This window comes from Nostoc cycadae WK-1 (assembly GCF_002897135.1).
Classification (GTDB): Bacteria; Cyanobacteriota; Cyanobacteriia; order Cyanobacteriales; family Nostocaceae; genus Nostoc_B.
Genome location: NZ_DF978430.1, coordinates 37875 through 78793 on the forward strand (window position 1 = coordinate 37875; position 40919 = coordinate 78793).

Consider the following 40919-nt stretch of genomic DNA (forward strand, 5'->3'; position numbering starts at 1 on the left):
ATACCATTTCACTAAAAAAATGATAAAGGTAATTAGGGAAGAAATATGAGCAGAAGTGTATGGCAGGAGTCACCAAAGTAAAAATAAAAGAGTCAGCCGAGGAATTACATGATCTGCTGAGAAAACAAAAAACAGCATTAGGGAAAGAACGAATAAGCGCGTTGTATTTACTGAAGATAGGGCATGTAAAGACAATACAAGATTTGGCAGTGGTGTTGGGAAGAGGGAGTGCGACGGTACAAAGGTGGTTAAAGGCTTATACAGAGTCGGGAATTACCAGTCTAGTATCAAGAAAGAAGGGATCAGGGCGACCACCAATTATTAACACGGAAGTAAGAGAGCAACTTTTAAAAGAACTGGATGACCCCCAGGGATTCAAAAGTTATGAAGAAATCCGAACATGGTTAAAAGCGGTGGAGGGGGTAGAAGCTTCATATAAAGTAGTACACGATACGGTGCGTTATCAAATGAAAGCGAAGCTAAAAGTGCCGCGTGCAGTAGGTATAAAACACCAGGAAGAAGCGGAAGAAGAATTTAAAAAAAACTTCCCCAATACTTAGAAGTAATTAAAAAACACGTCATACCAGAAAAAGACAAAAACAGAAGCATCAGATATTGGTGTGAGGACGAAAGCCGTGTGGGGTTGAAAACTGAAGCTGGCAGATTAATTACAATAAAAGGTACCAAGCCTGTTGGTATCATCCAATGGAAACGAGAGAATTTTTATTTATATGGATTGGTAGAACCATTAACTGGAGAATACTTTATCTGGGAATTTTCTCATTTAAATGCAGCTTGTTTTCAGGTTTTCTTAGAAAAGTTCTCTGCTACTTATGCCCAAGATATACATATCATTCAGTTAGATAATGGTGCTTTTCATTTTAGTCAGCATCTTCAGATACCAGAGAATATAATTTTATTGTTTCAACCTCCACATACACCACAAGTTAATCCCATCGAGCGATTATGGGAGGAAGTTAAAAGACATTTGGCGTGGGAAAGCTTTGGAACGTTAGATGAATTGAGGTATTTTATCTGGAAGCGTTTAGAGAAATTAAACACATCAATCGTTGCTTCTATTACAGGTTGGGATTTTATTCTTGATGCTTTATTTGCATCAGATTTTTCGTGAATTGGTATTAGCTGAGTATTTACATAAAAAGGACTATTGGCAAAATCAATTTGGGGATTTGGTGCTTGATAATGGAGGCTAGGCGGGATTTTTTGATGCTGGAGTGCCAAAACCGTCTTGATTAAACCTGCTATCCCAGCCGCCGCATCCAAATGTCCAGTATTAGTTTTTAAAGAACCAATAGCACAAAAGCCGCTTTTCTCAGTACTGGCGCGAAAAGCTTCAGTTAAAGCCGCAATTTCGATAGGATCTCCTAAAGATGTGCCTGTACCGTGGGCTTCAATATAGGTGATAGTTTCTGGTGGAACTTCAGCCACAACTTGAGCCGTTCTGATAACCTTGGCTTGAGACTCTATCCGAGGTGCAGTGTAGCTGACTTTTTGTGAACCATCGTTATTGGTAGCAGAACCTTTAATGACTGCATAGATGGTATCTTGATCTGCGATCGCATCTTCTAATCTCTTTAACACTACAATGCCCACACCTTCACCCCCAACAGTTCCCTGTGCATTGGCATCAAAAGCGCGGCAATGTCCATCCGGCGAACCGATACCCCCTTCTTTATAAAAATATCCCTGTTTTCGCAATGCACTAATAGAAACACCACCCGCTAAAGCCATGTCACATTCTCCGTTCAAGAGACTTTGACAAGCTAAGTGAACAGCAACTAGCGAAGTTGAACAAGCCGTTTGAACTGTATAACTAGGCCCTTGTAAATTAAATTTGTAAGAAACACGAGTACTTAAAAAATCCTTATCCCCACCAATTGCTATTTGGTGAGCATCAACAGAATTACGAATATTTTCATTTATATATATATTAAATAGGTAGCTACTTAAACTACTACCTGCATGAACACCAATAGATCCAGGATAATTTTCACAGTTATAACCAGCATTTTCTAAAGCTGACCAAGCACATTCTAAAAACAATCGATGTTGTGGATCTGTAATTTCTGCTTCTTTAGGAGTAAACCCAAAAAATGGTGCATCAAATAATTCTGCGTCTGCTAATACACCTCTAGCTTTCACATATTTCGGATTATCAACGATAGTTGGCTCCACGCCTGAACTTATTAGTTCCTCATCTGTAAAAAAAGTAATTGACTCTACACCCGCTTGTAAATTCTCCCAGAATTCTGCAATATTTTTCGCCCCAGGAAACCGCCCTGATAAACCAATAATTGCTATTTCTGACCCATTTTGCTGAAATGTTGCTGAATCATCCATTTTTCTATAATTCCTCTGCGTCTCTGTGGTTCGTTTTTCTTAAATACTTCTAGCTGACTTCATTTTTTGCAACCGTTTTTTCTGCTGTTCCTTTGCAGAAGTAATTTTTTCAACCTGATTATCTTCCTTCTGAACCAATACAGGTTGATTTTTTAACTTACTCAAATAATCGGCTAAATAACTGATAGTTGGATATCTAAATAAGTCCAGCATTGATAAATCAATTGGAAATATTTTTCGCAATTCACTATGCACCTTAATCATCAGCAGTGAATGACCACCAATTTCAAAAAAATTATCGTGAATACCGATATTTTCTAGATTCAAAGCTTTTTGCCAAATCTTAGCAATAGTTTGTTCTACCTCAGTTTGCGGTATTACATAATTCGCTGCTAATTCTGGACGCAATTTATCCGGTTTAGGTAATACAAGCCTGTCTATTTTGCCGTTGGGTGTAATTGGTAAACTTTTTAGAACAACAAAAGCAGAAGGAATCATGTATTCTGGCAGTTGTTCGTGTAAAAAGCTTCGTAGTTGATTAGCTGTTAGTTGTGGCTGTAACTGAGAAGCAACATATCCTACTAAACGTTTATCACCTTGTTCGTCCTCCCAAACTTTTACTACTGCTTCACTCACATCAGGATGTTGGTTTAATTGCGCTTCAATTTCGCCTAATTCAATCCGAAAACCGCGAATTTTAACTTGCTCATCAACTCGCCCTAAAATTTCAATTTCGCCATTAGCTAAATAACGAGCTAAATCACCTGTTTTATAAAGGCGTGTTCCTGGTGCATTACTAAAAGGATTGGGAATAAATTTTTCTGCTGTTAATTGAGGTTGGTTAAGATATCCTCTCGCTACACCCATCCCACCTATATAAATTTCCCCAGGTACCCCAATAGGAGCAGGTTGAAAACAAGCATCTAATATATAAACTTGGACATTATCTATTGCTTTACCAACTGGCACCTCTTTGAATGCCACATTGAATTTATCTAAATTCGATAAATTGCTAATAGTTGTCCCAATTGTTGCTTCTGTAGGGCCGTAAGAATTAATTAATTGTATTTTATTTTTTACCCGTTCTAGCCAAGTTACTAATCGCTGTGGCAATGCTTTTTCACCACCAATGATGACTAAACGTAACAATTCAGGCAGTGGTAAATTATCCTCAAGTTCAGCAATTATTTGATGCCAAAAAGCTGTAGGTAAAGCTAATACAGTTATTTTTAAGTGGCGACACTGCTCTAAAAATGCTGGAATTGAACTCAACATTACATCATTTCTCAGCACCAATGTAGCACCAACAACCAAACTAGTAAATATTTCTTCTGCTGCTACATCAAAACAAATTGAGGCAAATTGTAGGATAACATCACTTGAATTTAAAGCATACTTAACAATCGCCGTTTCTGTATAATTTACTAAAGAATGATGTTGTATCATCACGCCTTTGGGCTTACCTGTAGAACCTGAAGTGTAAATCACATAAGCTAAGTTAGTGGTTGTTACTTTTATCTCCAGATTTGCTTGGCTTTCTTGAGCAATTAATGGCCAATCTACATCTAAATAAATAGTTTGCTGTTGGTTGTGCGGTAGCCACTCTTGCAATCGTTGTTGAGTTAACACTAAAGATACTTTGGCATCTTCTAGCATAAAACTCAGACGTTCTTGGGGATATGCCGGGTCAAGTGGTAGATATGCAGCACCCGCTTTTAAAATGCCTAAAATCCCCACAATCATGTCTAAAGAGCGCTCGACACAAATCCCTACTAAAACCTCTGGTTTTACACCTTGTTTTTTAAGGTAATGTGCTAGTTGATTAGCTTTGTGATTAAGTTCTTGGTAAGTTAAATATTGATGATCAAATGAGACTGCGATCGCATCAGGTGTTTTCTTGGCTTGAGCTTCAAACAACTTATGAATACATTGATTTTGACGATAATTAGCTTGGGTGTTATTCCATTCTACTAGTAATTGTTGCCTGTCGATATTGGTGAGCAATAACAATTCTGTAATTCGTTGTTGAGGATGAGCAACAAGACTTTCTAATAAAGTAATATAATGCTTGCCCCAGCGCTGGATTGTTTGAGAACTAAATAAGTCTGTGTTATATTCCAGTTCTAGCAAAAGTTCTATATTGCTCTGAATAATATTCAAATCAATATCGAACTTAGCAGTAGTATTATAGTTCTTAACTACTTCTAATTCACAATCTAAAGCAGCAAAATCAAATTGTGATTTATCTAAATTAAACCCAACTGTAAATAAAGGATTTCGGCTTTCATCTCGCACCAAATTTAAACTCTTGACTAAATTGATAAAAGGATAAAATTGATGCTCATAAGCTGCTAATAATTGCTCTTTTACATAACCCAGATAATCTATAAAAGCTGGCGATTTATCCACTTGGCTGCGTATTGGTAATATATTTACACAGTGACCCACCAAGCAATTATTATTAACTAACGATTGCCCTGCTGAAGCAATACCCACAACAATATCATTTTGATTACTTAGCCGCTGTAATAAAACCATATATCCAGCGAGAAGTGTAGTGAACAAAGTACATTGATACTCATCACTCAGACTTTTGATTTTTTGATATAAATTAGTATTAATCGTAAAAGTTTCTATCGCCCCATTATGCGTATTTACTGCTGGTCTAATCTTGTCACTTGGTAAAGTTAACACTGGAACTGAACCAGAAAATTGCTGTAGCCAATAAGCCTTAGCTTTTGCCATTTCTGGAGTTGATTGCTGGAGTATTTGCCATTGAACATACTCGCTATATTGCATTGGCTGGGGAAGTTCACAAGTAATATTTTGAGATTCGGCTGCATAAATTACTGCTAACTCTCGTAGTACGATCGCCATTGACCAACCATCAGCCACAATATGATGAACCGTGAAAACTAAAAGATGATGGTTTGACTCTAACTTGATAATATGAAACCGCAATAAAGGAGCTTTTGCTAAATCAAAGTTTTCTTGAGCTTCTTGTTTTAAAAATTTTGCTAACTCTGCTTGGCAATGTTGTTTATCTAAAGTTGAAAAATCTATGTAAGGAATATCTATTGTTAGTTTAGGATGAATTAATTGATAATTGCCTTCAGAACTGAAAGTAGTGCGTAAGGCTTCATGACGATTGATAACTGTTTGAATTGCCTGATATACTGCTTCTAATTTAAATGAGCCACGCAAATGAATAGACATTGATTGGTTATAAGCACGGGAAGCATTATCTCCGATTTGTGCCATAAACCAAAGTTCTTTCTGTACTTCTGTTAGGGGAAGAGTAACTATTCCCTGGCTCGGCGGTAATTCATCACCTTGATTATTAATTACAGGCGGATCTACTGGTAAAAAATCACCTGCTTGCAATTCTAATATGCTATCTTGAATAGCTCTAATTAAAGTTTCAATATCTTCATCAGTATGAGCAGTAGATATATAAAAACTCCGCCCTTCCCATATATAAATACCTTTTTCTATCAGATGATAGAATAATAAATTCATCCAAACTAAATTGGGCGGATAAACAAACCGGAATAGTGAGCCACAATTAACAACCTTAATTGGTAACTGCTTTTGTTGAAAGTAACTATTGAGGGTCTCGGCAATTTTTGCGGTTTTACTGGCTAATTCTGCTTGTAGTTTTTCACCACTATTTTTGATATGGTTAAGTACAGCCCAAGCAACAGCCATGACCAAAGGATTTTTGAAAAAAGTTCCAGCAAAGATGGTTGTTTCTTGTTGTGGGGAAGAAGCATCACCGTAATTCCAAAAACCGCCATCAAGTGCATCCATAAAAGTAGCTTTACCTGCGATTACCCCAATTGGTAAACCAGAGCCAAGGGCTTTACCGTAAGTTGTAATATCTGCTTGAATATTCCACATTGCTTGAATGCCACCTGGGTGCATCCGAAAGCCTGTGATGACTTCATCAAAAATTAAGACGATGCCTGCTTCTTCGCTCAGTTGTCTCAATTTATATAAAAACTCTTTGGGTTGGAAATCTGGGCGACGACTTTGTATAGGCTCAACTAAAACGGCAGCTAATTCATGAGCATGGGCTTTGAGAGTTTCTAAAGATTCAAGGCTTCCATAGTTGAGTACGATAACGTTTTCGATAAAGTGTTGGGGAATTCCTGGTGCGGCTGGTAAAGAACGGAGGGTTGTTTCTGCTATGGGGACTCCTGCCACTAAAACTTCATCTAATGTGCCATGATAAGAACCGTTAAATACAGCAATTTTGGCGCGTCTTGTAGTTGCTCTGGCGATGCGAATAGCTCCCATAACGGCATCTGTACCAGAGTTACAAAAGGTGACTCGTTCTTGATTAGTCAGTTCACAAAATAATTTAGCAACTTTACTTGTCAAATGTGATTGTGGGCCATTTTGCATACCTTGCTGAATATGCTGTTGAATCGCTTCTACAACAAAATCGGGAGAATGACCAAATAACAGTGAGCCAAAGCCCATTGACACATCAATGTATTCATTACCATCAACATCCCAAATTTTCGCACCAGCAGCACGTTGAGCATGAATGGGATACAGCATCTCTTTGAGAGCTAGACGAAACCCGGTAATTGATCTGGGATTTGCGTGGAAAGAACGAGCTTCTTGGGTGAGGCGTTTCGATTCTGAAGTGCGTTGAACAAATCTGGTGATTAAGGCATTTAAATGTTGCTGCTGACGAGGGTTTAAAGTTGTTTTTTCTATCTGTTGGGAATTTATGGATATTTGCGGTTGAGGGATGTTGGCAGAAACTTGATTTACAGGGGAAATTTTCTTGAGTGCAGGGCTGTTACGCAGCAAGTCTAATTGTTGAGCCATGAGCTTTAGTTGCTCTGACATAAGCCGGGTAATTCCCTGATTTCCGCTATTATTTAATAACAGTTTAGCTGAACTTTTACTTGTAGGCAGTTCTGGTATTACTCGTGGTTTTTCCTGTTCAAAAGATGGCGGTAATTGTTGCGCTATATGTACAGCCAAGTCATGCAGTGTGGAAAATTCTTCTAGTAATTGGCGAAAAGGAATTTTTACACCTAATTTTTCTTGTAATAAGCGACTAAATTGAATTAATACCAGGGATTCAAATCCCAGTTCTAAAAGATTGGTATGAATATCTATTTTGGCACTAGTGATGCCAAAGTTTGCACCTAATATCTCTTTAATTTTTAATAAAACGATATCAATTTGTGAGCTATTTAATAAAGAGTTTACTTCTTGATTAGGCATAATATTTTAGGGCTGTTTACGAACCACGGAGGCACAGACAAGCCAGTGCGTTGGGCAGGCTACCCGACTTGTCGCAACTGGCGCGACTCAGAGTTACAAGGGTGTAGTCAAAATTGTGGCGATTAGAAATATTATTCTTTGAGTAATTGCAATAGTTCTAACTGTTGAGACATAATTTCTATTTGCTGAGATATTAGTTTTTCCAGTGATTTATCTAATAATTCTGGTTCTTGTGGAGATACTGGGATATTTGTAGGGTTATACTCTAATTTTTGACAAAGCGTTTCTTGGTTAAGTGATTTACTTGGTTCAATCCAATACCTTTGTCTTTCAAAAGGATAGGTCGGCAAGGGGATACGATGACATTGTTGATGAGCATAAAATTTTGACCAATTTATAGGCACTCCAGCTAACCAAAGTTGACCTAATGTATTAAGAAAGAAGGAGATATCCGAAGCTTGAATTTTAGGATGGCGCAAGGAAGAAACTACAAGCTGTTTAGTAATTTGATTTGAATGCTGTTGAGCTAAACTACTTAATGTCCGTCCAGGGCCAACCTCTAATAAAATTTGATTTGGATGTTGTAGTAATACAGTAATTCCTTCACTAAATCGTACTGTTCGCCGTAAATGCTGCACCCAGTATTTTGAATCTGTGGCTTCATTTTTAGTTAGCCAATTGCCAGTCAAGTTAGATAATATTGGAATTTTTGGGGAATTTAGATTAATTTGACCAATTTTTTCTTGAAATGGCTCCAAAATCGAGTCCATCATCTGAGAATGAAAAGCATGAGAAGTGTGTAGAGGGCGAGACTCTATACCTTGCTCAGTTAATTTACTTTGTAAGTCATGAATTGCCTGAGTTGTCCCCGAAACTACACAGTTATTTGGGCTATTAATAGCAGCTAGGCAAATATTTTCATTCAACCAAGGCTGAAGTTCTGCTGCTGATAGTGGCACTGCAAGCATAGCTCCGGCTGGCTGTTGTTGCATCAGTCGCCCTCTAATAGCAACTAGTATTAAGGCATCTTCTAAGGAAAATACACCCGCAATACAAGCAGCTACATATTCTCCAATACTATGACCAATCATTGCGGAAGGTCGCACTCCCCACGCTATCCACAATTGAGCTAAGGCGTACTCAACTATAAATAATGCTGGTTGAGTAAGAGAAGTTTGTTGTAATTGTTGATTTGCTATTTCTTGATATTCATCATTTGGATAAAGTAAATTACGTAAATCTAGACCTAAATGAGGTTGGAGAAACTCGGCACAATAATCAATTTGTTCTTTAAAAATTAACTCTGTTTTATAAAGTTCCCGCCCCATATTTACATACTGGGAACCTTGACCGGGAAACATAAAAATTACAGAGTGATTATTTAATTCTTGGCAGTGGTTAAAATCTAGTTGTTGTTCTTTAATGGTTAAAGCTTTGACTGCATCTTGAATATCTTGGGCAACTATAAATCGCCGATATGCAAACGCCTGACGACCAATACTTAAGGTATAAGCAACATCAGCCAAGTTAATTTTTAAGTTTTGTTGACAATAATTAGCTAAATTGCTCGTAGCAGTTTCTAAGGCTGTACTAGTTTTAGCAGACAGTACCAAAACTTGATATCGTCTTCTTTGCTCCTCTACTCCTTGGTCACGGAGCGTTTGCGTAGCGTCTTGCAGAGAAAGCGAAGTGCTGCTCCCCTGCTTCATAACGGGAGCTTCTTCTAAAATGATATGAGCATTTGTTCCTCCAATACCAAAGGAACTCACCCCAGCGCGTCGAGGAGTGCCATTAGTTTCCCATGCAGATAATTGAGTATTTACATAGAAAGGACTGTTGGCAAAATCAATTTGCGGATTAGGTTTTGCAAAATGCAAACTGGGTGGTATTTGTTTGTGTTTGAGCGCTAAAACTGTCTTGATTAAACCTGCAACACCAGCGGCGGCATCTAAATGTCCAATATTTGTTTTGAGTGAACCAATAGCACAGAAATTCTTTTTCTGAGTGCTGGCGCGGAAACATTTGGTTAATGCAGCAATTTCTATTGGGTCGCCAAGATTGGTGCCTGTGCCATGAGTTTCTATATAACTGATAGTTTCGGGGTGGACTCCTGATATAGAAAGAGCTTCAGCAATGACTTTTGCTTGCCCATTTACACTTGGTGCAGTGTAACCAACTTTGAAAGAACCATCGTTATTAATAGCTGAACTTTTAATAACAGCATGAATATAATCGCCATCTGCGATCGCATTCTTTAATAGCTTTAATACTACAATACCTACACCGTTACCAGTCAGCGTTCCTTGGGCGTTGGCATCAAAAGCACGGCAATGGCCATCGGGGGAAAGAATACTTCCTTCCTGATAGAGATAGCCAGCTTTGTGTGGCATGTTGATTAATACTCCACCAGCCAGAGCAATATCGCTTTCGCCATTAAGTAAGCTTTGACAAGCAAAATGAACTGCAACTAATGAAGTAGAACAGGCAGTTTGCACATTTACACTTGGGCCTTTCAAATTTAATTTGTAAGAAACAAGTGTTGGTAAAAAATCTCCTCTATTACCAATTAAAGTGCGGAATTTTCCTACTGATGCTTCTAAAAGTTCACGGTTGGGATAAAGATGAAATAAAAAGTACGTGTCCATTCCCACACCTGCGTAAACTCCTATTTGTCCTGGGTAGGTTTTAGAGTCGTAGCCAGCATTTTCTAAAGCAGTCCACGCATGTTCTAGGAAAAAGCGGTGTTGCGGATCTGTGATTTCTGCTTCCTTGGGAGTAAATTCAAAAAATTCAGCGTCAAATAAATCTACATCTTCTAATATTGCTTTGGCTTTAACATAATTAGGTTGATTAATATCATTCTTATCTACTCCAGAAGAGATTAATTCTTCTTCTGTAAAAAAAGAAACTGATTCAACACCATTTTGTAAATTTTGCCAAAATTCATCCAGGTTTTTGGCTCCAGGAAAGCACCCTGACATACCAATAATGGCGATTTCATCTAGTCCAGTAAATGTATTAGAGTTATTCATATCCATACTGCTACTGGATTGTTGCTCGATGTTGTTGTCTGAGTTGTCTTTGTTGCAGATTTGATTCTCTGCGGGTTTCAACGGAGTCGGAGTTAAGTTCTAAATTAGGTTGTTTTGGGTGCTGACTTAAATGGTTTGCCAAGGTGCTGATTGTGGGACATTCAAATAATTCAACCATTGAAATATCTCTGTTTAAAGCTGTACGCAGTTTGGTATGAATTTGTACCATTAGTAAGGAGTGACCGCCGAGGTCGAAGAAATTATGATGGATGCCTACTTTTTCAACTTTTAGTACTTCTTGCCAGATATTGGTAATCATTTGCTCTAGTTCAGACTGCGGAGCAACAAATGTTTCTTCAAGTTGAATTTGTACCTGTTGAGGTAATGCTTTATAGTCAACTTTGCCATTAGGTAATACGGGCAAAGACTTCAACATTAAAAAGGTAGAAGGCACCATATATTCCGGCAAATTTTTCATCAAAAAGCTGCGAAATTCGCTACTAGAAGGAAATGTTTTTTGATGAGGAATGATATAGGCAATGAGACGAAAATTTTCCTCGGTGGCGATAACTACAACTTCTCGCACTAAAGGATGTTGCTTTAAAGCTGCTTCAATTTCTCCGATTTCAATACGATAGCCGCGAATTTTTACTTGTCTATCAATTCGTCCTAAAAATTCAATGTTACTATCTGCACGGTATTGAGCTAAATCTCCAGTTTTATATAAGCGTGCATTTGGCTCTTGAATAAAGGGGTTATTAATGAATTTTTGGGTGGTTAATTCTGGCTGGTTGAGATAACCTAAGCTAATACCATCACCACCTAGATAAATTTCTCCAGGAACACCAATAGGGACAGGATGAAGGTTAGCATCTAAAATATAAATCTGAGTATTAGCAATAGGCTTACCGATGGGAATTTTTGTTAATTCCTGAGACTGACAAAGATAAACACTGCTCCATACAGTTGCTTCTGTGGGGCCGTATTCGTTATATAAAGAAGCTTGGGTAAGATATTTTTGGTGGAGTTTGACTAACTCATTGGGGCATATTTCACCAGCCACAATAATAGCTTGTAGTGAAGCTAATTGTTCTGGGATTGCTTGTTGTAAAATCAGTGCATAAAGGGAAGGAAGACTTAAAAGATGAGAAATCTGATTTTCGCAAATTAACTTAACTAGTTTTGGTATTTCTAGCTGTAAACCTTCTTTTGGTAATACTAAAGTTCCGCCACTGCAAAGTGTCCAAAAAATCCCGGCGACTGAACTATCAAAGGCGAAGGATGAAAGTAATAAAAAGCGGCTGACAGGTTTTTGATAATAATTAATTCGAGCAGTTGTAGAATGAACAAGATTGCGATGAGTAATTTGTACGCCTTTGGGTTGACCTGTAGAACCAGACGTATAAATTATATAAGCTAAGTTGTGAGGCGTAATTGGTAGTGTGAGATTTTCTTGATTTTGGCTTGTAATTATTTCCCAGTCAGTATCTAAACAGATAACCTGTGCTTGGTGTGTGGGTAGTTTTTCTAGTAATGCTTGTTGAGTTAATAAAACGGAGGTTTGGGAATTTTCTAAAATCCAGGCTAATCTTTCTTGGGGATAAGTTGGATCTAACGGTAGGTATGCACCGCCCGCTTTGAGAATTCCAAGAATCCCCACAATCATATCTAGATTACGTTGGAAACATATCCCAATTAAAGTTCCTGGGATTACGCCAATCTTTTGGAGGTAATTTGCTAGTTGATTAGCTTGATTATTTAGTTGGCTGTAGCTTAATTGTTGCTGGTCAAACTCTACAGCAATATTATTTGGTTGCTGCTGGGCTTGGTATTCAATTAACTGGTGAATACATTTATCTTTAGGATAATCAGTTTGATTTTGATTAAATTCAACTATTAGTTGGTGCTTGGCGCGATCGCTTAAAATTTCCAACTCACTAATTACCGCTTCTGGATGCTTTACTACACTTGATAATAATGTAGAAAATTGTTCTACTAAACGTTGTATATCTTCTACATCAAACAAATGAGAATCATAATGAAATTTCGTCAATAAATCATCATACTTATCTACGCAAGCAAGCTTGATTTTAAATCGTTCTATACAACTAGAAGAATTTTGAATTGTAAAAGATATGTTATTTTCGGTATGTTTTAGATATTTATCTGTAAAATCAAAACATACAGGGTAATAAGCTAATTTATTGGTGATTAATTCCCAAGAAAAACACTCTTGCCATTTATAAATATCTTGTTCTGTTTCGTTGATTTGCTGTAATATTTCTGTAAATTTGGCTTTTTCTGTCAAATGACAAGTAAGTGGTAAGGATTTAGCAAATAACCCCATAGCTTCTGCTAATTCCGGGAAATTTCTACCTTCAAAAACTTTACCAATTAGCAAATTTTGTTGTTGAGTTAAACGCCAGAGTAAAACTGACCAACAAGCCAGGAAAAATCTAGAAATAGAAGTATTATATTTTTGGGCGATCGCAGCAATATGAGCTTTTAAATTATGATTAATGTTTAAGGTCAAAAACTCAGGTTTAAACTCTTTTGATTCAGCAACATATTTCTCAAAGGGTAACTGGAAATTGAGAATATCTGATAAATCTTGCTTGCGCCAATATTCTCTGCCAATTTCTGCACCTGCTGATTTAATGAATTCATGCTGCCATTCGGAGAAATCTGCATATTGTAATGGTTCTGTCCAGATATGCTTACTATTCGCATATAAACGACTGAGTTCATCAACTAAATTTCTGAGAGTCTTTGCATCTCCATAAACAGCAGGTAAACCTAGAAACAATATATGTTTTGTTAGTGATAAGTTAGCTAAGGATACCTGTAAAGGTGAATTTTTTTCAAAGTCAAAGTTTTGTTGAGTAAATTCCTGAAAAATTTCGGCAATTTTAGCCGCTTGTACTTGAGAATTATCACCATCTAGATGATATTGCTTATTTAAGCTGACGTTAGCATTAGAAATAACTTGTACTGGAATCATCATTCCTGGTACATATTTAAATGTTGTCCGCAAAATTTCATGACGATTCACAATAGTTTGTAAAGTTGCAACTAATTTAGTGGTTTCAATGTTGCCCTCTATGAGAACACTACATTTCACAAAATAAGCTGAACTTGGAGTTACTTGCTGTAATAACCATAAATGCTCTTGTTGAGGCGAAAGTTGAAAACCCTCAATTACTTCTGTACTCATATTCATAAATTCCATTTTTATAATCTAAAGTTCTTTGATATTTAGTGCTTCTGCCATTCCTACTAACACTTGTCGTGTCCCTACAAAAGGTTCGCGTCCATGCACTGCTAACATATTGTCTAACATCAAAATGTCCCCTTTCTGCCAAGGGAAACTAACCATTGCTTGCTGATAAACTTCCCGCAGATATGTTAAAACTGAAGACTCAATTGGCGAACCATCACCGTAATATGTATTAGTTGGCAAGTCTTCTTCTTTAAAACCAGCTAGTAATGCCTCGCGGGTATTTTTTTCTAATGTGGAAACGTGAAAAAAAGTTGCATGATTGAACCAAACAAGTTCACCTGTGTGGGGATGTTTAACAATAGCTGGGCCAATTTGACGTGTTCTTAAGCGATCGCCATCTTTCCATTCAACTTTTATATCATGAATGTGACAATATTCTTCTACTTTTGCTTTTTCATTCGTCTGAAATACGGTTTGCCAAGGTAAGCCAAAACCATCGCCAAAATTCCGCACGTACATAACTTTTTTTTCGATGAAACGCTCTCGAATTTTGGGTTCTATCCGCGCAAAAATTTCTCGACAACTACCAACTGGTGTTTCACCTCCCTGCTGTGCTGGGGTCACACAAAAGAAGAATATCTTCAACGGAAAGGTAGGAGAATAAGCATGTTCATTATGGGGAAATATACTTTGATCTGCTGGATAATCAGTTGACGTATAGATTCGATCACTCACTTGAGTCCGCGGTGAAGCTCGATAGCGATATTCCATAGCTTCAAAGCAAATTGCTTTAATTACTTGCTCAAATTCTGCTATGGCATCAATGTTAAAACCCCGAAAAAGAATCGCTCCATGTTTCAACAACTGGGCGTTAATAAAATCCCGATTAGTCGATGCCCAAACTGCTAAATCTAACTTTCTTACAGAAGATTTTATCACTAAAGGAAAGTTTTTATCTTGATTGAAATATTCTGTCTCGATTAAATCTTGTGCAGATATTTTTAGCGATTTACGCTTAAATACTGGCAGTGCATTAACTGAAGTTTTTTGTAATTCTTCCATATTAAAATAGAAATGTTTGAATTTGTTAGTTCAAATATAAAGAAGTCAGGACTTAGAAAGCAGAGTGTAGGAAGTTATGAGTATCAATTAAAACTTTACGACTCTAAATTCAGAAAGGAAAAAATATTTAGCTTTTGCGACAAACAAAACAGCCAACATGACCTGATGATTCTATGCCAAAATCATTTTTGATATCGTAAAAAACAATATCTGTAAAACCTACCTTTGCTAAAGTAGATTTAACATCTGTTACAGAATAAAGCTTCCAGTTAAAAGTCATGTTGAAACGTTGCCATTGACCATCGATTAATTCAAATCTTGTAGTGCGATCGCAACCTATTTTTGTCTCTACATCGTAGTCAAACTGGTTAATCCAGGCATTGTTTTCTTTAGCTTCGCCTTGAATCTTAGTAGTCTGCCAATCTTCTATACACAGTTCTTCTACATACAAGTCGAATATGAATATACCATTTTCTCGCAATGCTTGATATACGTTTTGAAAAACACTTTGTAATTCTTCCAGAGTATTTATCAGGTTAAGGCCGACATCTGTAGAAATGACTGCATGAAAAATAGATGTAAATTGAAAAAATCTGGCATCTTCTAAGATAAATTCTGCATGAGGTGCATTTTTTCTGGCATAGCGTAGCATTTCTTCTGAGCTATCAATACCTGTAACTTGATAGCCTTTTTGTAGAAGTCTTTGGGCGATTTGTCCTGTACCACAACAAATATCTAGAATACGCGCTGGCTTTGGAAGATGTTGTAAAACTAATTGTTCTAATTGCTCTACTACAATATCATGCCTCTGTTTATTTTGGTCATCATACATAGAAGCTAAACTATCATATTCTGCATAGCGATTTTTAGTAGTCATGATTAACTTTCCTATTTGTTTCTCAAGAAAAACATTGTTGTTTTTGTACTTACTTAGACCTACGTTTAATGTTTATTAAATTTCGTTGCAGACTCTGTTGATACTCTTGCTCTTGCACAACACGCTGTTGTTTGTTTGCTTCGATAAGCATAGTCTTTAGCTCCAGCAATTTAACATCAGGCTGTGACACAATGCGACTCATAAGTATTTCCAGATTTTGTAATATTTGAGATGCTGTCGTTGCTTTAAATAAATCTGTGCTGTATTTTAAATCAGCAACTAATCCTTGCTCTGTATCTGTAAGGATTAAAAGTAAGTCAAACTCAGCAATTTCTTTATCAATATCTAATAGATTGAGCCTTAACCCTGGCAATTCTAAAACCGGCATAGGTGCATTTTGGAGAATACATTTCACTTGAAACAAAGGTGAACGGCTAAAATCGCGTTCTGGATTTAATACTTCTACTAATTTGTCGAAAGGTAAATCTTGATGTGTGTAAGCTGATAAAGTGCGATCGCGCACTCTATCCAACAATTCCCGAAAACTGGGATTTCCTGTCATATCAGTCCGCAATACTAATTGATTGACAAAAAATCCAATTAATCCTTCTATTTCCGTTTGGTTGCGGTTGGCAACATCAGTCCCAACGACAATATCATTCTGATTTGTGTAGCAATGTAGTAGAGATTGGAATCCAGCTAACACAGTCATAAACAGCGTTACTTCATTCTCGCTACTCAATTGTTTGATAGCTTGAGACAGGTGTTGATTGAATATCAGGGTTTGTTTTGCACCTCGAAAGGTGCGCTGCGATGGACGAGGAAAATCCGTAGGTAATTCTAAAATTGGTAGGTTTTGTAATTGCTGCTGCCAATAATCAAGTTGGGTTTGTAATACTTCACCCTGGAACCACTCTCTTTGCCAGATAGCGAAGTCTGCATACTGAATCTGTAATTCTGGTAATGAAGAGGTTTCCCCTGTACAAAAGGCGGTATAGAGAGTGGCTAACTCTTTGATCAATACACCCATTGACCACCCATCCGCAACAATATGATGGATGGTTAGTAAGGCAATATGTTCATTTTCATCTAGGTGTAAAAGAGTACACCGCAGCAAAGGCGATTGAGTTAAATCAAAGGTGCGGTGTGATTCAATAATTGCTAGTCTTTCCACCTCAGCAGCACGTTCTGCTACTGGTACATGACATAAGTCTATAACAGGTAACTGCACATTTAAAGTAGGTGCGATCGCCTGATATACTTGTCCATCTACTAGCGAAAAAGTAGTCCGCAATACTTCATGACGAGCAATAATTTCATTCAGGCTTTGTTCTAAGGCTGTGATGTTTAAATCACCAGACAGCTTTACCGCAGCAGAAATATTGTATGTGCTATTACCTGGATATAATTGTTCTAATAACCATAATCTAGTTTGGGCAAAAGACAAAGGTAAATTTGCTTCTCTCGTTATCCGTGGAATAACAACAGTATTCAGTCCTAATTTTGCTGTTGTTTGTTGAATCGTTGTGGCGAGTTCAGCCACCGTCGGCGATGCAAATAAAGCACGTAGAGGTAAATCTATTCTTAATATTTTCCGTAGGCGAGAAATGATTTGAGTCGCTAATAATGAATGTCCGCCTAACTCAAAGAAATTGTTGTTAATACCTACTTGTGCAACACCCAGAACTTGCTGCCAAATTTCGGCGATCGCGGCTTCAATTGTATTGCGTGGTGCCACAAAAACTGCTGCTAAATTAGTTCTAGTAGTTTCCGGAGCAGGTAAGGCTCTGCGGTCTATTTTACCATTAGGTGTGAGGGGTAATTTTGCCAAAGTTACAAAAGCAGCAGGCAGCATATAATTAGGTAATTTCTCTGCTAAGAATTGGCGAAGTTCTGTTATTATCAATGTCTCATCTGGCTGAGGAACTACATAAGCAATTAATCGCTGATTACCTGGTTCATCTTCTCGAACTACAACTACACTAGCTTGCACATCTGGATGTTGATTTAAAGCTGCTTCAATTTCGCCTAATTCAATGCGGAAGCCACGCAATTTAACTTGATTGTCAATTCGTCCTAAAAATTCAATTGTGCCGTTTGCTCGATAACGCACCAAGTCTCCAGTTTTGTATAACCTAGCAGCAGAATCTAGGTTAAACGGATTGGATATAAACTTTTGGGCTGTCAGTTCTGGCTGATGTAAATAACCACGAGCTAAACCTGCTCCACCAATATGTAATTCCCCAGTTACACCAATAGGTACTAATTGATTGTATGCGTCTAGGATATAAAATTGGGTGTTAGTGATTGGATGTGCGATCGCCACACTATCTTTTACTAGGGATGCAGCAGACCAAATCGTAGTTTCTGTAGGGCCATACAAATTCCAGACTTCTTTACCTCGTTGTTGTAATTGTTGGGCGAGGGTGTAATCAAGAGCTTCACCACCACACAAAATTTTCAATTGCTTGTTTCCACGCCATCCAGCAGCCAGCAACATCCGCCAAGTGGCTGGAGTGGCTTGCATCACTGTCGCACCAGTAGCCGTTAATTGTTCTGATAATTGAATTCCATCAGAGGCTATTTGACGACTAATAATAACTGTTTGAGCGCCAACAATTAAGGGCAGAAATATTTCTAAACCAGCAATATCAAAAGATAATGTGGTGACAGATAGTAAGATATCTTGTGGCGTTAATCCAGGCTTTTGCCGCATTGCAGTTAAGAAATTGACAACAGCACTATGAGCAATTTGCACACCTTTTGGTTTACCAGTCGAACCGGAAGTATAAATTATATATGCTAAGTTTTCAGGAGTAAGTTTGTGAGTTAGATTGCTAGTATTTTGTTGAGCAATTTTTTCCCATTCCTCATCTAAACAAACTACCTGAGCTTGGTGAGGTGGTAAATTTTCTAATAATGACTTTTGAGTAATTAACACTGACAGTTGGGCATTTGCCAACATATAGCCTAAGCGTTCTTGGGGATAGGCTGGGTCTAAAGGTATGTATGCGCCGCCAGCTTTGAGTATCCCCAACAACCCAACAATCATTTCTAAAGAACGTTCTACACAAATCCCTACTAATACTTCTGCATCTACTCCCAAGTTTCGTAAATAATGGGCTAATTGATTGGCTCTTTGATTAAGTTCCTGATATGTTAACTGCTCATTCTCAAATACCACTGCCACCGCATCAGGGGTTTGTTCTACCTGTGCTTCAAATAGTTGATGAATACAAACAGATGGATAATCAGTTTGAGTATTATTTTGTGCGGCTAACAATTGCTGAGTTTCTGATGGTGTGAGGATGGGCAAACTCACTAAATCCTGTTCAGGATTACTTACCACCCCATCTAATAATGTCTGAAAATTACCCAAAATTCTAATGATAGTTTCAGCGTCAAATAAATCACTATTATATTCAAATACTCCCATCAAACCCTGATGAGTTTCTGTTAAAAATAGAGTTAAATCAAATCGAGATGCTTCTGTATCTACTTCCTCTATGTTAATACTTAAACCAGGCAGTTTAAGTTCGGTCATTGGGGCATTCTGGAGGGCAAACATTACCTGAAACAGTGGTGTATAGCTTAAATTGCGGTTTGGTTGTAATTCTTCTACCAACTGTTCAAAGGGCAAATCTTGATGAGAATATGCGCCTAAAGTAACTTCTCTCACTCGTTTAAGTAAGTCCCGAAAACTCAGATTACCTGCCACATTAGCCCGCAATACTATGGTATTGACAAAACAGCCAATTAGCTCTTCTATTTCCTTGCGGTTGCGGTTAGCAATGGGTGAACCAACGAGAATATCTTCTTGTCCAGTGTATCGATAAAGTAATGTCTGAAATGCTGCTAAAAGAGTCATAAATAATGTGACTCCTTCCTGCTGGCTCAAAGTTTTCAGTGCAGCAGTTAAGGTAGGAGAAATCGTGAAAAATTGTTTTCTTCCAGCAAAAGTTTGAATAGCAGACCTTGGTCTGTCGGTTGGCAGTTCTAATACTGGTAGACTACCACTTAATTGCTGTTTCCAGTAGTTCATTTGTTGCTGAAAAATTTCGCCCTGCAACCATTGACGCTGCCAAATAGCAAAATCTCCATACTGAATAGGTAATTCTGAAAGTTGAGAAGATTTGTTGTTATAAAATGATTCATAAAGTGCGGCAAGTTCGCGGACAATTACACCTGCTGACCAGCCATCAGCAATAATATGATGAATAGTAAATATTAATACATATTCTTGTGCAGCTAATTGTATAAGCAAGGTTTTCAATAGTGGGGCTGTAGTTAAATCAAAGCTGGTTTGTGCTTCTTGTTTAAGCAGTTTTTTAACTTCTATTTCTCGCGCCTCAGCAGATAAATCTTGAAGGTTGATTATGGGAATTTTTATACTGCAATCATAATTAATTACCTGGACTGGTTGTTCATCTACACAAGTAAAACTGGTTCGCAGTACTTCATGACGACTGATAATTTCGTTCAAACTTTGTTCTAAGGCTGTGATATTCAGCGCCCCTTGCAATTTTAAGGCGCGAGACAGGTTATAAGTACTACTTCCTGGGTCTAATTGTGCCAAAAACCACAACCTGATTTGGGCAAAAGCAAGTGGGAATACACCGTCTCGCACAACTGGTTGAATAGGTGGTAATTGTAGTTGTCCTCCGGCTTTTCGGGCTATCTCGATATGTTCTGCCAGTGTAGTGACTGTGGGATATTCAAACAAACTCCGCAAAGGTAAATCTATTTGAAAGGCTGTGCGTAATTGGGAAACAACTTGAGTAGCTAATAGAGAATGACCACCCAACTCAAAGAAGTTTTCATCAATATTTACTTGTCCAATACTCAAAATTTGCGCCCAAATTCCGGCTATCACTTCTTCTACGGGAGTAAGAGGCGTTTTTTGTGCGTTTGTTTGCAGTTGTATTTGTTCTAGTGTTGGTAATGCTTGACGGTTAATTTTCCCATTAGGTGTTAAGGGTAATGCTTCCAACATCACAAAGTGAGCAGGCAACATATAATCAGGTAATCTTTCTTTTAAAAAGCTGCGACAATTACTAAAGTTAGAATTCTGGAGATTCTGATCGTTAGATACTAAATAAGCAACTAATCTTTTTTCTCCAGCATCTTCCCTAGCAATAACTACCGCTTCTCGCACCGATGGATGTTGACACAGCACAGCTTCTATTTCTGCTAATTCGATACGGAAACCGCGAATTTTTACTTGGTGGTCGCTACGACCAATAAATTCAACTGTTCCATCTGGTAAGTAACGGCCTAAGTCTCCGGTTTTGTATAGCCTTGTTCCCGGTTCTGTGCTGAAGGGGTTGGGAATAAATCTGTCGGCTGTCAAATCTGGGCGATGCAGATAACCTTGACCAATACCTAAGCCAGCAATATATAATTCACCAGCGACACCCATTGGTAGAGGTTGTAGGTATTGATCCAAAATATAGATTTGGGTGTTGGCAATGGGGCGACCAAGAGGGACGATTTTTATTGGTTCGTTTTGTGCGATCGCCGAAGGCGGGGCTTCGCCTATCGCAATTGGATTGACTGCAACTATACCACAGGTCTCTGTCTGACCAAACATATTGATCAAACTGGCATTGTGTTGGAACCCAAACCGCCATTGAGTGCAAATATCAGATAATAAAGGTTCACTAGCAGAGACAATTAAGCGTAAGTTGTTGTTTAAAAGCTTTGTTCTGACTTCTGGTTGTAAACTACTCAAAAGATGATTGCAGTTCCGCCAATAAGAAGGAACGATATCAATAACTGTCACCTGCTGTTGCTGAACTTCTGCCAACAACACCAAGGGGTCTTTCCGCTGTTCAGCAGTTGCAATCACGACAGTTGCCCCCTTTGTTAGAGGTACCATCAACTGTCTGACAGAAGATGAGAAAGCAATTGATGCGGTGTGTAAGTATCTATCTTCTCCTACAATACCCAGTGCTGTTTGCATCGCTTGGACATAGTGACACAAATTAGCATGAGTGACTCTAACTCCCTTGGGTTTGCCTGTTGAGCCAGAGGTGTAAATTAGATATGCTAAGTTAGCTGCAACGGCTGTCTGATGTAGATTTTCTTTTGATTCCTGGGCGATTACATCTCCGTCTATATCTAAGCAAAATACTGTGGCTGAATGTGCTGGTAACTCTTTAATCAAACACTCTTTAGTCAATAAGACTTTTGGTTGGGAGTTCTGCAACATATATGCCAAGCGTTCTTGGGGATATGTGGGGTCTAATGGTATGTATGCACCACCAGCTTTGAGAATCCCCAAAATACCCAAGACAAAATCTAAAGAACGTTCGACGCACAATCCTACTAATACCTCTGCACCCACACCCAATCTTTGCAAGTGATGAGCAATTTGATTAGCACGATGATTTAATTGCTCGTAAGTAAGCTGTTGTTCAGCAAAAACTAGAGCAACTTTATCAGGAGTTCTGGCTACTTGTGCTTCAAATAAGTGATGGATGCACTGATTGACAGGGTAAACTAGTTTAGTATTGTTAAGCTCAGATAGTATTTGTATTTCACTGTTGCTGAGAATTTTTAACTGATTTATTGCTGCTTTAGGTTCCGAAATTGCATTTTGAATTAATGTTTGTAACTGTTCTGCTAAACGTTGAATATCTGCCGCTGCAAAATAGTTAATATTATATGCAATTTCTACATCAATAAAATTATCTTGCCGAACACAAGCTAGTTTAAGTTGGTAGTTATCAATGCAAGCTGCTAAATTTTCAATAGTAAATGATATATCTCCAAAGTTATAGTTTTCTGTAATTTCGTCATACTCAAAACTAATTGGCAATAAAACCTGATTATTTGCCGCTACATCTTTTAAGATATTGACGCTAAAATATTCTTGATAGTTATAATTTTCGCTAATAGTTTGGCTAAGTTCATTTAAAAGCAATGCTAAAGTTAAATCTTCTTTTAATTCGCACTTTACAGGCAGATATTTTGATAATAAACCTAAACTAGATTCTAGCTCTTGATATTTCCGCCCATTGGTACCTACTCCTATAACTATATTATCTTGTCCTGTAAGCCGCCACAGCAAGATATTCCAGCAAGCTAATAAGAAATTAGCTAATACAGATTGATACTGTGTTTCTATTTGCGCTACTAGATCAGCATCTAGTCTAAAAGTATGAGCTTGGGGCTGAAATCCTAATTCTGAAACATTCTCTTTTTCTATAGGTAATTGCAAGGCTTGTATAGCAGAAAAATCTTGCTTATTCCAGTATTCTCTACCTGCTTCTGTGTCTGCTGCTGACAATAATTCATTCTGCCACATTGCCAAGTCAGCATACTGCATTATTTCTGCTTGAGTATCATATTTATCAGCATAAATATAGCTAATTTCTCTAATTAAACTTTTCAGCGTTTCCCTATCTGCTGATAATGCAGGTAAACTGATAAATAGAACATATTGATTAACAGCTAAAGTTACTAAGGCTAAATGTAAATGATTTCCAACTTCTAAAATCAAGTCTTGTTGACTAAATTGCTGAAATAATAATTGTAATTTTTCTTGCTGTACTTCACTTGTATATTTAGTCAAATCATAGTTGTTCTGCCAATTTAGTTTAGGTTCAGTAATTACTTGTACAGGAATTGTCATCCCTGGCAGACATTTATAATTAGTACGTAGAATTTCATGCCGATTTACAACTGTTTCTAGCGCATTTCTGAGTAATTGAATATCAAGATTTCCAGTAATGGAGACAGCAGCTTTCACCTGATATATCTGGCTATCAGTTTGTTGTAGTTGCCATAAATGCTTTTGTTGGGGTGAAAGTTGAAAACCCTGAATTTCTTGAAACATGGTTAATCTAGTTAGATAATTTGAAAGAAATTCTTGATTAATAGTCCTCTTGCATAAATATTTTTTCATGCAAAGGAGGCAACGCGTTACGGTGAGCAGTCCGTTGGGCGGGCAATGCCCGACTTGTACCCCTACGGGGAAGCAAGCTACGCGCAGCGTCTCCGATTAGGAGAAGGAACTGCAAACCCGAAGGGGGTTCCCCCTGTTGTAGCGACTGCCATCGCGCCAAGACGCGGAGAGTAAAGAAAGCGAAACTTATGTGTTTAGTAGTTAATCATCTGTACTATATGCTTCTGCCATACCGACAACTACTTTTCTGTTACCGAAAAATGGTTGTCTTCCGTGGGCGGTGAGCATATTATCTAGCATCAAAATATCTCCAGTCAACCAAGGAAAAACTACTGTTTCTTGTTGGTAAGCAGTACGAATTTCATGTAATACTTCTGGTTCAATTGGTGAACCATCTCCGTAATAAGTATTATGTGGTATATCTTCTTCCTTAAATTCTGCTAATAACGACTCACGGATGTTCGTTTCTAAGCTAGAGATATGGAAAAATAAGGCATGATTAAACCAAACAGACTCACCTGTGATTGGATGTTTAGCGATCGCAGGACGAATAGAGTAAGTTCTTAGTTTATTTTTTGCTTTCCATTCAAATTTTATATGATTTTGGTAACAAAATTCCGCAACTTTTTCTGGTTGATTTGTTTGAAACACAGTTTGCCAAGGTAAGCCAAATCCATCGCCAAAATTGCGCAGGTACATTACTTGTTTTTTAGCGAACTTTTCGAGAACTGTCGGAGAGATTCTTTGATAGATTTTGCGAATATCAGCGATGGGTGTTTCTCCTCCTTGTTGGGCTGGGGTCACACAATAAAAGAATATTTTTAAAGGCCAGTTAGCCGCATAAGAATTTTCGCTATGCAGCAAAATTTTTTGGTTAGCTGGGTGGTCTGTAGATGTGTAAATTTTACCTTGAATTGCACTGCGAGGTGAGGAGCGATCGCGATATTCTAATAACTCTCCTGCAACTACTCGAATAAACTGCTGAAATTCCGCTACTTCTGTTACTTGAAAGTTACGAAATAAAATACCCCCATACTGGAGTAAAGATTTTTTAATCAATTCTTGATTGTTAGCTGCCCAAGCAACTAAACTAACTCCTTCCACAGTTGCTTGGATGAGCAACGGTAAAGAATTTTTCTTTATTAATGGTGTGATTCTCACTACATCTGTGATAGCTTGCCGTTTGGCAACGCCTAAACTTTTCAGACTAGGTTTTACAGAATTAGAAATCATCATAAATTTGCAGAAAGTTTTTTATTCTTGACTAATTGCAGTTCGTTTACTCAACTTCAGTTTTTGCAGACTGATAGTTTCTAATTGTTTTTGCTCAAACTTGGCAACACTAGCAGCTAAATCTTGCAAAGAGATATTTGGCTGATTAACTATGGTTTGCAACAATAGTTCAAAATGATTAGCCAGACGACTAATAGTTGCAGCATTAAATAAGTCTGTTTGGTACTCAATTGAACCTTGAAAGTTGGCTGCATTTTCCCAAATGCTCAGTTTCAAATCAAATTTTGATGTACCACTATCTACTTCTTGCGGTTTCCAAGTTAATTCTGGAAGTTCAATTGATGGTATGGCTGCATTTTGGAAAATAAACATTACCTGAAATAAAGGGTTATAGCTGAGGTTGCGTTTTGGTTGTAATTCTTCTACCAGCTTTTCAAAAGGTACGTCTTGATGGCTATAGCCTTCTATAGCGACTTTTTTGACTCGGCCTAATAGCTCTCGAAAAGTAGGATTTCCACTCAAATTAGTACGCAACACTAAAGTATTGATAAAGAAGCCAATTAATCCTTGTGTTTTGCTATGGTTACGCCCAGCCACAGGAGAACCCACAACAATATCTTCTTGATGGGATAAGGAATATAACAGTGTTTGGAAAGTTGATAAAAATGTCATAAAGACTGTTACGCCTTCTTGCTGACTGAAATCTTTGACGGCTGCACTTAGATGTTGAGGTAATGTCAGTGTGTGCTTTTTACCGATGAAGGTCTGAACGGAAGGTCGAGGTCTATCGGTTGGTAGTTGTAATAAAGCTGTGCTGTTATTAAGTTGTTGCAGCCAATAATTTAGTTGGGTTTTTAGCACCTCTTGTTGCAGCCATTGTCTTTGCCAGTAAGCAAAATCAGCGTATTGAATAGGTAGTTCAGCCAGAGGAAAAGCTTTGCCCTCTATAAAAGCTTGATAGACTGTTGCTAGTTCTTGGATGAGAATACCCACTGACCAACCATCAGAAATAATATGATGTGTGGTTAACAGGAGCAAATGTTGATTGGCTGATAGACACAAAAGTTTTGCCCTTAGCAGTGGTGCTTGGGATAAGTCAAAAGGTTTTTGGGCTTCCTCCTGGATGAGAATTTCTATAGATTTCCAGATAGTGCATTCTTCAACAGCTAATTGCACATCCACATAAGGATGAATGATTTGCACAGGTTGTTCAGCTACAGATGTAAAGCTGGTGCGTAAGCTTTCGTGACGCTGGACAATTGCATTGAGACTTTGCTGGAGAATTGTAATGTTGAGTGTGCCATTGAGTTGAATGGCGATCGCTACATTATAAAATGGATTTCCTGGTTCTAATTGCTCTAAAAACCACAAGCGTTCTTGCGCCAAACACAAAGGTAGTTGTCCTTCCCGCGAAATTGGCTTTAATTCCAACTGTTTTGGGATAATATCTTTCGCCTCAGCCACAATTTGCTGTGCTAGATACTCAATACTGGCATCTTGCAAAAGGTCATTGATAGATAGACTCACCCTAAAATCTACTTCAATCGCATTTTTGATGTCAAAAGCTATCAAGGAATCTATACCCAAAGTTGTTAGGGGTTGTTGCAGCGGTAATTTATGAACTGGGATTTTTAAGGCTTTGGCTATCAATTCTTGCAAGTATGCAGTTAGAGAATTATCATTTTTTATCAGGCTGGTTGTGTCTAAATCTTCACTACTATCCAAAATACTTTGATTGACTACTTGCAACTTATCTGCAAGCAACTCTGCTTGACAACTACGGCGTTGAATCTTACCACTAGAAGTCTTAGGGATAGTGCCAGCTTTAATTAAAACAACTGCATAAACTTGTATCTCATGTTCTTGGGCTACAGCCTGACGAATTGCCCTTGTAACTTCTTCTAAATTAGGTTTGGCGCGAAACTCTAACTCTTGCACCACTACTAACCGTTCTTCATTATCTACTTCAATTGCAAATGCCGCATTACTACCACTACGTAAAGATGGATGACTACGTTCTGCGGTCAGTTCTATATCTTGTGGATAAAGGTTACGGCCTCTAATGATAATTAAATCTTTAGCTCGACCAGTAATAAAAAGCTCACCATTATGTAAAAAGCCCAAGTCTCCAGTCCGCAAAAATGGCCCTTCTTTTGTATCTTGCAAATAGGCGTGGAAAGTTTGCTCTGTTTCTTCTGGACAGTTCCAGTAGCCATGACCAATACTCGGCCCAGACACCCAAATTTCTCCCACTTCATCGGGATCACAACTGGTTAATGTTTTTGGGTTAGCAATCACAATCTGCTGTTGTGGTACAACTCGACCACAGCTAACTAATGTTGTGGAGCTATCTGTATTGGTAACTGCATCTATGACATGATTGCTTTCTAAATCGCTTTTTTGCAGAGATAAACTCCGCACTAACGCAGATTTGACGCTGCCTGATACCATCAAAGTGGCTTCTGCCATACCATAACAAGGATAAAAAGCTTCTGGACAAAATCCACATTCAGCAAAGGTGGTGGCGAACTTTTCTAGAGTCTCGTGGCGAATGGGTTCAGCGCCATTAAATGCCACATTCCAACTACTTAAATCTAGGGTTGAACGTTGTTCTGGGGTAATTTTTTCAATGCACAGTTCATAGGCAAAGTTGGGAGCGCCGCTGGTAGTACCTCGATAATGAGAAATCGCCTGTAACCAACGGTAAGGTTTCTGGAGAAAAGCCGCTGGCGGCATCATAATACAAGGAAAACCACTATACAAAGGTTGCAATACGCCACCAATCAATCCCATATCGTGATAGACAGGCAACCAAGTAATAAACTTACTCCTAGAGGTATGTTCCATATACTGGCGTGTGACTTCTGCATTGTGGAGCAAGTTGCCATGACTGAGCATGACACCTTTGGGTGTACCAGTGGAACCGGAAGTATATTGCAGAAATGCCAGAGTATCTATATTAATTTTCGGCTCTTGCCAAGCTTGTTCTACATCTGGTGCGAGGTTGTCGGTAGTGAACCAGTGAATATTATCTATCGCAAATTTATCAGCCAGTAAAGACTGCAACTGCGCCAGAATTGCTGTTGTTGTGAGGATGACTTTTGGTTGAGCATCTTTGATAATTGCCAAAATTCTTGGGGTGTTGCGTTGGTTGCGTGGCGGATATGCGGGGACTGCTACTACCTTGGCATACAAACACCCAAAGAAGGCTGGTAAATAATCTATTCCCGGTGGGTAAAGTAATAAGGCACGCTCACCACTTAAACCTAATGTTTGCAGTTGCGAAGCGATCGCGCAACTTTGCCGATCTAATTCTTGGTAAGTCAGCGTTGCTATCTGCGTCTCGCCATCTTGCAGAAAGGTGAAAGCCTGTATATTTGCTTGTTGGCTACTTCTGTGCCGTAGCACATCAACTAATGTTGAACATTTGATAATTGAGACTTCTTGGCAATTCTCAGGCAGATCTGTTGTACTTTCTGGCATGGGGATGCAACCTTATTAAATGCGGAATCTGATATCGCAGATGCAGATAAATTGTGGGCAAAATCCTAGCTATATCATTGATTTATCCTAATCATAAGCACCCTTTATATGAATGCTGATTTACTTATTAGCTGAAGTTATTGAAAGTCTTTCTCAATTTCCTCAATTACTTTAATACCTTTTTTGTAAATTATCAATATCTACTTCACAAATAATTCTCAATAAAGTAAGATAAGGCTTATCGCGGCTTCTCAGTTGTCATACATGCTGAGAAATCAGCACTAGCTGTGATTCTCAGCGTTGACATCGGATCACCACTTTCAGTAGTGTGTGACCGCAAAAACTATTGTTTACTTCCGGGAAAACCTTGAAGCAAGAAGTTTTGTTGCTTATATTCGGTCATTCGGCGATCACCATTTTTAATCAAGTTTTTGTATTTAATCTTACAAAAAATGGGTATATTCCTACTTAAGTAGAGAAATTTTCGCAATAAAGTCAGAAAAATTTTATGAAGATAATTATCAATAAGCTGTAAAACTAAATTAATGATAATAATTTTCGTCTGACTCCTCTCCTATTTTCTAAACTACTGCTGTTAATTCTCAATTAGGTGTGAAGATAGAAATGAAGCTACGTCAAATTCTGCAAATTTCGTTATTGACCAGTTCTATTTGTGTATTGGGTGGGAATCCGACTCTGGGAGAACAAGTAAAAGACACACAACACACAAGTACTTCTTTATTAGCACAGTCTTCTACACCAGATTCTGCCAAACCAACAGAAATTATAGAAGTGACAACAGTCAAGGTGAATTCTACAGACAAAGGTGTAGAGATCATTTTAGAAACAACCAAAGGGGATCAACTGCAAGTATTGAATAGTCAGTCAGGCAATAGTTATATTGCTGACATTCCCAATGCTCAACTACGTTTACCCAACAACAATACATTCCGGCAAGAAAAGCCAGTTGCAGGTATCACAGAAGTCAGCGTTACTAATAAAGATGCCAATAGTATCCAAGTTAGAGTGACAGGAGAAGTTAGCTTACCAACTGTAGAGTTGTTTGATGGGGATGAAGGGTTAATTTTGAGTTTTGTACCAGTTGTAGCCTCTACACCACAACCAGAACAACCTATTACTGAAACACCGCCGCAACCAGAACAACCTACTAGTGAAACATCTCCACAAGAGCAACCTACTAGTGCAACACCATCGGAAGAACCAACATCTCAAACTGACGAACCTATTGAATTGGTAGTGACAGGAGAGCAAGATTCAGGATATAAGGTTCCTGATGCTAGTACGGCGACAAAAACCGATACACCTCTCATTGAGATTCCCCAAGCTATTCAAGTAATTCCTCGTCAAGTAATTGAAGATCAAAAAGTCCAAAGGGTTGCAGATGTGTTGCGTAACGTGAGTGGTGTCACAGTCAAAACAGATTACGCTGGGACGGATACTTATACCATTCGGGGATTTGATACCAATGCCAACCTAAGAAATGGTTTTAGACAAGATAGTTTCACCGGATTTACTGACACTGCGACTATAGACAGGGTAGAGGTTCTGAAAGGCCCAGCTTCAGTGTTATATGGTCAACTAGAGCCTGGGGGTATTGTTAATTACATTACTAAACAGCCACTTGAACAACCTTATTACTCAGCAACATTTTCTGTAGGTAGTTATGATTACTATCGACCAGAGATAGATATTTCTGGGCCACTAAATCAAGAGAACAATATTTTTTATCGATTGATTGCTGCCTATGAGAACTCTGGTGGATTTCGAGATTTTGCTTATAAAGAGCTTTATACTTTTGCGCCTAGCTTAAGGGTCAAGTTAAGCGATCGCACAAATGTCGATTTGCAATATGAATACGTTAACCTCAACCAATCCTACGACCGAGGTTTACCACCAGTGAGTAGATCCTTTGATTTGCCAATTAGTTTTAACTTTGGTGAACCAAGCGATCGCTATGAACTCTTTGCCAATCGGATAAATTTTGCTTTAGACCATCGCTTTACTGACAATTGGCGATTCCGCAGTGCGGTTTCTGTACAAATCGTTGACACAGCACGTTCCAATTTTCAGCCACTTGATTTTGAAAATCCCTTTGCTGAAGATGGTCGGACGGTTGCTCGTAGGTACAACCAAGTAGGTGATTACTCTAGAGAATATTCTTGGCAAAATGACTTAACCGGCAAATTTAAAACTGGCCCCATTGGACATGAAGTACTCTTGGGGTTTGAATTAGGTAGAAGTGTTTTTGGCTATCCATTTCGGATTTCTTATAACGTACCGACGCTAGACATTGAAAATCCAATATATGGTGCAGCCGTTCCCACTACCTTTGACGAAGGATTTGAAGATGAAAGTAATTCATATCGAGTAGGTGTTTACTTCCAAGATCAAGTGGCATTACTACCAAATCTTAAAGTGTTGCTAGGTGGAAGATTTGATTTTGTTAATTTCAGAGACGAATTTAACCCTGACATTATCAATGGCGCTGAGACTGAAATTACAAGACGTTATTACGAGAGATTTTCCCCACGAATTGGTTTAGTTTATCAACCAATCCCAAATCTATCTCTTTACGGTAGTTACTCTCGTGCATTTAGACCAAATGAATTTGCTGTAAGTGAGGGTGGAGTACCGCTACAACCTGAAAGCAGCACACAATATGAAGTGGGGGTTAAAGGTGAGTTTTTAGATGGTAAACTAACGGCGACATTCTCAGCTTATGAGATTACTAAAAATAACGTAGCGACCAGCGATTTGAATAATCTGGGATCGCCATTTTCTATTGCTGCTGGAGAAGTCAAGAGCCGAGGTCTAGAACTAGATATAACAGGAGAGATTTTACCTGGATGGAATGTGATTGCTTCTTATTCTCACAACGATGCCTATGTGACCCAGGATAATGACTTACCAGTTGGTGACAGATTAGTTAACGCACCGAGAAATAGTGCTAGTTTATGGACAACTTACGAGATTCAAACAGGTAATTTACGCGGGTTAGGCTTTGGTGGGGGAGTCTTTTTTGTCGGCGATAGAGAAGCTACTTTACCCAATACCATTACAATTCCTTCTTTTGTCAGAACAGATGCAGCAATTTTTTATAAGCGAGACAATTATCAAATAGGTCTGAACTTCAAGAATCTATTTGATATTCGTTATTACGATTCTGCTGGCTTTTTGCTATCTCCTGGCGCACCATTTACCGTTGTAGGTAGTGTTTCAGTCAAGCTCTAATGTTGAGATTCTCTATTATGCGATCGCGTAAATTTCGGGATACAGTCTTTATTCTCCATCGCTATATTGGTTTAGCTGTAGGGCTATTAATAGCTTTTGTCGGTTTGACAGGGAGTTTGTTAGTATTCAAGCCGGAGATGGGACAATTTCTCATAACCCAGCAAGTTGGTTCTATTGTTCCTCAGCTACAAATGGTTTCTATTGACGCTGTCTTAAAAACAGCTAAGTCTATCAGTGCTAATCGTCCAGATCTCAAATTAGACAGCATTAGATTACCTCCTACTTCTGATTTACCTTATGAAGTAGGGTTGTTTGATGCAGCTAATCAACTAACTCGCATATTCATTCATCCTTATACTGGTGCAGTTATGGCTTGGAATCAATCCGATTCCAGCTTTGAAAGAATTATCCTCAAACTTCACTACAGTCTTTTATTAGGTAGAAATGGTGAAATTATCATTGGGATGAGTGGGCTATTATTATTTCTTTTGTGCATCACAGGATTAATCTTATGGCCAGGTTGGCGCAAGTTGATTACTGGATTCAAAATTAAGTGGGATGGTCATCTCAAACGAGTAAATTTTGATATTCACAAAGTAGCGGGAGTTGTGACAGCTATTTTTCTGGCTTTTACTGCTGTTACAGGTTTTTTTTGGAACTTTTCTGATTTCTCTTATCCTCTAATTTACGCAGTTACTTTCACTTCCGAACCACCAGAAGTTACTTCTCAAGTCGTTACTAATCAAGCTCCTTTAAAACTATCTCAACTACTGCAAATTTCTAATACTGTTTTTCCTAAAGCCAAGACATTTTCTATTAGTATTCCCAGCCAACCAGAAGATGCAGTTTACATCCGCAAACGGCAAAATCATGAAATGTTTTACGGTGGAAGTGGAGTGTATTTAGATCAATACAGTGGTGCAGTATTGCGCGAAGTTAATAGTCTAAAATTACCACTGGCAGATAGTATATTTTCTGCATTTGAATATTTACACTATGGAACATTTTGGGGCTTAAGCAGTCGGGTTCTTTACCTTTTCGTTGGTTTGAGTCCTACCATTCTTTTAATTACTGGTTTTGTTATGTATCAATATCGTTATCGTAAAAGTAAACAAAAAGATGTTATGGCTAAACCACACTTAAACTAATTTTAAGTTAACAGGCAATGAGTGAGATTAGCCTATAACAATATGCAAAAATTTGTTATCCTCTGGCTTGGTCAGATGGTTTCTTTGATTGGTAGTAGTATGACTGCCTTTGCTTTAGCTATATGGGTGTGGGAAATTACACATCAAGCCACAGCTTTAGCTTTGTTTCAATTTTTCGCACAAATACCACAAATTTTGATTACACCAATCGCTGGTTTGGTAGTAGATAAGGTGAATCGCAAGTTATTAATGATAGTAGGAGATGCTGCTGGTGGGATAGTAACTGTTATAGTTTTATTGCTTTATTTAACCAATAACCTGCAATTGTGGCACTTATATTTAGCCTTTGCTGTTAAATGTACTTTTGAGCAATTTCAAGAACTGGCTTACTCTACATCAATATCGACAATGGTAGCCAAACATGAATATAGCAAGGCTAGTAGTTTGGGCTTTTTAGCAGGTCATGGCGCAATTATTGTTGCTCCGGCTCTAGCTGGTGTTCTGTATGGAATAATTGGACTTGTGGGAATTTTAATTATTGATATCACTTCTTTCTTTTTTGCGATCGCCACAGTCATATGCATACATATTCCCCAATCTACACCTACAAAATTAAGTATATGCGATCGCACTAATATCCTACATGATATTAATTTTGGCTTTAAATATATAATTTCTCGCCCTAGCCTGCTAATTTTATTAACATTGACTGCAACATTTTGGTTTATTCATGATATTGGTGAAGCTGTTTATAAACCAATGATTTTAGAACTTTCTGGGGATGATACAAAACTATTAGGTACTTTATTCTTAGTATCTGGAATTGGCGGCATTTTAGGAATTTTACTAATTAATATATGGGGGAACAAGCAGCCTCGTATTTATGGAGTACTGCTGGGGATGATAGGCGCTGGCTTCAGCAAAATTATTCTTGGTTTGGGTCGTATACCTTTGATTTGGATTCCAGCACAATTATGTTCATCCTTCAATTTTCCCTTGCTGGGAAGTTCCAATGATGCTATCTGGTTAACTAAGGTTGACCCTAAAATTCAGGGGCGTGTTTTTGCAAGTCAATCAATGATTCTGCTACTAGTTTCAGCGGGGGCTAACTTAATTGCAGGTACACTGGCAGATCATGTTTTTGAGCCTGCTATGATGCCGGGAGGTACCCTAGAACCCTTATTCCACAATCTGGTGGGTACAGGAAAAGGTTCTGGTATGGCACTCATGTATGTTCTATCTTCAATCGGCTTACTGTTAGTAGGTTTAATCGGTTATACAGTACGTAAACTAAGAGAAATAGAGGTGATTTTACCTGACTATGATCATATCAGTTAAATATCTTGAGATTATATAGCGCTTCTCAAGAGTTGTGAAAATTACTCGTTAAGGTAGGGAACAGGAAGGAAAAATTTACTAATGTACTTTATTTTTTCAAAAATAATTTAGGACTGCTATATACTACATAAATAAAATTATGTAAAACAGCATTTTTTATCCTATCATTTCAGAATTTTATATCACCATAAAATTCTGATCACTCTTGAGTTAGATGATTTAGAGAGTATTCGTTCAGATTTTGGTAGTTTGACAAGCTTCTAGTCGTGAGAATAGCTTAACGGATAATTGCCACCAATTGGCTGTAGCGATCGCACTATGCCATTCCCAAACGCCTAAGACTTTGACTCGCCAAACTGACTCAAAAAAGCCAAAAAACGGTAAATATCCCATCGGTGCATCTTCAGACCAAGTTAGGTTGTCATAACTGATCCAAGCATCTTTTAACCGCCAGCCGACACGGTTGGCAAAATCAATGCAAGTTTCTGCTGCTGCAACTTTATTACTCCCAAGCATCAAAGATAATACTGGGTCAGATGCTTGAGTAGCAATGCTTTGACAAATGCGATATTGGACACTAAAGCCGAAGCGTCCGTGACTGTATTTTACCCATAGGCGGTCAATGGTCAGTACATCAGCACAAGCTAAATTTTCTAAACTCGGCAAATCAAGATAGCGCTGCTGTTCTCTCCCAGCTATTTTTAACATCAGATGGGTAGTTTCTGCATCTGCCTCTAACCATCTTCCAGCTTGCAATAAATCTCGCAATTGAGAGTAATCTATCTCTAAAGATGAATTTAAATCGTCTATATCTTCAGTAGGTTGAGCAAAGTTTTCATTAACCAACGAATTTTGTTCTGGGAAAACTTCAATAATGCCTTGGGAACCTGATAACCAAAAGTATAAGCTAACTTCTGTAGATGCTAAATTCATTTGTAATTGTGTAATCAAACTAGCAGCAGTCAGACCAGAATATTCACTAGATTTACTGAATATTTCTAACAAAGTAGACGCAAATTTTTCACTGGTATCAGGTGGCGCAGTACAGGCAATTAAACATTGCCCTACATCTGTTCCTATTTGTAATTCTTCTACCCAATCACGGATATTACTTTCTGCACAAGGGCAATCTAAAATAATAATTTGTTGTGACTTACACAAACGTAATTGTTTTCTTAACCAAGAACGATTAATGACAGTATCATCAGCCAGCACTAATACTGACTCACCCTTAGCTGTTTCTTGAATTTGTCCGTGTAGATATAAAAATATAGTTGCCGTTTCTTTGATTTGATATTCTTTGGGTGATTCAGAAAAAGATTCGGAAAGTAAGCACTTTTGAATAGCTTTGCGGACATCTAAATTTGTACTATTGCCGCGCCCAGTCCAATAATTAATTTCAAAGTTGCCACAGTTACTGAGTGTTTTAATTAAAGCCGAAGCAATTTTAATTTGAGAAACTCCATCTACTATTAAACCTTGTCGTGGATGACGTGCTATTCCTTTATGGTTTGGTTTTAGTCCTAAAATTACCTCGCCCACACCTTCAACAATTCGTTTGGGTGTTTGCAAAGTATATTCTGAATGAATTTGATTATCTCCTCTACCTTTTTTCAGTTGATTAATTACACGCAATTGTTGATTAGCTTTATCTATATATGCTAATGTTTGATGATAAACATAACGGTATAATCCATCTGCTTCAATTATTCCTTGAGAATCTGCGGCTTCTCCTCGTAATCCGCGAATTAAATAATAGGTGAAAACTCCGTGACCTAATTGGGGAAATTCCCAAGATTGCTGACCGCGATCGCAAGACAATAAAGCATAAAATCCCTTTCTTTGTGCTGCCCTTTGTCGCAAAATTTCTACTAATTCTTGTGTCGAATTTAGTAAAGCATTTTTGTCTCCCTTTGAACCGACAAAAGTTAAGTCACCACTATGACAAGCATCTAACCAAACTAATTGCTGTTGTGCGGCACAATTTTCTAATATCTGCAATAATTCTTGTAATTGCAACCCAGTCTTAACTAAATTATCTTGTTGAGTATCTTGCAGACATAAAACCACCTTTTGGCTAGATGGTTCTAACATCCCGTGACCAGAAAAATAAACGAGAACTGTATCTATTGCTTTAGTTGCAGCAGCAATTTCTTGCAGACTTTTGCGGACATTTTCTACTAAAGGTAGATGCTCACTATAATCACAATAAATTCGTAATTCTTTCTGCGGAAATCCCTCAGTTGCTGCACTTAAAGCGGCACCTAAACCCTGACAATCTTGTGCAGAATAACTTAAGGAAGGTATACGCTCATCCTGATATTGATTGACTCCTACTAGTAGCAGCCAAAGCTTGGCTGCACCAGTTTCGAGGTTACGTGTAGAGTTACTAGTCCGAACACCAACTGGACACATCTATGAGATATTCCTCAACAAGAACGCTAAGTGTATTGTATCTAGAGCCAGAGAGTAAGCTGTTAATCAACTAATTCGACAATTGCTGTAATTAATTCTTCTGGTTCCACAGGTTTAGAAATATGTCGGTGAAATCCAGCGTTGATGGCTTGTTTTTCGTTGATTTCTCCAGCATAAGCAGAAAGAGCGATCGCTTTAATATTTCCTCCTTGCGCTGGGGGCAGATTTTTCACTTGCTGCATCAACATATAGCCATCTACCTGGGGCATTCCAATGTCACTTAACAAGATATCTGCTGGGAAGTGGCTCAACACTGTGAGTGCTTCTTTTGCTGAACTTGCCATAACTACGTTTGCACCTTCCTGTTCCAGCACAAAGGTGACAAATTCACAGTTATCAAAATCATCATCAACTACTAAAACCTTGATGCCATTTAAGTTTAAGACTGGCTTCACCTGCTGACTATGCTGATTAATTTGGCTTTGAACTGGCATTAGTGGTAGCCTCACTGTAAAAATCGCGCCTAGTCCTTCTCCTAGGCTTTGAGCTTGAACTGTACCACCATGTAACTCAATTAAATGACGCACAATTGCTAGTCCCAAACCTAAACCGCCAAACTTTCTGGTTGTCGCGCTATCAGCCTGACGGAAGTAATCAAATATGAATGGGAGAAACTCAGGAGAAATACCTTTGCCATTATCACTAACCGTAATTTGAGCAACTGAGTCAAAGCATTCTAGGCGGACTTCTACCAACCCTCCTAACTGTGTGAACTTCAAAGCATTTGACAGCAGATTCCAAACAACTTGTTGTAAGCGGGTAGAATCTCCAGCCACCTGCCCCACATTTGAGGTCAAAATCGTTTTGATGGTAATTGACTTAGCTTGTGCTGCCAGTCGGACTGTTTCGACAGCACCTTTAATTACCAATGTCAAATCCACAGGGCTAACATTGAGGCTCAAATTGCCTTGTAAAATTCGAGACACATCTAACAAATCTTCAATTAATTGGGCTTGGAGTTTGGCATTGCGCTCGATAGTTTTTAAGGCTTCTCTAGTCTTGGCTGGGTCTAATTTTTGGGATTGCAGTAACTGCGCCCAACCGAGGATGGGGTTGAGGGGTGTACGCAACTCATGGGACAGGACTGCTAAAAATTCATCTTTAATCCGGTTCGTTGTTTCAGCTTGTTCCCGCGCAGCTTGTTCTTGTTGTAGCAGTTGAATACGCTGTTGTTCTAGTTGTTTTTGGTCTTCAATATCTGTTGCGGTACCGAACCATTTGATTACTTGACCCCGTTCATTTTTTAACGGTACGGCTTGATGTAAATGCCATCGATACATACCATCGGCGCGGCGCATTCTGCCTTCGGCTTGATAGTAAGTTCCATCTTGTTGAGCCACTGCCCAATTTTCACCCAGCCTCGGCGCATCATCAGGATGCACAACTGCTTGCCAGCCTTCAGTTTGTGCTTGTGTTAGTGTTAGCCCAGTGAAACTACACCAACGTTGATTAACATCAATTAGTACTCCTTTTGTATCTGCTGTCCAGACTAATTGAGGAATAGATTCAGCCAAATATCGATAGCGTTTTTCACTTTCTAACAAAGCTGCTTCTGAGAGTTTGCGCTCAGTAATATCCAATGCAATCCCTGTCATCCGTATTGGCTGATTATTGTCATCGTAAAAAGTTTGTCCAATCGCCGTTAGCCATCGCTCGCCTTGGGTGGGGTGAAGAATGCGAAATTCGGCATTCAGGTCGGTGCGGTGTGCTAGTGCTTGGCGTGCTGCTTGATCTGTGCGATCGCGGTCTGGTTCAATAATGGACAAAAGCCAATTTTGATATGAAGCTTGAGTATTGGCTGGATCAAGACCATAAAGACGATAATATTCAATTGACCAGGTCACTTGATTAGTTGTAATATCCCAGTCCCACACGCCAGCATTAGCAGCTTGTTGAGCAATTCTCAGTCGTTCTTCGCTCTGTCGGAGGGTGTCTTCGGCTTGTTTGCAATAACTGAAGTCATCTACCAATGTCGCAAATCTGTCTGTTGAAGATGCAGGTTGTTCTTCCTGAGTTAAACTGCGGGCAAACTGTTCTATTATTTCCGAGCGAGAAGTTCCTTGCTTTTTGGCCTCTGCGTCTAATAATTGCCATGCAGTAGCAGTCAGCGTGACACTAAATCGCTGTTTGGTTTCACCATCGCAATTACTCACAAATTTACCTGCATTATCCCGCTTCATAAGGCTCAGTCCGTATATATATACGGGTATTTCTATTGAAGCCTAATTTTTTTGCATAACAATCTCTCTAGGGGAAGATGATTTTGGCATTGCTACTCATAAAGTTATTTCCCTGGATGTAAATGTTGCTTGAAGAATCCGATTAATTCCTGCCAAGCATCTTCGGCGGCGGTGCGGTTGTAGTCTGAGCGTTCGTCACAGAAAAAGCCATGCCCTGCATCGGGATAAACTTTGAGGTGATAGTCTTTGCCCAGTCCTTGAAATCGAGTGTTGATTTGCTGAATGCGATCGCTCGAAATAAAAATATCTTGACCACCAAAAAACAAATATACAGGTACAGTAATATCTTCAACTGCCTCAATCCACTCATCTAAAACCATGCCGTAAAAGGGAGCCGCGGCAGCGATTTGGTTGGATAACTTACAAGCGGTGAAAAAAGTCAATCCACCTCCCAAACAAAATCCCGTGACTCCAATCCGATCTGCATCAACATTTGGCAGAGACTTCAGATACATCAATGCGGCGCGAATGTCATCTTCCAAAGGTTGTCCGAAATCTAACCGCCACATCATAGCCATCGCCTGCTCTAGTTCGTCATAACCAAATTTGTTATTTGGCAATTCACGATAGTATAAATCTGGTATTAGTACCTCATACCCTTGATGAGCAATTCGGACAGCGACATTTTGTATGTGTGTGGTCACACCAAATGCTTCCATCAAAAGCAGGACAGCGGGTTTGCGTCCAGGCTGATCTGGTGTGATTAAGACAGCAGGCATTTGTCCAGATAAAGTAGAAATCAGCACCTCAGTTTGTGCAATTTTCATCTTCTGTTTTCGCTAGAGTCTACTGATTTTTAATGATAATTCTTTATGCCTAGCGCGAGGCTCTAGCACTAACAGCACGTTGGAGATTAGCTAAAGCGCGATTGTAATCTAAAATTGCCGTAACTCGATTACCTTCGGCTCTGGTCAAGTCATTTTCTGCCTCAATCACTTCTGTTTGTGTACCAACACCAGCTTGATATCTAATTCTGGCGATGTTCAATGCTTCCCTAGCTTGTTCTAAACCTACACTAGAAGTCTACACATTATCTAAATTAGAGCGTAGTATTGTTCTACATTAAAGCGAATTTGGTCACGCTGATTCGCAAATTGAGTTTCCGCGATCGCGACTCGTTGTTGTTGTCCTCCAGAAAGTTGACTAGGAAAGTTAAGAATGCGATCGACTAATCCGATATTTTCCAGGGCGGCGATTGCAGATTTCAGGCGTTACGAACGGGGACATCGGGATAAATCATCGGCTACCCAGAATCTATTAATTGCTATACCCGTCAAGGCATTGTTACCCAGAATTTGGGCAGACATATTGTTTATAGCCAGTATTTGTTGAATATTTGCAGGCATTGTGATGTTTGAATAGCACATTATGAGTTATAGTACATGTATAAACAGCGATAACGCTATACGTTGTGAGGCAACCAATATGGATGCCAATGAAGTTTTAAGACGATATGCCAACGGAGAAAGAAATTTTAGAGAGGCAGACTGGAGAGGAATCAGCCTAACTAACGCAAATTTGAGTGGAATAGATTTGAGTGGCGCACATTTGAGTAACGCAGATTTGAGCGACTCAGATTTAAGCAATGCTAATTTAAACTGGGCTGGACTCAAAGGAACCAATTTCAGTAGGGCAAATCTGCGGGGAGCAAAAATGCCTGATGGAAGAAAACACAATGATCTCTTGGAGTCTGCTAATTATTTCTCTAGTTAACACCTGACAATAAATCTGCTATTGGTGAGCGATGCCTTGAGATAAAGACATCGCTTATTTCCAGATATGGCAATACTTGCAGAAAGGTAAAACACTATCAATAAATGGCGTTGCTGATTGATGGGATGTTTTTTGTCTTACGCAAAGCCGCAAAGGCATAAAGAGCAAGAGTTTGAAAATTAGAATTTTATGATTTCATCCCGTATTTATGCAACGCCCAATAAATTAACCTAATTTCGTTCTGGAGATTTTGAAAAATGTCCTTTACTATCGAGTCTGCGCGCTCTATTTTTCCCGACACTCTAGTAGTCCACCAAGGAAATTTTGCT

The 40919-nt window shown here is 38.5% G+C and carries 17 protein-coding genes and 3 pseudogenes; 6 read left to right on the plus strand and 14 right to left on the minus strand.

All coding sequences use genetic code 11. The features are described from left to right. Window positions 1-59 precede the first annotated feature (59 nt). The gene (locus NCWK1_RS15455) at window positions 60-560 is read left to right on the plus strand and encodes a helix-turn-helix domain-containing protein (RefSeq protein WP_103125321.1); all 501 of its coding nucleotides are present in this window, start codon (window positions 60-62) and stop codon (window positions 558-560) included. 47 nt (window positions 561-607) lie between these two features. Next, complete coding sequence (locus NCWK1_RS15460) at window positions 608-1132, plus strand: IS630 family transposase (protein WP_245894917.1); 525 nt, start codon at window positions 608-610, stop codon at window positions 1130-1132. An 8-nt stretch (window positions 1133-1140) separates the two neighbouring features. Here the strand turns inward: NCWK1_RS15460 and NCWK1_RS15465 are convergent. The 9 genes and pseudogenes from NCWK1_RS15465 to NCWK1_RS15505 all read right to left on the minus strand — a co-directional run. After that, window positions 1141-2361, minus strand: a pseudogene (locus tag NCWK1_RS15465) (type I polyketide synthase); the annotation flags it as partial. A gap of 39 nt (window positions 2362-2400) precedes the next feature. Beyond that, window positions 2401-7608 (minus strand): non-ribosomal peptide synthetase, encoded by a 5208-nt coding sequence (locus tag NCWK1_RS15470; protein WP_103125323.1) that lies wholly within the window; start codon window positions 7606-7608, stop codon window positions 2401-2403. A gap of 299 nt (window positions 7609-7907) precedes the next feature. Continuing rightward, window positions 7908-10640, minus strand: a pseudogene (locus NCWK1_RS15475) (type I polyketide synthase); the annotation flags it as partial. 10 nt (window positions 10641-10650) lie between these two features. Next, entirely contained in the window at window positions 10651-13854 is a 3204-nt protein-coding gene (locus NCWK1_RS15480) for a non-ribosomal peptide synthetase (RefSeq protein ID WP_103125447.1), read from the minus strand. A 24-nt stretch (window positions 13855-13878) separates the two neighbouring features. Then, a complete protein-coding gene (locus NCWK1_RS15485; protein ID WP_103125324.1) occupies window positions 13879-14922 on the minus strand; it encodes a TauD/TfdA family dioxygenase in 1044 nt (347 codons plus the stop codon). A gap of 127 nt (window positions 14923-15049) precedes the next feature. Beyond that, window positions 15050-15799 carry a class I SAM-dependent DNA methyltransferase gene (locus NCWK1_RS15490; protein ID WP_103125325.1) on the minus strand — a complete coding sequence of 250 codons (750 nt, stop codon included), beginning with the start codon at window positions 15797-15799 and terminating at the stop codon, window positions 15050-15052. Between the two features lie 49 nt (window positions 15800-15848). Continuing rightward, window positions 15849-23639 carry an amino acid adenylation domain-containing protein gene (locus NCWK1_RS15495; protein WP_103125326.1) on the minus strand — a complete coding sequence of 2597 codons (7791 nt, stop codon included), beginning with the start codon at window positions 23637-23639 and terminating at the stop codon, window positions 15849-15851. A gap of 270 nt (window positions 23640-23909) precedes the next feature. After that, the gene (locus tag NCWK1_RS15500; RefSeq protein ID WP_103125327.1) at window positions 23910-24944 is read right to left on the minus strand and encodes a TauD/TfdA family dioxygenase; all 1035 of its coding nucleotides are present in this window, start codon (window positions 24942-24944) and stop codon (window positions 23910-23912) included. Between the two features lie 18 nt (window positions 24945-24962). Continuing rightward, window positions 24963-28424 (minus strand): condensation domain-containing protein, encoded by a 3462-nt coding sequence (locus NCWK1_RS15505; protein ID WP_103125328.1) that lies wholly within the window; start codon window positions 28422-28424, stop codon window positions 24963-24965. A gap of 624 nt (window positions 28425-29048) precedes the next feature. Here NCWK1_RS15505 and NCWK1_RS15510 point away from each other — a divergent pair. From NCWK1_RS15510 to NCWK1_RS15520, 3 genes are read left to right on the plus strand one after another with little or no spacing between them, the layout of a single operon-like run. After that, a complete protein-coding gene (locus tag NCWK1_RS15510) occupies window positions 29049-31676 on the plus strand; it encodes a TonB-dependent siderophore receptor (protein ID WP_103125329.1) in 2628 nt (875 codons plus the stop codon). Window positions 31677-31693: 17 nt separating this feature from the next. Further along, on the plus strand, window positions 31694-32824 hold the full coding sequence (locus NCWK1_RS15515) for a PepSY-associated TM helix domain-containing protein (protein ID WP_103125330.1): 1131 nt from the start codon (window positions 31694-31696) through the stop codon (window positions 32822-32824). A gap of 42 nt (window positions 32825-32866) precedes the next feature. Then, a complete protein-coding gene (locus NCWK1_RS15520; RefSeq protein WP_103125331.1) occupies window positions 32867-34162 on the plus strand; it encodes an MFS transporter in 1296 nt (431 codons plus the stop codon). A 234-nt stretch (window positions 34163-34396) separates the two neighbouring features. Here the strand turns inward: NCWK1_RS15520 and NCWK1_RS15525 are convergent, their stop codons facing one another. The 5 genes and pseudogenes from NCWK1_RS15525 to NCWK1_RS30165 form a co-directional block, all read right to left on the minus strand. Next, complete coding sequence (locus tag NCWK1_RS15525; protein ID WP_103125332.1) at window positions 34397-36577, minus strand: GUN4 domain-containing protein; 2181 nt, start codon at window positions 36575-36577, stop codon at window positions 34397-34399. A gap of 62 nt (window positions 36578-36639) precedes the next feature. Further along, complete coding sequence (locus tag NCWK1_RS15530) at window positions 36640-38817, minus strand: PAS domain-containing hybrid sensor histidine kinase/response regulator (RefSeq protein WP_103125333.1); 2178 nt, start codon at window positions 38815-38817, stop codon at window positions 36640-36642. 104 nt (window positions 38818-38921) lie between these two features. Beyond that, the gene (locus NCWK1_RS15535; RefSeq protein ID WP_103125334.1) at window positions 38922-39644 is read right to left on the minus strand and encodes a dienelactone hydrolase family protein; all 723 of its coding nucleotides are present in this window, start codon (window positions 39642-39644) and stop codon (window positions 38922-38924) included. Between the two features lie 49 nt (window positions 39645-39693). Next, complete coding sequence (locus NCWK1_RS30690; protein ID WP_146033998.1) at window positions 39694-39864, minus strand: TolC family protein; 171 nt, start codon at window positions 39862-39864, stop codon at window positions 39694-39696. Window positions 39865-39980: 116 nt separating this feature from the next. Then, window positions 39981-40120 (minus strand): annotated as a pseudogene (locus NCWK1_RS30165) (macrolide ABC transporter ATP-binding protein); the annotation flags it as partial. Window positions 40121-40245: 125 nt separating this feature from the next. Between NCWK1_RS30165 and NCWK1_RS15545 the strand changes: the two are divergent. Then, on the plus strand, window positions 40246-40590 hold the full coding sequence (locus tag NCWK1_RS15545) for a pentapeptide repeat-containing protein (RefSeq protein ID WP_245894908.1): 345 nt from the start codon (window positions 40246-40248) through the stop codon (window positions 40588-40590). Window positions 40591-40919: the final 329 nt, after the last annotated feature.

Bases quoted from the DNA above. Each gene is read 5' to 3' on its own strand.
- NCWK1_RS15485 (WP_103125324.1), bottom strand. From the start codon at position 14,922: ATGGAAGAATTACAAAAAACTTCAGTTAATGCACTGCCAGTATTTAAG.
- NCWK1_RS15510 (WP_103125329.1), top strand. From the start codon at position 29,049: ATGAAGCTACGTCAAATTCTGCAAATTTCGTTATTGACCAGTTCTATT.
- NCWK1_RS15535 (WP_103125334.1), bottom strand. From the start codon at position 39,644: ATGAAAATTGCACAAACTGAGGTGCTGATTTCTACTTTATCTGGACAA.
- NCWK1_RS15490 (WP_103125325.1), bottom strand. From the start codon at position 15,799: ATGACTACTAAAAATCGCTATGCAGAATATGATAGTTTAGCTTCTATG.
- NCWK1_RS15520 (WP_103125331.1), top strand. From the start codon at position 32,867: ATGCAAAAATTTGTTATCCTCTGGCTTGGTCAGATGGTTTCTTTGATT.
- NCWK1_RS15480 (WP_103125447.1), bottom strand. From the start codon at position 13,854: ATGAGTACAGAAGTAATTGAGGGTTTTCAACTTTCGCCTCAACAAGAG.
- NCWK1_RS15455 (WP_103125321.1), top strand. From the start codon at position 60: ATGGCAGGAGTCACCAAAGTAAAAATAAAAGAGTCAGCCGAGGAATTA.
- NCWK1_RS15515 (WP_103125330.1), top strand. From the start codon at position 31,694: ATGCGATCGCGTAAATTTCGGGATACAGTCTTTATTCTCCATCGCTAT.
- NCWK1_RS15495 (WP_103125326.1), bottom strand. From the start codon at position 23,639: ATGTTTCAAGAAATTCAGGGTTTTCAACTTTCACCCCAACAAAAGCAT.
- NCWK1_RS15545 (WP_245894908.1), top strand. From the start codon at position 40,246: ATGAGTTATAGTACATGTATAAACAGCGATAACGCTATACGTTGTGAG.
- NCWK1_RS15505 (WP_103125328.1), bottom strand. From the start codon at position 28,424: ATGCCAGAAAGTACAACAGATCTGCCTGAGAATTGCCAAGAAGTCTCA.
- NCWK1_RS15500 (WP_103125327.1), bottom strand. From the start codon at position 24,944: ATGATGATTTCTAATTCTGTAAAACCTAGTCTGAAAAGTTTAGGCGTT.
- NCWK1_RS15470 (WP_103125323.1), bottom strand. From the start codon at position 7,608: ATGCCTAATCAAGAAGTAAACTCTTTATTAAATAGCTCACAAATTGAT.
- NCWK1_RS15525 (WP_103125332.1), bottom strand. From the start codon at position 36,577: ATGTGTCCAGTTGGTGTTCGGACTAGTAACTCTACACGTAACCTCGAA.
- NCWK1_RS15530 (WP_103125333.1), bottom strand. From the start codon at position 38,817: ATGAAGCGGGATAATGCAGGTAAATTTGTGAGTAATTGCGATGGTGAA.